Raw genomic sequence first — 55,430 nt, 5'->3', positions numbered from 1 at the left:
GAACGTCTGCGCCACCCCAACCGCGTCGAACGCGACGTCCACCCCGCGGCCGCCGGTGACATCGATGATCTTGTCGCGCAACGACTCATCGCGGGCATCGAACGCGTAATCGGCGCCCAACTCCAACGCGCGCTGCAGTACCGCGGGTTTGATGTCCACCGCGATGATGGGCGCCGCACCGACCAACCGGGCCAGCTGCACGATATGGGTGCCGATCCCGCCCACACCCCACACTCCGACGGACTCGCCGACACCCACCTGGCCTGTCCGCACGACGGCACCGAACGGTGTGGACACCGCGTCGGCCAGGATGGCGGCCTGCTCGAGCGGGACGTTTTCGGGTACCCGGGTGAGCCCGAACGCCTGCGCGACGGTGTACTGCGCCCACGCCCCGTCGTAGGCGAAGGCCATCAGCTGGATGCGCAGACAGTTGCTCAGGTCGCCGCGCAGGCAGTTCACGCAGCCCAGGCAGGGCCGGCCCGCGGCCACCACCACGCGGTCACCCTCGGCCCAGCCGGTGACTCCCGGCCCCAGCTTGGCGATGGTGCCCGACGCCTCGTGTCCCTGGGTCACGACGGGTGTCTGCGCGGGGAAGGTGCCGTTGATCAGGCTCAGGTCGGAATGACAGATACCGCAGAATTCGACCTTGACCAGGACCTCGCCGGGGCCCGGCTCGGGTATCGGAACATCCTCGACCGCAACGGTTTTCGAGTCGGCGTAGAATCGCTGCGCACGCATCGTCGCTGGCATGGAGCTCCCTCGGTCGGTCCCGGCTACCATGACCATCATGGCGCAGCCACTGACGGTGGAGCAATCAGGGGCGATACCGGTCCTGCCCGAGGATCTGTTCCGCGACATGGTGCCCATGCCGCTGCCGACCTTGTTCCGGCGCTGGTACGGGCCCATCCCGCCGATCAAGGAGACCCGCGGCCAGACCGGCGCGTGGGACGCGGTCGGCCAGTCCCGCACGGTGGTCCTCACCGGCGGCGGCAGCATGCGTGAGGAACTGACCTCCTACGATCCGCCGAGGTCCTTCGGCTACCGGCTCACCGACGTCAGGGGGCCGTTGGCGCCGCTGGTCTCCAGCGTCGACGGCCAGTGGCTGTTCGAACCGGCGGGCACCGGCACGGTGGTGACGTGGCGCTGGACCATCCACCCGCGATCGGTGTTGGCGGCGCCCCTGCTGCCGGTGTTCGGCAGGCTGTGGAAAGGCTATGCCGCCCAGTCGCTGGCCGAACTGTCCGACCAGATGGTCCGCTAGGTTCGGGCGACCGTGAAACGTGGCTTGATCTTGGCCGGTGGCGGGTTGGCCGGCATCGCGTGGGAAACCGGGGTGCTGGCCGGTATCGCCGATGCCTCCCCGGACACCGCGGCCGCCGTGCTGGCGGCCGACGTGCTGCTGGGCACCTCGGCCGGTTCCGCAGTCGCCGCCCAGGTGAGCAGCGGCGCCGCGCTCGACGACCTCTACGCCCGGCAGATCGCCGACGAGACGCACGAAATCGCCTCCGGCGTCGACATCGACGAGGTGGCCGAGCTGTTCGTCGCCGCGCTCGCCGAGTCCGGCAGCACCGAGGCGCGGCTACGCCGGATCGGCGCGATCGCGGTGGCCGCCGAGACCGTCCCCGAGGCAGTGCGCCGCCAGGTCATCGCACACCGGCTGCCGGTGCAGCAGTGGCCCGACCGGGACCTGCGGATCACCGCCGTCGACGTGGCCACCGGCGAATTGGCCGTTTTCACACCGGAATCCGGTGTCCCGCTGGTCGATGCGGTCGCCGCCAGTTGCGCGGTGCCCGGCGCCTGGCCGCCGGTCACCGTCGGGGCGCACCGCTACATGGACGGCGGGGTGCGCAGCGCGGTGAACACCAGCGCGGCCGCCGACTGCGATGCGGTGCTAGTGCTGGTGCCGGCCGCCCGCAACGCCCCGTCCCCGTTCAGCGGCGGGGTGGCCGACGAGATCGCGACCTTCCCTGGCGCCTCGATGGATGTCTTCGCCGACGACGCCGCGCTGGCGGCCTTCGGGCGTGACCCGCTCGACCCCCGGTGTCGTCGGCCGTCGGCAGAGGCGGGCCGGGCGCAGGGGCGCCAGGTGGCGGCGGCGGTCGCCGAATTCCTGTCCCGCTGAATCAGTCCAGCGCGCCGAGTGCGGCCGCGGCCAGCTCCTGACCGATCTCGATGACCTCGTCGGCACGGTGGAACTCCAGGCTGCGGCACGCGGTACGGGGCACCTCGATGAGCAGGTCGGGCGGGTAAGCCGCCAGGGTGTGCCGGGCCAGCGCCGCCTGGGCGATGTCGATGGTGCGGTTCATGATCTCGAAGCTGCCCAGCCGCGGGGCCGTCGGCACGCCGCTGGCCTCCTCGAGCGCGACCTCCGGCTCGACGGCGCTGCTGAACCGGCTGAGCACCGACCGCGCGGCCGGCGTGTCCAGCACCCGCTGGGCCGCCGTGGTGTCCAGCAAAGCCGTTGTGCTGCGCCACATTCGGCCCAGGAACTCAGCGGTCGGCCGCGGTTCGGGTTCGCCGGGCCGGGTGGCCGGATCGGGTCCGCCCAGGCTGATGGCGATGGTCAGGTCGGCGTTGACGGCCGCGATCGGTGCCATCGGCAGCGGGTCCAGGATGCCGCCGTCGGCCAGCAGCCGACCGTCGACCACATGCGGGGTGAAGATCCCCGGAATCGCGATGGACGCCCGGATCGCGTCGTCGAGTGGGCCGCGCTGCATCCACACCGATTTACCCGCGATCAGATCGGTGGACACCGCCGTATACGGGATGGGCAGCCGCTCGATGGTGGCATCGCCGAGAATCTCGCGCACCGCGTCCAGGATCTTGCCGGCCCGCAGCACCCCGGGTGAACTGATCGAGGGGTCCAGCAGCCGCAGCACCGCCCGCTGGGTCAACGAGCTTGCCCAGACGGCGAATTCGTCGAGCTTGCCGGCGGCGTACAGGCCGCCGACAAGGGCGCCCATCGACGATCCGGCGATGCCGACGATCTCGTACCCACGGTCGGTCAGTTCGTTGATCACCCCGATGTGCGCGTAGCCGCGCGCACCTCCACTGCCGAGGGCGAGGGCAACCTTCATCGCCGGTCAGTGTTCCTTCATGATGCGTTGGGCCATCGGGGCCAGCAGCCGGCCGGGTAGCAGCCGGGTGCCGGCGGCCAGCACCGTGTTGGCGAGCCCGGAGATGACCGTCGGGCCGGATCGGTCCACCGCGGCCAGCGCGGCGTCCACCACCTGGCGGGAGGTCTGCCTGCCGCGGGTCATGAACTGCTTGCCGGTGCGCGCGAAGAACTCCGTCTCGGTGGCTCCCGGGCACAGCGCCAGCACCCGCACGCCGGTGCCCTTGGTCTCCTGCCACAGCGCCTCGGTGAACGACAACACGAAGGTCTTCGTGGCGCCGTAGACCGCCATGGTCGGGGTGGGCTGGAAGGCCGCGGTGGAGGCGACGTTGAGCACCAAGCCGTTGCCCGCCTTGATCATCGGCGGCAGGAATCGAGCGGTCAGGTCGACCAGCGTTGCGCAGTTCAACTGGATCTGGGCGGCCAGCGCGTCGGGGTCCAGGTCGGCGAAGTGGCCGTGCGATCCGACGCCTGCGTTGTTGATCAGGATGTCGACATGGCGGCCCAGCTGCTGAACCTGGCCGAACAGCTGCGCACCCGATCCCGGCACGGACAGGTCGGCGGCGATCACGTCGATGGTGACGCCGGGCGTGCGGCGCAACAGCGTGGCCCGCAGTTCCTCCAGCTTGTCCGCGCGGCGGGCGACCAGCACCAGGTCGGCCCCGAGGCCGGACAGCTGGTGGGCGAACTCCTCACCTATTCCGCCGCTGGCGCCGGTGATCAGTGCGGTCCGATGACGAAAGTCCACGTTTCCATCCTGCCGTATGTCGAGGGCCCCCGGGATGGGGCCGGGCCGGGGCTTGCGCTCACCCTGATTCGAAAGGTCAGCCGCATTCGCCGTTGGCCGCGGCGTTGGCCGCCATGATGACGCCCGCCTGCTGGGCCGGAGTCAGTTGCGCCCACGGGGTGTTGAAACTGCCCGGCCCGCGGGCATCGGGGGCCTGCAGCGTCTTGAGGTAGGACTCCACCAGGGTGCGCGGTTCGGCGTGCTGCTCGTCGAGCCACAGCTTGGCGGCATGGCAGGCCTGGCCGTACTGGGATTCGGTGGCGTCGGACGGGACGTCGACGGCGGTCGTGACTCCGTCGGGGGAGACCGCGACGGCGCCGGCCGGCAGCGGCGACTCCTGCGGCAGCGGGGGCGGCTCCGAGGTCGGTGTTGCGGAGGTGGAGTTCGGCGCGGCCGGCGTGTCGGAGTGCGAAGAACAACCGGCCAGGACGGCTGCTGCGGCCGCCATCACCAGGATCGGGTAGCTGCGCATGCTCCCCAATCTATGCAACACTCGCGACCGTGACGGAGGGGACCGGTTTCCGAGGCTGTTGTTGCGCTCGTTGAGAGCACCAGCGCCCGCTATCCGTTCGTCCTTTTTCTGGAGTCACCCATGGTTTCCGCCTCTGCTTCTGCGCTCGTCACCCCGCCCGCGGTGTCCGCACCCACCCGGCTGCGGCTGCCCGATCTGCTCAACGCCACCGACCGCTGCGCCGACGACGTGTTGTCCGGCCGGTATGACCGGTTGCTGCCCGCCGGCGGCCCGCCCACCGACGAGCGCTGGTACAGCCGCCTGTATGGCGACGACGAACTCGATATCTGGCTGATCAGCTGGGTGCCGGACCGGTCCACGGAGTTGCACGACCACGGTGGTTCGCTGGGCGCGCTGACGGTGGTGTCGGGTGCGCTGACCGAGACCCGCTGGAACGGCGAGGCGCTCAAACGCCGTCGGCTGCGCGCCGGTGATCAGGCGGCGTTCCCGCTGGGGTGGGTGCACGACGTGGTGTGGGCGCCCTCTGCGGCGGGTTGGGGGTACCACCCGCTTGCGGGGGAGAGCGTAGCGACCGGGGGATCGGTTGGAGTACCGGCAGCCCCGGTCACACTGAGCGTGCACGCCTACTCGCCACCGCTGACCGCGATGTCCTACTACGAGGTCACCGACCGGCAGACGTTGCGGCGTAACCGGACCGAGCTGACCGACGCACCGGAGGGCTGACATGAGCCGTATCGACGACATCCTGGCCGCCGCCCGGTCGCGGCTGCGCCGCCTAGAGGCCCACGAGGTGCCCGCCGCGCTGGAACGCGGTGCACTGCTGGTCGACATCCGGCCGGCCGCCCAGCGCGCCGCCGAGGGTGAGGTGCCCGGCGCCCTGCTGATCGAGCGCAATGTGCTGGAGTGGCGGGCCGACCCGACCAGCGCGGCGCGGCTGCCACAGGCCACCGGCGACGATGTCGAGTGGGTGATCCTGTGCTCGGAGGGCTACACCTCCAGCCTGGCCGCTGCCGCCCTGCAGGACCTCGGCCTGTACCGGGCCACCGATGTCATCGGCGGCTACCACGCGCTGGCGGCCGCCTCACTCGTCGGAGCGCAAGAGCGGGCGTAGCGCCTCGGTCTTGGCGGGGGTCCAGCCCGGCGGCTGCAGCACGGCCGCCCAGGCGTTGGCGACATCACGTACGTAGACGTGGCCGTGGCCGTCGGGCACGTCGACAGCCACCGCCATGTCGGCCGACACCTGCAGGAACGTCACCACCGGAATCCATTCCATCCGCGGCGAAACGTCATAGCCCCGAGGCTCTCTGAGCCAATCGGGTTTGGCGAACAGCAGATCCGGGTTCCACCACGCGATCGGGTCGGAGGCGTGCTGCATATAGACCACCCGCGGAGTCGACCACGGGTCCGCAGGCCGGTTCAGGTTGTCGGGCCGCGCGACGAACCTCGCGTTCTCACCCTTGTCGTAGATGGGCAACCACTGCGGGGAGCCCGCATCGCGATTGATGGTCAGATCGGTCCAGATGGTGTTGTTGAACGTCGGACCGGAGAACAACGCGCCGTCGGTGCGGGCGACCAAGTTGTTCAGGGCCAGGAAGGGCGCCTCACCGCCGAAAGAGCCGAGGCTCTCCCCGAACACGACCAGCTTGGGCCGCTTGTTCTCGGGCAGTTCGCGCACCATCGCGTCGACCTGTTCGAACAGCGCCTGGCCGGCCTGGCGGGCGTTCTCCTTGTCCACCAGGAACGAAATCCAACTGGGTAGGAAGGAGTACTGCATGGACACGATCGCGGTGTCACCGTTGTACATGTACTCCAGTGCCGACGCCTCGGCCTCGTTGATCCAGCCGGTGCCGGTGGTGGTGGCCACGGCGATCACCTTGCGGTTCAGTCCACCGGTGCGCCGAAGTTCCTCGGCCGCCAGCTTGGCGATCGCCTTGATCCCCTGCGCCGAGTTGAGCCCGGCGTAGGCCCGGATCGGTTCGACGGCGTTGGCGCCGTTGAACTTCGACAACTCTTGGACGGACGGGCCGCCGGAGACGAAGACCCGGCCCTGATGCCCCAGTGACGCCCAGCTGACCAGCGACTGCGGTCCGCCCGAACGCAAAGGTGTTGTGGGAGCCGGGTTGTCGGGATCGTCCTCGTTGTTGACCGATTCGAAGGTGTTGTTGATGGTCGACATCGCGAACCGCACCACCACGCCGTTGAGCAGTGCGATGCCCAGTGCCAGCAGCAACGCCACCGCAACCGTCGCCGACATCCTCGGCGGCGCGACGCGCTCCAGCTGGCGGACCAGGAAGTGCACCAATCTATCGATCAGCTGGCCGATTTCGACGAAAGCGAACAGGAAGACGATGGACAGCACCGCGGTCAGCGGGTGGTCCCAGAACGTCAGGCGCGGCACGCCGAACAGATCACGGACGTCGTCCTGCCACACGTGGAACCACACGATCGCGGCGGTCTGGCCCGCGATACCGACCACGATGAGTGCTCTCCACGCCCACTTCGGGGCCGGCGGGCTGGTGTCCTTGGAGCGCATGAAGCGCACCAACCACACGCCGAAGACGCCGAACAGGTAACCGAGCGCACCCGCCGCGCCGCTGACCAGCCCCTGGAACAGCGGGCCGCGGGGCAGCAGCGACGGCGTCATCGACAGCCAGATGAACAGCAAACCCACCGCGGTGCCGAAGAAGGTGTAGTGGCGAATCCACCAGGCCCGCTTGGGCGACGGGAGCGCGTCCGGTTGTTCCGGTGCTTCGGTCTCGGCGGCGGTGCTCACCGCTCGACTTTAACGATGCGTGAAGTTCGGCGCGCGCTTCTCGGTGAACGCGTTCATGCCCTCGGTCTGGTCGTCGGTGGCGAAGGCGGAGTGGAACAGTCGGCGCTCGTAGAGCAGGCCTTCGGCCAGGGTGGCCTCGAAGGAGCGGTTGACCGCTTCCTTGGCCATCCGCGCGGCCGACAACGACATCCCCGCGATGGTGGCGGCGACGGTGTTGACCTCCTCCAGCAGCGTGTCGGCGGGCACCACCCGCGACACCAGGCCACTGCGCTCGGCCTCGGCGGCGTCGATGGTGCGCCCGGTCAGGATCAGGTCCATGGCCTTGGCCTTACCGATCGCCCGGGTCAGCCGCTGGCTGCCGCCCATGCCGGGCAGCACGCCGAGCTTGATCTCGGGTTGGCCGAACTTCGCGGTGTCGGCGGCGATCAGCAGGTCGCACATCATGGCCAGTTCGCAGCCGCCGCCAAGGGCGTAACCGGCGACGGCGGCGATGGTGGGGGTGCGGGTGGCGGCGAACTTGCCCCACAGCGCGAAGAAGTCCTGGCCGAACACCTCGGCGAAGGACAGGTCGGCCATCTCCTTGATATCGGCGCCGGCGGCGAAGGCCTTCTCGTTACCGGTCAGGACGATGGCACCGATGCCCGGGTCGGCGTCGAATTCGGCTGCGGCCGAGGTGACCTCGCGCATCACCTGACTGTTGAGCGCGTTCAGCGCCTTGGGGCGGTTGAGCGTGATGGTGCCGACGCGACCTTCGCGGGTCACCAGGATGGTCTCGTAGTCGGTCATCGGGTCTCCTTTGAGAAGGTGAGATCGGGGTCGGCGGAGGCGAAATAGGCGTCGACGGCCGCATCGTCGCACAGCTCGAGCGTCGCAGGCGACCACTGCGGGTTGCGGTCCTTGTCCACCAGCTGGGCGCGGATCCCCTCGACGAAATCGTGCGACTTCATCGATGCCACCGACACCCGGAACTCCTGCTGCAGTACCTCTTCGAGGCTGTGCAGGTGGGCGGCGCGGCGCACCGCGGTCAGGGTGACGGCCAGGGCGATGGGGGACCGGGTGGCGATCAGGTCGGCCGCCGCTCTGGCGGCCGGGTCGTCATGGCCGCGCAGGTCGGTGAGGATGTCGGCGACGGTGTCCCCGGCGTAGCAGGCGTCGATCCAATCCCGCTGGGCGGCAAGCTCACTGGCAGGCGGTTCCTCGGCGTAGGACCGCAGTGCATCGGCGGGCCCATCGGACACGACGGCCTCGGCGAAGTCGGCGAGTCGGTCGTGCGGGACGAAGTGGTCGGCAAAGCCCATCTCGATGGCGTCCGCGCCGGTGAAGGATGCACCGGTCAGGGCGGCGTGCAGACCCAGCCGGCCGGGGGCCCTGGACAGCAGATAGGTGCCACCCACATCGGGGATGAAGCCGATGCCGACCTCGGGCATGCCCATCTTCGTCTTCTCGGTGACGACGCGGATGTTGCCGTGCGCCCCGACCCCGACACCACCGCCCATCACGATGCCGTCCATCAGTGCCACATACGGTTTCGGGTAGCGGCCGATGTGGGCGTTGAGCAGGTACTCATCCCACCAGAATTTCCTGGCGTAGGCGCCGTCCGCCTTGGCGCTGTGGTACAGCGCGACGACGTCGCCGCCGGCGCACAGGCCGCGTTCGCCGGCCCCGGTGAGCAGCACGGCCGTGACGGAATCGTCGTGTTCCCAGGCGTCGAGGGCTCGTGTCATACCGGCCACCATGACGTCGTTGAGCGAGTTGATCGCCTTGGGCCGGTTCAGCGTGAGGATGCCGACGCCGTTGCGGACACTTACTAGGATGTCCTCGTTTTCGGTCACGGATTGCAATCTAGTTCGTTGCCCCGGCGGGTGTGTCGACGGGTAGGGTTTGACCAAGATCAACCTGGACGTTTCCTGAGAGCCCTTCTCAGCGATGGCGGAATTCTCGGGAACCTGCCCAGGGCGGTTGTTCGTTGAGAAGGTGTTCGCAGAGGCCGGACACCAAGCACAGGAGAGGACCTACGGTGCGCGAGAGCAGCAACCCGGTATTCCGCTCCCTGCCTAAGGAGCAGGGCGGATACGCGCAATTCGGTACCGGAGCCGCAAGCTTCGGTGCGCAGCAGGTACACGCGGATCCCTATGTCACGCCGTACCCGGATCAGCAGCGCGGAGTTTCGCGGCCGCTGACCATCGACGACGTGGTCACCAAGACCGGGATGACCCTGGCGGTGCTGTCGGCCGTCGCCGTCGTCTCGTACTTCCTGGTGGCCGGCAACCTGGCCCTGGCCATGCCGTTCACCCTCGTCGGCAGCCTCGGCGGCCTGGTGCTGGTGCTGATCGCCACCTTCGGCCGCAAGCAGGACAGCCCCGCGATCGTGCTGACCTACGCCGCCCTGGAAGGCCTGTTCCTCGGCGCCTTCTCGTTCGTGGTCGCCAACCTGTACGTCTCCGGTGTCAGCGCGGGCGCGCTGATCAGCCAGGCCATCCTGGGCACCCTCGGTGTGTTCGTCGGCATGCTCGTCGTCTACAAGACCGGCGCCATCCGCGTCACCCCGAAGTTCACCCGGATGATCGTCGCGGGTCTGTTCGGCGTCGTGGCCCTGATGCTCGGCAACTTCATCATCGGCATGTTCAACGGCGGCGCCGGTATGGGCCTGCGCAGCGGCGGCACCATCGCGATCATCTTCTCGCTGGTCTGCATCGCGCTGGCGGCGTTCAGCTTCCTGATCGACTTCGACGCCGCCGACCAGATGATCCGCGCGGGTGCGCCGGAGAAGGCGGCCTGGGGTATCGCGCTCGGCCTGACCGTCACCCTGGTCTGGCTGTACGTCGAGATCCTGCGCCTGTTGAGTTACTTCAACAACGACTAGCTCGATTGCGAGAAAGGGCGCCCACCGGTGGTGGGCGCCCTTTTCCCGTGTATGGCCGGGTTCAGACGGCCCGCGGGGTGACCCGGCTCGCCGCTTCGGCGGCGTTGCGCCGCGCAACGTCCACGTCGTCGTCGAACGCCAGCGCCACGCCCATCCGGCGCTTGGTGAAGCTCTCCGGTTTGCCGAACAGCCGAATATCGGTGTGCGGCACCTGCAATGCGGCCTCCACCCCGTCGAACACGATGCCCTCGGCGTCGACGCCGCCGTAGATGACCGCGCTGGCCCCCGGGGATTTCAGCGTGGTGTCCACGGGCAGGCCGAGGATGGCCCTGGCATGCAATTCGAACTCGTTCTGCCACTGCGACACCATCGTCACCATGCCGGTGTCGTGCGGTCGCGGGCTGACCTCGCTGAACCACACCTGGTCACCCTTGACGAACAGTTCGACACCGAAGATGCCCTGTCCGCCCAGGTTTTCGGTGACCGCCTGCGCGATCTGCTGGGCCCGCTCCAGTGCGGCGGCCGGCATCGGATGCGGTTGCCAGCTCTCGACGTAATCGCCGCTGACCTGGCGGTGCCCGATGGGCGCACAGAACTGCGTACCGATCTGACCGTAGGCATCGCGTGCCCGCACCGTCAGCAGCGTGATCTCGTAGTCGAAATCGACGAAACCTTCGACGATGATCCGGGTGTTGCTCACCCGGCTGCCCGACATGGCGTACTCCCACGCGGGCGCCACATCGTCGGGTCCGTCGATCTTGCTCTGGCCCTTGCCCGACGAGCTCATCACCGGCTTGACCACGCAGGGATAGCCGATCTGGTCGATGGCGGCCCGCAGTTCGTCGAGCGAATCGCAGAACCGGTACGGACTGGTCGGCAGCCCAAGGGTTTCGGCGGCGAGCCGGCGGATGCCCTCCCGGTCCATGGTCAGCCTGGCGGCGCGCGCGGTGGGAATCACCGTCACCACCCCGGCATCCTCCAGCTCCTCCAGCACCGGGGTGGCGATCGCCTCGATCTCGGGCACCACCAGATCGGGCTTCTCGGCCTCGATGAGCGCGCGCAACTGCTCGGGGTCGGTCATCGAGATGGTGCGCGCGTGGTGCGCGACCTGCTGCCCGGGCGCGTTGTCGTAACGGTCGACGGCGATGGTCTCGACACCCAGGCGCTGCAGCGCGATGAGTACCTCGCGGCCGAGCTCACCAGAACCCAGCAGCATCACGCGCGTGGCGTTCGGACTCAGCGGCGTTCCCAGCGTGGTCATGCGTTCAGAGCTTCGAGTGTGTACACAGATCGCGATTCATCCACAGACCGCGATCTGAGCGCAACCTGGACCGCGTGCGGTGTCGGGATCGGTGCCGAAGCTCTCGAGCATGAACATCTACACCGAGCCGTTCGTCGGCAGTGCGGCGATCGCCGCCGGCACGGTGAAGAAGCATCAGCTGCGCTCGGGTTTTCGCGCTGTACTGCCCAATGTGTACGTCGCCCCTGACCTTGTGCTGACCACTGCGCACCGCGCGCGGGCGGCGTGGCTGTGGTCCCATCGCCAGGGCGTCATCGCCGGACGTACGGCGGCGGCGCTGCACGGCGCGAGGTGGATCGACGAATCGGCACCGGTGGAGCTGGTGTGGCGCAACGCCCGCGCGCCCCGCGGTGTGCGGACATCGGCGATGTCTTTGACTCCAGCGCAGGTGTGTGAGGTTGCCGGGCTGCCGGTCACCACTGCGGAGCGGACCGCGTTCGACCTGGGCCGGCGCAACCCGCTGAGGCAGGCCGTCGCCGACCTCGACGCCCTGTGCCGGGCCACGGCCGTGACTCCGGACGATATCCGTGCGGTGGCGGTGCTTCATCCCGGCGTGCGTGGGCTGCGTCTGCTCGAGCGGGCGGTATCCCTCGTCGATCCCGGCGCGCAATCGCCGCGCGAGACGTGGCTGCGGCTGCTGCTCATCGAGGAGGGACTGCCCGCACCGCGGACCCAGATCCCGGTCTGCGCCGACGACGGGTTCGTGTTCGCCTATCTCGACATGGGTTGGCCGGAGCTGATGGTCGCCGTCGAGTACGACGGTGACCAACACCGAACGGACCGTTGGCAATACGTGAAGGACATCCGGCGCATCGCCGAGCTGGAGCGGCGGGGCTGGATCGTCATCCGGGTGGTCGCCGAGGACCGACCTTGGGAAGTCATCCGCCGCGTGCGTACCGCGTTCGCCCAGCGGGACGCCGGGACTGCGCGGAGCGCATCGGGACTGCGCTCAGATCGCGGGAAACCCTGAATTCGCGATCTGAGCGCAGCCTCGAACGGTCGAACTAGGAGAGGCGCTCTACGACCATCGCCATGCCCTGGCCGCCGCCGACGCACATCGACTCGATACCGAAGGTCTTGTCGTGGGTGGCCAGGTTGTTCAGCAGCGTCGCGGTGATGCGGGCGCCGGTCATCCCGAACGGGTGGCCCAGCGCGATGGCGCCGCCGGACACGTTCAGGCGGTCCTCGTCGATACCCAGCGCGCGGGCCGAGCCCAGCACCTGCACGGCGAAGGCCTCGTTGATCTCGACCAGGTCGATATCGCCGATCTGCTTGCCCGCCTTGGCCAGCGCCTTCTTGATGGCCTCGATCGGGCCCAGGCCCATGATCTCCGGCGACAGGCCCGAGACACCGGTGGACACGATGCGGGCCAGCGGGGTCAGACCCAGCTCCTTGGCCTTGGTGTCGCTCATGATGACCACGGCGGCGGCACCGTCGTTGAGCGGGCAGGCGTTACCCGCGGTGATCGTGCCGTTGGGCCGGAACACCGGCTTGAGCTGGCTGATCTTCTCGTAGGTGGTGCCGGCGCGCGGCCCGTCGTCGGTCGACACCACGGTGCCGTCGGGCAGCGTGACCGGGGTGATCTCGCGCTCGAAGAAACCGCTCTTGATGGCGTCCTCAGCGCGGTTCTGGCTGCGCACACCCCAGTGGTCCTGGTCCTCGCGGCTGATGCCGGTGTAGAGCGCCACGTTCTCGGCGGTCTGGCCCATCGCGATGTAGACGTCGGGGATCAGGCCGTCCTGGCGCGGGTCGTGCCATTCGGTGCCGCCCTCGGCCGACGCGGCGGTGCGCGCCTGGGCTTCGTCGAAGATCGGGTTCTTGCTGTTGGGGGCGCCGTCGGCGGCGCCGACGCCGAAGCGTGACACCGTCTCCACGCCCGCGGAGATGAAGACGTCGCCTTCGCCGGCCTTGATGGCGTGGAAGGCCATCCGGGTGGTCTGCAGCGAGGACGAGCAGTACCGGTTGACGGTGGTGCCGGGCAGGAAGTCGTAACCCAGCTCGACGGCGACGGCGCGCGCGATGTTGTAGCCGGCCTCACCGGCCGGCTGTGCACAGCCCATCATCAGGTCGTCGATGTCGGCAGGATCCAGCGACGGCACCTTGTCGAGTGCGGCGCGGACGATCTGCGCGGCCAGGTCGTCGGGACGCATGGTGGCCAGCGATCCCTTGACGGCGCGCCCGATGGGCGAGCGGGCGGTGGCGACGATGACGGCTTCGGGCATGGGAGCTCCTCGGGTCACTTACAAGGGTTCGACTATGACAGCTCCCCAGAACCTAACCCGTGGCGGCAGCGACGATCGGCGCGGGTACGCCCGTGGTGCGCCGCCACAGCCGGCCGGCGCCGGTCAGCCGGTGCCACAGCGAGCCGTGCCCGGAGCGGGAGACCAGTGCCTCGTCGACGTCGGAGTCGACGGTGAGCAGGCCCAGTGCCCTGGCCAGGGCGGGCAGCAGCTGGTTGGCGGCCAGCGCGTATCCGGCGGCCGACGGGTGGAACATGTCGGAGGAGAACAGCACCTCTGGGGCCTTGTAGAACTCGGGCGCGAGCAAATCCGAGAAGGGAACTGCCACGCCGCCGGCACCGTGCACCGCCGAGGCCTGCATGCGGGCAAGGCGCAGTCCGAGTGTCCGGGTGACCAGACGTAGCGGCTGCGGGATCGCCGTGATGACCCCGAAATCCGGGCAGGTGCCCACGACCACGACCGCTCCGCTGGCCCGCAGCCGGCGGACCCCGGCACCCAGTCGGCGCGCGGACGCGCTGAGGCCGTTGAGTGCGGTGATGTCGTTCGCGCCGATCATGATCACCGCCGCGTCCGGTGGCGGGCCGGCCACGTACATGGCGTCGATCTGACCGGACAGGCCCTTGGACGTGGCCCCGACGATCGCCTTGGTGCTCAACCGGATCCGCTGGCCCGACTCCTCGGCCAGGCCCCGGGCGAGCAACACGCCGGGCACCTCTTCGGCGACGGCGCAGCCGTATCCGGTGGCGGTCGAATCACCGAACACCATCAGGTGCAGGTCGAACGGGACGTCGCGGTGGTACCGCTCGACCGGGCCACCGCCGGGGGAGTAGACGCCGTCGGCGCGCGGCGGGATATCCCAGGATTTCGGGATGACCCGGCGCGTCTGGGCGGCTTGCCCAGTCAGCAGCGTGCGTGCCCCGACATAGGCCGAACCCGTCGATGCGAGGGTGGCCGCGGCTGCCAGGGCGATGGTCGACCGACGCGGTGTGCCCACACCTCGATGTTAAAGGCCCCGAGACCGTTGTCGGTGAGCCCGAGCTGTCCGTCCGGTCACGTTGCGGTATCGAGTGCGGTACCAAATGGGCTCTTTGATTTGTTGAACATATCGACGGTGGGAAGCTAAGTTACACCGGTTGGCTAAGTAACCAGACTTATCCGGGCACTACGACGGCGTAGGAAGTGGTGGCGATGACGGCACCAAGCAAGGTCTCAGGCTCTCCTCGTGCTGCTGTCGGTGCAGCTAGAGCCCACCAAACGCGTAGGTTCCCGGTCAGTGACTGGGCCCCGGTCGAGGTCGTCGAGGACGGCCCGAGCATCGCGGGCCGGCTGGCCTCGCTGGCCGCTCGGATGACCATCAAGCCGATTCTGGCAATCGGCTGCCACGCACCCACGCTGCCCTGGCCCTTCGGGATCGTCGACTTCGCCGCGCGGGTGCTGCGGCCCTCGCCCGGCACCGTGCGGGCCACCATCGCATTGCCCAAGTGCACCGCCCAGTTGGTGCGGGCCGACGGGGTGCTGCCCGCCGACGGCAAGCGCAGCGTGGTGCTCTATCTGCACGGCGGCGCCTTCCTGGCCTGCGGGGTGAATTCGCACGGCCGGTTGGTGGAGAGCCTGTCGAAGTTCGCCGACAGCCCGGTGTTCGTCGTGAACTACCGCATGCTGCCCAAACATTCGATCGGCGAGGCGATCGATGACTGCTACGACGCGTACAAGTGGCTGCGGCTGACCGGATACGCCCCCGAACACATCGTGTTGGCCGGTGATTCGGCGGGCGGGTACCTGTCCTTGGCGTTGGCGCAGCGGCTGCTGGCCGAAGGGGAAGAGCCGGCGGCCATGGTGACGCTGTCGCCGCTGTTCGAGATCGACAACGCCGGCCGCGCCCAGCATCCCAACGTGGACACCGATGCCATGTTCCCGCCGCACGCGTTCGGCGCGCTGACCGAGATCATCGAGCGGGCCGGCGACAAGCGCCACGAAGAGATCTACGAACCGCTCGACCACATCGAGCCCGGGCTGCCCCGCACCCTCATCCACGTGTCGGGTTCGGAGGTTCTGCTCAACGATGCGCGAAAGGCCGCGCGGATGCTCGCGGCCGAGGGTGTCCCGGTCGAGGTGCGGGTGTGGCCAGGCCAGATGCACGTCTTCCAGATCTGCGGGCCGCTCGTCAACGAAGCGACCCGGTCATTACGTCAGATCGGTGCCTACATCCGCGAAGCCACCTGGTGACTCCCCGCTTGGTGGGCGGTTGCGCGGCCTGACACGATGGATGCATGCGCATCGCCAGGCACATCAGTGACCTCATCGGTAATACCCCGCTGGTTCAGCTGAACTCGGTGGTGCCCGCCGGCTCGGGCCTGGTCGCCGCCAAGGTCGAATACCTGAATCCCGGTGGCAGTTCCAAGGACCGCATCGCCGTCAAGATGATCGACGCGGCCGAGGCCAGCGGCGCCCTCAAGCCCGGTGGCACCATCGTCGAGCCCACCTCGGGCAACACCGGTGTGGGACTGGCTCTGGTGGCTCAACAGCGTGGTTACAAGTGCATCTTCGTCTGCCCCGACAAGGTCAGCGAGGACAAGCAGAACGTGCTGCGTGCCTACGGCGCCGAGGTCGTGGTGTGCCCGACGGCTGTGCCGCCGGACCACCCGGACAGCTACTACAGCGTCTCCAACCGGCTGGTCGAGGAGATCCCCGGGGCATGGAAGCCCGACCAGTACTCCAACCCGAACGGGCCGGCCAGCCACTACGAGACCACCGGGCCGGAGATCTGGGCCGATACCGAAGGCAAGATCACGCATTTCGTCGCCGGCGTCGGGACCGGCGGCACCATCACCGGGACCGGGCGCTACCTCAAGGAGGTGTCCGGCGGCCGGGTCAAGATCGTCGGCGCCGACCCGGAGGGTTCGGTGTACTCCGGCGGGACGGGCCGTCCCTACCTGGTGGAGGGTGTCGGCGAGGATTTCTGGCCCAGTGCCTACGATCCCGCGATACCCGACGAGATCATCGCCGTCTCGGATGCCGATTCCTTCGACATGACACGCCGGCTGGCCCGCGAGGAGGCGTTGCTGGTCGGTGGTTCCTGCGGGATGGCTGTCGTCGCGGCGCTGCGGGTCGCCGAGCGTGAAGGCCCCGACGCCGTCGTCGTCGTGCTGCTGCCCGACGGTGGACGCGGTTATCTGTCAAAGATTTTCAACGACGCGTGGATGTCCTCGTACGGCTTCCTGCGCAGCCGGCTGGACGGCTCGATCGAGGAACTCACCGTCGGGAACATCCTGCGCCGCAAGTCCGGTGCGCTACCGGATCTGGTGCACACCCACCCGTCGGAGACCGTGCGCGACGCGATCAACATCCTGCGCGAGTACGGCGTCTCGCAGATGCCGGTCGTCGGGGCCGAGCCCCCGGTGATGGCCGGTGAAGTCGCCGGCAGCGTATCCGAGCGGGAGTTGCTTTCCGCGGTATTCGAAGGGCGGGCAAAACTGGTCGACGCCGTGGGCGATCACATGAGCGCGCCACTGCCGTTAATTGGTTCCGGTGAACTGCTCAGTACCGCGGCCAAAACATTGCGCGATTACGACGCGTTGATGGTCGTCGAAGACGGCAAACCGATCGGCGTGCTTACTCGACACGATCTTCTGGGCTCTTTGTCCGATGGTGGTTTGCGCCGGTAAACGGCACGTCGTCCGGTCGGCGTGCCGGGATTGCTGATTGCGGAATCAATTACCGACACTAAAGATTGGCGCGCCGGGAGCATTGTGTCGACCCGGTGAAGAAATGGCGGTGGCGGCCATTTTCGGCCAATTCTCAGGTAGGGTGACACCGCTCATCGTCAGCTAATTTCCGTCACTTGGAAGGCGTTCATGACCACTCCTCCGCCACCACCTGGGAATTATCCGCCGCCGCCACCACCACCGGGCGGTTATCCGCCCCCGCCACAAGGCGGTTTCCCGCCTCCGCCGCCTTCGGGCGCCGGATTCGGTGTAGCCGGTCCGGGCGGTGCGCTGGGCGCGTTGCCGAAGGAGTCCTACACGCCGTGGCTGACCCGCGTGCTGGCCTGGCTGATCGATCTCATCCCCGTGGCGATCCTGGAGGGCATCGGCTACGGGGTGCTGTTCGGTACCGCGGAAACCGTCTGTGTCACGGAAACCTCCGAGTACGACCTCGGTGGTTTGTGCACCAGCGGTCCAACCACGTTGGGCCAGTTGTCGTTCTTCATCACGTGGGCGCTGTCCATCGCGTATCTGGTGTGGAACTACGGATACCGGCAGGGCACCACCGGGTCCAGCATCGGCAAGGGCATCATGAAGTTCAAGGTGGTCAGCGAGAAGACCGGTCAGCCAATCGGTTTCGGCCTGTCCATCGTGCGGCAGCTGGCCCACATCGTCGACGGCATCATCTGCTATATCGGATACCTGTTCCCGTTGTGGGATGCCAAACGCCAAACACTGGCCGACAAGATCATGACGACGGTCTGTCTGCCGCTCTGATTTAGGCTCACACGAAGCGCCGGTCCGTGAGCGCAGCGCGCGGGCCGGTGTTCGACCGTAACGACCGATTGACGAGAGGGAGTTCATGACTCAGCCACCACCGCCACCGGGCAGCTATCCACCGCCCGGTGGCTACCCGCCGCCGGAGAACATCCCGCCCGCCGGCGGCTACCCACCGCCGCCCGCACCCGGCGGCTATCCGCCGCCGCCGGCACCCGGTGGTTACCCGCCGCCGCCGGCGCCGGGTGGTTACCCGCCGCCCCCCGGCAACTACCCTCCGCCGCAAGGGAATTACCCCCCGCCCCCGCCGCCGCAGGGTGGTTACGCCCCGCCGCCGCCGGGATACCCGGGCGGACCCGGCTTCGGTGGTCCCGGCCAGGGGTACAGCGTCGGGGAGGCGGTGTCCTGGGCGTGGAACAAGTTCAGCAAGAACGCGGCCGCGATCATCGTCCCGACCCTCGTGTTCGGGCTGGTTTATGCGGTGCTGCAGGGCGTCATCCAGTTCGTTTCGAGTCTGTTCACCACCGTGGACAGCTCCTCGTATGACGGAAACAGCTATTCGGCCAGCGTCTCGATGGGCGTCGGTGGCATCGTCGTGTCCATCATCGGCAGCATCGTCATGCTGGTGGTCGCCGCCGTGGTGCAGTCCGCGTACATCGGAGGCATGCTCGACATCGCCAACGGACAGCCGGTCGAGATCGGTTCGTTCTTCAAGCCGCGCAACGTCGTCAACGTGATCATCGCGTCCGTCGTCTCCGGCATCATCGTCGGTATCGGCATCCTGCTGTGCATCGTCCCCGGCATCATCGCGACCATCATGCTGATGTTCACCACCGTGATCGTGCTGGACCGCAATGTGCCCGGTATCGAAGGCGTCACCGCCAGTTTCAACCTCTCCAAGGCGAATTTCGGCCCGGTGGCCCTGACGTGGCTGACGACGATCGGCATCACGATTCTCGGTGTGTTGGCCTGCCTGGTCGGCCTGCTCGTCGCCTACCCGCTGGTTTCCCTGATCACCGTCTACGCCTACCGCAAGCTGACCGGTGGACCGGTCGCTCCGCTGACGCCGTAACCAGCTGTCGAACCGAAACGGGGTGGACCATGATGGTCCACCCCGTTTCGCGTTTCCGGCGCGCACTAGCCTGGTCGACATGAGTGAGCAGCGTTCGGCGAAAGATGCACACCGTTGGCAGGGACTGGCGACCAGGGCGATCCACGCCGGTTTCCGCCCGGATGCCGCCACCGGCGCGGTCAACGCACCCATCTACGCCAGCTCCACATTCGCCCAGGACGGCGTCGGCGGCCTGCGCGGCGGTTTCGAGTACGCCCGCACCGGTAACCCCACCCGGGCCGCACTGGAGGCCGCACTGGCCGCCGTCGAGCAGGCCGACTACGGGCGGGCGTTCAGCTCCGGGATGGCCGCCACCGACTGCGCGCTGCGGGCCGTCCTGCGCCCGGGGGACCACATCGTCATTCCCGACGACGCCTACGGCGGCACCTTCCGGCTGATCGACAAGGTGTTCACGCAGTGGGGCATCAGCCACACCCCGGTCCCGCTGTCCGACGTCGACGCGGTCGCCGCGGCGATCACCCCACAGACGAAGCTGGTCTGGGTCGAGACGCCAACCAACCCGCTGCTCACCATCGCCGATATCGCCGCGCTGTCCGGCGTGGCCCGCAAACGCAACGTGAAACTGTTGGTGGACAACACCTTTGCCTCACCAGCGCTGCAACAGCCGCTCACCCTCGGAGCGGACATCGTGCTGCATTCGACCACCAAATACATCGGCGGGCACTCCGACGTGGTCGGGGGCGCCCTGTTGACCAACGACGAGGAACTCGACACCGCCTTCGCGTTCCTGCAGAACGGCGCCGGGGCCGTACCGGGACCGTTCGACGCCTACCTGACCATGCGGGGCCTCAAGACCCTGGTGTTGCGCATGCAGCGGCACAGTGAGAACGCCGCGAAGGTCGCCGAATTCCTGGCCGACCATCCCGCCGTCGGTACGGTGCTCTATCCGGGACTGGCCAGCCACCCCGGGCACGCCGTCGCCGCCGAGCAGATGACCGGATTCGGCGGCATGGTGTCGGTTCGGCTCAAGGGCGGCCGGGCCGCGGCCCACGAATTGTGCGCGCGCACCGAAATTTTCATTCTCGCCGAGTCCCTGGGTGGGGTGGAGTCGCTGATCGAGCATCCCGGCGCCATGACGCACGCGTCGACGGCCGGGTCGCAGCTGGAGGTACCCGACGACCTGGTCCGGCTGTCGGTCGGGATCGAGGAATCCGCCGACCTGATCGGCGACCTGGAGCAGGCCCTGGGCTGACCCCGGCCGGGGTCAGCCGGCCAGCGCCGCCCGCAGCGCCGATGCCGTCACCGCCAGGTTGACCTCGGCCAGCCCGGTCGGCTGTTCGTCGAGCCAACTGCCCAGCGCGATCTCGCCGGCCCGGGCGTGTACCCAGCGCCAGCCGCGGTCGTTCAGGCTGAGCAGCGCGCCCAGCCCGTCCGCCGCGTGCAGTAGCGAGATGATCGCCGCAGTCGGGGCCGGCGGTGGCTGCCGGTCGAACAACGCCGCCAGCAACGCACCGCGCGCCGGATCCACCCGGTCCCGGCGCAGCAACGGCAACAGCGTGGCCTTGCCGTGAGACACCCGGCGTAGCTGGCCGGCCCGCTCCAGCTGGGCCACCAGCAGCCCCTCGGTGTGCTTGGCCATCTTGGTCAGCGCTGCCGCCGGCCGCAGCGGCCGGCGGGCCAGCACGTCGAAGCCGGGACCGGTGACCGGGTCGAGCGGGGTGGTACCGGCCAGCGCGACCAGGTGCCCGGGCGCCACCGGCTCGCCGTCGACGACGGGACGGATGCGGCAGGCATGTGCCAGATCGAGTAACACCGCCGCACCAAGGAGGCGACGGCTGCGCTGGCGCTCCAGGCTGGGCAGACCGGACGAATTGTCGAGCAGTAACAGAAACAGGTCCTCGGCGATCTGGGCCATCAGGCGATAACCCTAACCGTCGCCGAGGACCTGTCCTCTGCATGTGTGCTCAGGGGTGATACGGCTCCGCGCTGACGAGGGTGACCTCGACGGTGCTCCCGTTGGGCACGGTGTAGCTGCGGGTCTCGCCCACCTTGGCGTCGATCAGGGCGCCGCCCAGCGGGGAGTTGGGGGAGTACACCTCGAGCTTGCCGTCGCTGACGCCCTCCTGGCGGGTGGCGATCAGGAAGGTCTCGGTATCGCTCTTGTCTCCGTCGTAGTAGACCTTGACCACCGAACCGGGCAGCGCGACGCCGGACTGCTTGGGCGCCTCGCCGACCTTGGCGCTGTTGAGGAGTTCCTGCAGCTGGCGGATGCGCGCCTCTTGCTGGCCCTGCTCCTCGCGTGCGGCGTGGTAGCCGCCGTTCTCCCGCAGGTCGCCCTCTTCGCGGCGGTCGTTGATCTCGGCGGCGATCACCGGCCGGTTGGCGATCAGCTGGTCCAGCTCCGCCTTCAACCGGTCGTGTGCTTCCTGGGTCAGCCAGGTGACCTGGGTATCGGTCATATCCTCGCGCTCCTGTCGTTGTTTTTCTGCGCTCATGCTGCGTGGGTGCTGCGGCGTGGTGCCGCGTTCGCAGCCGCATATTGCGCGCTAAAGCAGCAATACACGGCTCCACCCGGAACCGTGTATCGGACCAGTCTACCACCGGCGGGTCGCCGGATTTTCACGATTTCGCTGTTCGGCGTTGGTTGCGCCGTCGCCTGGACGTGCCGATCAAGGGGTCCTGAGGTACCCCGGCACGTCGGTCCCGCACCCGTAGATATCGCCGACGACGGGCGGCTTTGTCGTCTGCACCTCGGTGGTGACCTGAACCGACGTCTCGGTCGACGGTGGCACCAGGATTTCCCGGCGGCCCACCTCGCCGCCGTCCTTCGAGCGCGCCCGCACGATGCACACCACCGGGCGTGCCGGGTCGGCGCGTGTCACGGTGATGGTGACCGCCACCGTATGGTCGTCGACCAGCCGATATGCACCCAGTTCACCCTTGACGTCGCCGCTGCCCAGCCGGTTGAAGGCCACGAATGCCAGAGCCACGCCGGCCAGCACGATCAATGCGGTGAGCCCGATCGCGACCCGCCGCCGGGTCCTGCGAGACAATCGCTGACGCCCGTAGCGGGCGGCGGGACGGTCGATGGTCACGGTTTTGGCTGCCCGTCGTTCGGTTGCTTGTCCTAGGACTGGAACTATAGAGCGGTGGGCATGAAGGGAAGACGGCCGCGGTTGTTGGATGAAACCGTTGAATGAGACGAGATGACTGAACTGCGATTGATGGCGGTACACGCCCACCCCGATGACGAGTCCAGCAAGGGCGCGGCAACCACCGCGAAGTACGCGGCCCAAGGGGCCCGCGTCATGGTGGTGACGCTGACCGGCGGCGAGCGTGGCGACATCCTGAATCCGGCGATGGACCTGCCCGAGGTGCACGGCCGGATCGCCGAGGTGCGCCGCGACGAGATGGCCAAGGCGGCCGAGATCCTCGGGGTCGAGCATCACTGGCTGGGTTTCGTGGACTCCGGGCTGCCGGAGGGCGACCCGCTGCCACCGCTGCCCGAGGGCTGCTTCGCGCTGGTGCCGCTGGCCGAACCGGTCGAGCGGCTGGTGCGGGTGATCCGCGAGTTCCGGCCGCACGTGCTGACCACCTACGACGAGAACGGCGGCTACCCGCACCCGGACCACATCCGGTGCCACGAGGTCAGCGTTGCCGCCTATGAGGCCGCCGCCGACCACCTGCGGTTCCCGGATGCGGGCGAGCCCTGGGCGGTGTCCAAGCTGTACTACAACCACGGCTTCCTGCGGCGGCGCATGCAGATGCTGCAGGACGAGTTCGTCAAACACGGCCGCACCGGCCCCTTCGCCAAGTGGCTGGAGAACTGGGACCCGGAGTTCGACGTGTTCGAGGGTCGGGTCACCACCCGGGTGGAGTGCGCCGAATACTTCTCCCAGCGTGACGACGCCCTGCGTGCCCACGCCACCCAGATCGACCCGACCGGCGATTTCTTCCACGCTCCCATCGAGTGGCAGCAGCGGCTGTGGCCGACCGAGGAGTTCGAACTGGCCCGCTCTCGCGTGCCGGTGCAACTGCCCGAGACCGACCTGTTCGCGGGGATCGAACCATGACCGACACCCTGCTACTGGTCGCGGGCCTGCTGGCCGACGACGGACCGCGTGACACCGGGCCCGACTTCGGTAAGGCCAGCCCGCTGGGCCTGGTCGTCGTGGTGCTGCTGATGGTCGGTACCTTCGCGCTGGTGTGGTCAATGAACCGGCACCTCAAACGGCTGCCGGATTCGTTCGACCCGGACCACCCCGAGCCGGACCAGGCCATCGACGAGGGCACCGCCGGCGAGGTCAAGGATGACAGCACGGGGTAACACCCTGGGCGAGGCCACCAGCCCCTACCTGCGCCAGCACGCCGACAACCCGGTGCACTGGCAGCAGTGGGGGCCGCAGGCTCTGGCCGAAGCGGTCGAGCGCGACGTCCCGATCCTGCTGTCCGTCGGGTACGCCGCCTGCCACTGGTGTCATGTGATGGCCCACGAATCCTTCGAGTCCGCCGACGTCGCCGCGGTGGCCAACGCGCACTTCGTCTGTATCAAGGTCGACCGTGAGGAACGGCCCGACCTGGACGCCGTGTACATGAACGCGACCGTCGCCCTGACCGGGCAGGGCGGCTGGCCGATGACGTGCTTCCTCACCCCGGACGGCAGGCCGTTCTTCGCGGGCACCTATTACCCGAAAGATGCCTTCCTCCAATTGCTCTCAGCCGTCGAGGAGACGTGGCGGCAGCGCCGCGACGAAGTGGAACGGGCATCGGACGGCATCGCCGGTGAACTGCGCGCCATGGCGGGCGGACTACCCGGCGGGCCGGCGCTGCACCCCACGTTGTGCGACCACGCGGTGGCCGCGGTGCTGCGCGACGAGGACCGCGGGTACGGCGGCTTCGGTCGGGCGCCGAAGTTCCCGCCGTCGGCGCTGCTGGAGGCGCTGCTGCGGCATCACGAGCGCACCGGCACCGGTCTGGATACCGTGGAACGCACCTGTGAAGCGATGGCGCGCGGCGGCATCTACGACCAGTTGGCGGGTGGATTCGCCCGGTACAGCGTCGACAATGCTTGGGTGGTGCCGCATTTCGAGAAAATGCTGTACGACAACGCGCTGCTCCTGCGGGCGTACGCACATTGGGCCAGGCGGACCGGAAATCCGTTGGCCCGCAGGGTCACCGAGCAGACCGCCCGATTCATCATCGACGACCTGGGCGAGGGTGCGATGTTCATCTCGTCCCTGGATGCCGACGCCGGCGGGGTGGAGGGGTCGACCTATGTGTGGACACCCGGCGAGCTGCGCGAAGCCCTCGGCGACGACGACGGTGCCTGGGCCGCTTCACTTTTCGGCGTGACCGAGGCGGGCACCTTCGAAAACGGCGCCTCGGTGCTGCAGCTGCGCGCCGACCCCGACGACCCCGAACGGTTCGCCAGGGTGCGCGACACCCTGGCCGCCGCGCGGGCGCGGCGGTTGCAGCCGGGGCGCGACGCGAAGATCGTCACGGCGTGGAACGGTCTGGCCATCACCGCACTCGCCGAGGCCGCCGTCGCCCTGGATCGCCCCGCTTATCTGGATGCCGCGACGGAATGCGCCCGTCGGCTGCTGAGCCTGCATCTGGTGCACGGGCGGCTGCGCCGGGCCGGCCTCGGCGGGGTGGTCGGTGCCAGTGCGGGGATCCTGGAGGACTACGCCGCGTTGGCCACCGGGTTGCTGACGCTGTATCAATTGACGGGCCGCTGGCTGCCCGAGGCCACCGGCCTGCTGGACACCGCGCTGGACCACTTCGCCGATGTCGGCGGTCGCTGGTTCGACACCGCCGACGATGCCGAGGCGTTGGTGCTGCGGCCCGCCGACCCACTGGACGGGGCGACCCCGTCCGGGGCGGCACTGATCACCGAAGCGTTGCAACTGGCCGCGCACCTGACCTCGGTGCCGCGGTACGCGACGGCTGCTGCGGACTCGCTGGCGGCCGCGACGTCCATCCTGGCCAAGGCCGCCCGCTCCGGCGGGCACTGGCTGGCCGTCGCCGAGGCGGCGGTGCGCGGACCCCTGCAGATCGCCGTGGCCTGCGACCCGGACCACTCCGAACTCCTCACCGCAGCACGGGCATTGGCGCCCGGTGGGGCCATCGTGGTGGGCGGTCGCGCCGACAGCACCGAACTGCTGGCCGGCCGGGACCGCGTCGGTGGCCGCGACGCGGCCTACGTGTGCCGGGGCCGGGTCTGCGACCTGCCGGTGACGACGCCCCAGGATCTGGCCGCGGCGCTGAGCCGGGCCGTGTAGCGTGCGGCCCATGCCCAGTCCCGAGCAGATCACCGCCACCGTCCACCGCTACCTCGAGCTGGTCGCCAGCGGCGCGGCCGACGACGTCGCCGAGCTGTACGCCTCTGACGCCACCGTCGAGGATCCGGTCGGCGGTGAGGTGCACATCGGGCGGCAGGCCATCCGCGGCTTCTACGCCAACATCGAGAACGTCAAGGGCACCACCGAAATCCACACGCTGCGCGCGCTCGGCCACGAGGCCGCCTTCTACTGGCGACTGTCGTTGGACTTCGGCAACGGCACCGGGATGAGCATCGACATCATCAGCGTCATGTCCTTCGACGCGGACGCCAAGATCACGTCGATGAAGGCGTACTGGGGCCCGGACAACGTCACCAGCGATTAGCCGCTGAAGACCGCGAACCACATCGCGATGTAGTGGCAGATCGCCGCGACCGCGGTGCACGCGTGGAAGAACTCGTGGTGCCCGAACGTCGTCGGCCACGGGTTGGGCCATTTGAGCCCGTAGAGCACCCCGCCGATGCTGTACAGCGCACCGCCGACGATCAACAGCACGACAGCGGCCACCCCGGCGCCGTCCATGATCGGGCCGATGAACCAGGCCGCCACCCAGCCCAACAGGATGTACAGCGGCACGCCCACCCAGCGCGGCGCCGACGGCCAGAAGGACTTCAACAGCACACCGGCGATCGCCCCGCCCCAGACGATCCAGAACAGCACCAGGCCCTTGTTCGACGGCAGGGCCAGCAAGGCGAACGGCGTGTAGCTGCCCGCGATGAAGATGAAGATCATCGAGTGGTCGGCCCGCTTCATCCACTTGCGGGCGTTCGCAGACTTCCAGGTCACCCGGTGATAGGTGCCGCTGACCGCGAACATCGCCACGATGGTGAAGGTGTAGAGCAGGGTGGCCAGCCCGGCCTCCAGGCCACGCATCGCCCAGGACACCGAGACCAATGCCGCGCCCGCGATGAACGCGACCACGGCGGAGTAGACGTGGATCCAGCCGCGGGCGCGCGGCCTGCCGAGGAACTGCGCCACCCCGTCGACGACGACGGCGGGCAGGTCGCCGGGTTCGTCGTAGCCGGGCGTGATGCCCGCCGCGGACCGGTAGGGCTTGGTGGCGTCGATCGGTGTCGTCATTTGTCTGTCACCTCCACTGACTGGCATGGGGGATCTTGGTCGCCACAGTAGTCTGATTTTCGTGGAGATCATTCCCCCGCGTCTCAAGGAGCCGGCGTACCGGCTGTACGAGATGCGGTTGCGCAACGAACTGCAGCGGTCGAAATCCGAACTCCCTCGCCACATCGCGGTGCTGTGCGACGGGAATCGGCGCTGGGCGCGCGATGCCGGGTATGACGACGTCAGCTACGGCTACCGCAAGGGTGCGGCGAAGATCGCCGAGATGCTGCGCTGGTGCCAGGCCGCCGGAATCGAGCTCACCACGGTGTACCTGTTGTCGACGGAGAACCTGGGCCGCGATCCCGAGGAGCTGTCCGCGCTCATCGAGATCATCACCGACGTCGTCGAGGAGATCTGCGCCCCGGCCAACCGCTGGAGTGTGCGCACCGTCGGTGACCTGGAACTTCTCGGTGAGGAGCCGGCGCGCCGGCTGCGGGAGGCCGTCGAGGGAACCGTGAGCACCGGCATCACCGGCCCCGGCTCGCTGCACGTCAACGTGGCGGTCGGGTACGGCGGCCGGCAGGAGATCGTCGACGCGGTGCGGGCCCTGCTGGCCAAGGAAGTGGCAAACGGGGCGACTGCCGAACAGCTCATCGAATCGGTCACCGTCGATGCCATCTCGGAGAACCTGTACACCTCCGGACAGCCCGACCCGGATCTGGTGATCCGCACCTCGGGTGAGCAACGCCTCTCCGGATTCCTGTTGTGGCAGAGCGCATATTCGGAGATGTGGTTCACCGAGGCGCATTGGCCGGCGTTCCGGCGGGTCGACTTCCTGCGCGCGCTGCGCGACTACACCCGGCGCCATCGGCGCCACGGCCTGTAACCACCATGGCCGGGCTGTCGGCGGTGCTCTTCGCACTCAGCTGGTGGCTCGGGTTGTACCTGCTCGCGCGGAATCCGCGTAAGCCCGTACTGGCGTTGGCTGCGGCGGGGCTGACCAGTTTCGCGACCGTCGTCGCCCTCGATGCGGTGCGGGTGACCACCGATTCGGCGGCCCCCGGTCGGGTCGAGGTCTTTTTGGTGGTGCTGCCCGGGGTGTTCTGGTTCGCGGTGCTGCTGGAACTGTCCCGGCCGCAGGACAACCCGCCCCGCCGGGTGCGGGAGTTCACTGCGGTCGCCGTGGTGGCCGCGGTGGGCTTCACCGGTGCGGCGCTGGCGGGCAGCGTCGCGGGTCCGCTGCGCGCCGGGCATTGGCTGATGTTCGCCGCGGTGTCGGTATCGGCGCTCGGGGCCATGGCCGCCACCACGCTGCGCCCTGCGCAGCCCAGGCCGGTGCGGCGTTTCGTCCTGGTGGCGACCCTGTTCTTCGCCCTGGGCAACGCCATCCTGGTGATCCCGCTGGAACTGGTGCCGAGCTGGCTTGCGTTGGCGTCCACCGGGTTCGACGTGGCGCTGCTGGGCATTGCCGTCGCGCTGTCGGACGCTTTCGACGAGGGGCAGGCGCTGCGCGCCGACATGCTGCGGTCGTTCGCGGCGACGGCGGTGGTGGCGCTGCTGTTCGGTGTGCAGGTGCTGATCGGGCTGGCCGTGACGGGCCCGTCGGCGCGGCTGCCCTTGACGGTGTTGCTGTTCACCAGCATCGCGGTGGCCGTCACCATCAACGTGCTCGCCGATCCGCTGGCCGGGCTGCTGGACCGGGTGACGTTCTCCCGGTCTCCGGTGCTGCGCGCCGATCGCGCCGCGCTGCGCCGCACCGAGGCCGCGCTGCCGCTGCGCAAGGACAGCCCGCTGGACCAGATCGACGACGAGACGTTCGCCCGGCTGACCCGCCGTGCCCTCGGCCACTACGGCGACCTGTCCAAGTTGGTGGCCAGCCCGCTGACCGCGTTACCGATCATCGACGCCCGGCTGGCCGCCCGCGGCGCACCGGATCAGCCGCTGGAACGGGCCAACGAACTCAAGGCACTGCTGGCCGACCGCATCGCCGCGCTCAAGCCCCGCGACGGTGGTGACTTCGGCACCAGCGAACAGTGGCGGCACTACAACGCGCTGTACTTCCCCTACGTCGCGGGGGTGCGGGCCTACGCGCAGAACGCCACCGCGGCCGGGCTCGATCCGGTCGCCCGGCGGGCCTGGCAGTGGCTGGCCACCGAGGTGCCGCAGCGGTCGCTGCACAACTGGCAGAACGCGGCGGCCCGGGTGATCGCGGCGGACCTGCGCGCCTGGCAGGTGGTCGACGCCCGCTGAGCTGGGCTTGGCAGTGTCTGGCAGCGACGCGTGCAGACCTGGCAGCGGTTTTCGCGCACTGTCGAGCATGTCAAAGACACCTCGATGACACCTCAACGACGAGGAGCTGACATGACCGCCACACTGACCCGACCACCGCTGTCCGACAGTACGGATTCCCTGCTCCGGTTCGTCATGCGCGCCGACGCCACGATATGTGCGGGCGTCGGCCTGCTCGTGGCGATGACGGCCGATCCGCTGTCGCGGCTGTCCGGTCTCTCGGCAGCCGGCGAGTGGATCATCGGGGCAGCCCTGGTGTGTTACGGCGCCGTGCTCTACCTGCTCGCCGCCGCCCCGGCGTTGCGGCGAATCGGGATCGGCGTCGTCAGCACCAACGTGCTCATCGCGGTCGCAACGAGCGCTGTGCTGATCGCCGGCGTCCTGCCGCTCACCGCCGCGGGTGTGGCGCTGGCCCTGGTGGTCGTCGCCGCCACGCTCGGCTGCGCCTGGTTGCAGTACCTCGGAGTGCGCCGTCTGGCGTGACTCCCGCCCGCCCGGTGCGGGGCCGTCCCCATAGAGGTTGTGGTGATGTCCCCGCACCGGTCCCTCGTCGCCTCCCCCGAAAGGACTGCTCGATGACCACGATCACCGCCACCACCACTCGCCCCCGTGACGGACTGCTGCGCTACGCCATGCGCCTGGACGCCGTGCTGGTCGGGATCACCGGCATCCCATTCGTCGTCGCCCCCGGCCGGCTGGCGTCGCTGACCGGTTTGCCCACCGCCGTCGAACTGGGGCTGGGGATCTTCTTCCTCGCCTATGGCCCGACGGTCTACTGGCTGGCCGGGCGCGAACGGGTGTGCCCCGGCGCTATCGCCACCATCACCGCCAACGCGCTGTTCACCGTCGGCTTCATCGCCGTCGAGGTCGCCGGGATCTGGCCGCTGACCGGGTGGGGCGTGGCGCTGCTGCTGGGCGGTGCGCTGTACACCTTGGTGATCGGCAGCGTGCAGTACGCCGGGCTCAGAGCTTGCGCAGCCGCAGCCGGTTGATCGAGTGGTCGGAATCCTTGCGCAACACCAGGGTTGCACGGGGCCGGGTCGGCAGGATGTTGTCGATCAAGTTGGGCCGGTTGATCGAATGCCAGATGTCGCGGGCGGCGAAGATCGCCTGATCGTCGGTCAGGGTGGAGTAGTGGTGGAAGTGGGACGCCGGGTCGGCGAACGCGCCGGCCCGCATCGACAGGAACCGCGAGATGTACCACTTCTCGATGTCCTCGATGCGGGCGTCGACGTAGAGCGAGAAGTCGAACAGGTCCGAGACCATCAGCGCCGGACCGGTCTGCAAGACGTTGAGCCCCTCCAGGATGAGGATGTCGGGCTGGCGGATGATCTGGTGCTCGCCGGGCACGATGTCGTACAGCAGATGCGAATACACCGGCGCGGAAACGGCTTCGGCGCCGGACTTGACCGCCGTGACGAAGCGCATCAGCGCCCTGCGGTCGTAGCTTTCCGGAAAACCCTTGCGGTGCATGATGTTCCGCCGGCCCAGCTCCCCGTTGGGGTAGAGGAAACCGTCGGTGGTCACCAGGTCCACCCGGGGATGGTGCTCCCACCGGGCCAGCAGCGCCTTGAGCACCCGGGCGGTGGTCGACTTGCCCACCGCCACACTGCCCGCCACCCCGATGATGAAGGGCACCGGGGTATCGGGCGTCTGCTCGCCGAGGAATTCGGAGGTGGCGGCGAACAGCCGCTGATGGGCGGCCACCTGCAGGTGGATCAACCGGGCCAGCGGCAGGTAGACCTCTTCGACCTCCAGTAGGTCGATCTGCTCACCGAGGCCGCGCAGCCCGCGCAGCTCGGCCTCGGACAGCTTCAACGGCGTGGCCATGCGCAGCGCGCGCCACTGCGCTCTGTCGAACTCCACATATGGGCTCGGCTCACTCGGCCGCGGCATGCGGTCAGTCTTGCATCTACGGTTGTGGGCATGGACGCCGGTACGGATTCAGAGGCCCTGATTCGCGACTATCTGCTTCTCGGTCTGCGCTTCGACCGGCTGGAGGAGGGCTACGTCGACTCCTTCACCGGTGATCCGCAGCTGCGCCGCCAGGTGGCCGCCGAGCCGGCGCCCGATCCCGCCGACCTGACCCGCCAGGCGCGCCGACTGCTGGCGCAGGTGCCGGGCAGTGGACTGGAACCGGAACGCGCGGACTATCTCTCGGCGCACCTGAAGGCGCTGGCCTGTGCGGGCCGCAAGTTCGCCGGCGAACAGGTCGGGTTCGTCGAGGAGGTGCGCGAGTACTTCGACGTCGACATCGTCAAGGGGGACCCGCAGCGCTACCGCGACGCGCATCGCAAGCTCGACGAGGTTGTCGGCGGCACCGGCTCGCTGGCCGAGCGGATGCAGGCCTACCGCAGTGCCGAGGAGATCCCGCCGCAGCGCCTGGAGGAAGCCATCCACGCCTTCTCGTCGGCGCTGCGGGACCGGGTCCGGGCCACCTTCCCGCTGCCCGATCGCGAGACCATCACCTACGAGGTGGTCACCGACAAGCCGTGGTCGGGATTCAACTACTACCTGGGTGACTACACCTCCACCGTCGCGGTGAACGCCGATCTCAAGCAGCAGATGTCGAATCTGCCGCGGCTGGTGGCCCACGAGTCCTACCCGGGCCATCACACCGAGCACTGCCGCAAAGAGGCCGGGCTGGTCGAGAGCTATGGCCAGGCCGAGCAGACCATCTTCCTGGTCAACACCCCCCAGTGCCTGATGGCCGAGGGACTGGCCGATCTGGCGCTCTACGCCGTGCAAGGCTCGAACTGGGGTGGGTGGGCCCAAGAGATCTACGCCGACCTCGGCCTGCGCTTCGACGGGGAGCGCGCGGTGGCGGTGGCCGAGGCGTCGGCCGCGCTGGCCGATGTCCGCCAGGACGCCGCGCTCATGCTGCACGACGAGCATCGCGATGTCGACGAGGTGGTGTCCTACCTGTCCACCTGGCTGCTGACCTCGGAGAGCCGGGCCCGGCAGATGCTGAAGTTCCTGTCCTCGCCGCTGTGGCGCGCCTACACCAGCACCTACGTCGAGGGCTACCGGCTGCTGCGGGGCTGGCTGGACGCCCGCCCGGCCGAGGTGTCGCTCACCGAACGGTTCGGGCGCCTGCTCGACGAGCCGCTGATCCCGTCCGCGCTGCGGGTCGCCTAGGGCGGGCTCGGCCTGGTAAACAGCGTCGTCGGAGGGCGATAGGCTGTAGGTCATGACTGCAGACTCGACCGTCAGTGCCCTGGGTGCGGACTACGCCGCCACCGCCAGCGAGGCCTACCAGGCCGCCCTGCAGGTCATCGAGCAGGTCGAACCCCGGGTCGCGGCGGCCACCCGCAAAGAGCTTGCCGACCAACGGGATTCGCTGAAGCTGATCGCCAGTGAGAACTACGCGTCCCCGGCGGTGCTGCTGACCATGGGCACCTGGTTCTCCGACAAGTACGCCGAGGGCACCATCGGCCACCGCTTCTACGCGGCCTGCCAGAACGTCGACACCGTCGAGGCGCTGGCCGCCGAGCATGCCCGCGAGCTGTTCGGTGCGCCCTACGCCTACGCCCAACCGCACTCGGGCATCGACGCCAACCTGGTCGCGTTCTGGGCCATCCTGGCCACCCGGGTGGAAGCGCCGGAGCTCGCGGCCCTGGGTGCCAAGCACGTCAACGACCTGTCCGAGCAGGACTGGGAGACGCTGCGTAACAAGCTGGGCAACCAGCGCCTGCTGGGCATGTCGCTGGACACCGGCGGGCACCTGACCCACGGGTTCCGGCCCAACATCTCCGGCAAGATGTTCCACCAGCGCAGCTACGGCACCGACGCGCAGACCGGGCTGATCGACTATGACGCGGTGGCCGCCGCCGCCCGCGAATTCAAGCCGCTGATCCTGGTGGCCGGCTACTCGGCTTACCCGCGCCGGATCAACTTCGCCAAGATGCGCGAGATCGCCGACGAGGTGGGCGCCACCCTGCTGGTCGACATGGCGCACTTCGCCGGCCTGGTCGCCGGCAAGGTGTTCACCGGCGACGAGGATCCGGTGCCGCACGCGCACGTCACCACGACCACGACGCACAAGTCGCTGCGCGGCCCGCGCGGCGGCCTGGTACTGGCCACCGAGGAGTACGCCCCGGCCGTCGATAAGGGCTGCCCGATGGTGCTGGGCGGTCCGCTCTCGCATGTGATGGCCGCCAAGGCGGTGGCGCTGGCCGAGGCGCGTCAGCCGGCCTTCCGCGACTACGCGCAGGCCATCGCCGACAACGCGAAGGCGCTGGCCGACGGTTTCCTCAAGCGCGGCGCCCGCCTGGTCACCGGCGGCACCGACAACCACCTGGTGCTGCTGGACGTCACCTCGTTCGGGCTGACCGGCCGGCAGGCCGAGTCGGCGCTGCTGGACGCCGGGGTCGTCACCAACCGCAACGCCATCCCCAACGATCCCAACGGGGCCTGGTATACCAGCGGCATCCGGTTCGGCACGCCCGCGCTGACCACCCGCGGTTTCGGCGCCGACGACTTCGACCGGGTGGCCGAATTGGTGGTCGAGGTGCTCGAGAACACACAGCCCGAAGGCAGCTCCAAGGCCAAGTACGCGCTGGCCGACGGCACCGCCGACCGCGTGCACGCCGCGTCGGCGGAGCTGCTGGCGGCCAACCCGCTGTACCCCGGGCTGACGCTCTGACCCGCGGGCGCGTCGATTTTTAAGAACGTGTGTATGAGGGTTACAGTTACTGTATGGCACAGAAACCTGTTCCCAATGCGCTGACCCTCGAACTCGAGCCGGTCGTCGAGGAGAACCTGTCTCGCCATCTCGCGACGGAAGTGATGTGGTACGGCCACGACTACGTTCCGTTCGACCAGGGCGAGAACTTCGCGTTCCTCGGCGGCAAGGACTGGGACCCGTCCCAGGTCACCCTGCCCAAGCCGGTGACCGACGCCTGCGAAATCCTGCTCATCACCAAGGACAACCTCGCCGGATATCACCGTGAGCTGGTCGAACACTTCATCCTGGAGGACAAGTGGGGTCGCTGGCTGGGCCGCTGGACCGCCGAGGAGCACCTGCACGCCATCGCGCTGCGCAACTACCTGGTGGTCACCCGGGAGATCGACCCGGCGGCCAATGAGGACGTCCGCGTCGAGCACGTGATGAAGGGCTACCGCGCCGACCGCCTCAGCCAGATCGAGACGCTGGTCTTCATGGCGTTCTTCGAGCGCCAGCACGCGGTGTTCTGCCGCAATCTGGAAGCCCGGATCGAAGAGCCCATCCTCAAGGGCCTGATCGGCAAGATCGCCACCGACGAGGAGCGCCACGAGGTGTTCTTCGCCAACCTGGTCGCGCACTGCCTGGAAACCAAGCGTGACGAGACCGTCGCGGCCATCGCGGCCCGCGCCCGCGAGCTCGGTGTCGTGGGCGGAGATATCGACGCCTACACCGACAAGATCGCCACCGTCGCCGCGGCCGGCATCTTCGACGAGGCCGCGCGACGCGCCGTCATCGCGGACCGGCTGACCGCCTGGGGGCTGGCCGAGGAACCAGTGTTACGAGAGTTCACGCGCGCGTAACCCGTTGTGCCGGTTGGCGCGGCGCGCCTGACGCGCACAGCGTGCGCACCGGGAGTAGCGTCGCAAGTGATGGCTAGCGACATGCTTTGCTGTCCGGGCGGTACCCGAACGTTTCGACAAGAACGGGACCGGCCCCGGTCCTGGTGCCGCAGCGCCCGCCGAATTGCCTTCGCGGGGCCGCGCGGGCTGAGGAGCGCCTCGTGAGTGATTCGCCGATCAGGACTTATGTGCTCGACACTTCCGTGTTGCTGTCCGATCCGTGGGCGTGCACCCGCTTCGCAGAACACGAAGTCGTGGTGCCGCTCGTGGTCATCAGCGAACTGGAAGCCAAACGGCATCATCACGAACTGGGCTGGTTCGCCCGACAAGCCCTGCGCCTGTTCGATGACCTGCGCCTGGAGCACGGTCGGCTGGACCAGCCGATCCCCGTCGGCACCCTGGGCGGGCGGCTGCACATCGAGCTCAACCACAGCGATCCGACGGTGCTTCCGGTGGGCTTCCGCACCGACACCAACGATGCCCGCATCCTGACCTGCGCGGCCAACCTGGCCGCCGAGGGCAAGCACGTCACCCTGGTCAGCAAGGACATCCCGCTGCGCGTCAAGGCTGGGGCGGTGGGCCTGACGGCCGACGAATACCACGCCCAGGACGTCGTCACCTCGGGCTGGACCGGGATGACCGAACTCGACGTCAGCGCCGAGGAGATCGACACCCTGTTCGCCGACGGCGAGCTGGACCTGGCCACCGCACGGGATCTGCCTTGCCACACCGGTGTTCGGCTGCTGGGCGGCACCTCCTCGGCGCTCGGACGGGTGAATGCCGACAAGCGGGTCCAGTTGGTCCGCGGCGATCGCGAAGTGTTCGGCCTCCGGGGAAGGTCAGCCGAACAGCGCGTCGCCCTTGATCTGTTGCTCGACGAGTCGGTCGGCATCGTCTCGCTCGGCGGCAAGGCCGGCACCGGAAAGTCGGCGCTGGCGCTGTGCGCCGGGCTGGAGGCGGTGCTGGAGCGTCGTACGCAGCGCAAGGTGGTGGTATTCCGGCCGCTGTACGCCGTCGGCGGGCAGGACCTGGGCTACCTGCCCGGCAGCGAGAGCGAGAAGATGGGGCCGTGGGCCCAGGCCGTCTTCGACACCCTGGAAGGCCTCGCCAGCCCGGCGGTGCTGGAAGAGGTGCTCTCCCGCGGGATGCTGGAAGTGTTGCCGCTCACCCACATTCGCGGCCGCTCCCTGCACGACTCGTTCGTCATCGTGGACGAGGCGCAGTCCCTGGAACGCAACGTGCTGCTGACGGTGCTGTCCCGTCTCGGCGCCGGATCGCGGGTGGTGCTCACCCACGACGTCGCCCAGCGTGACAACCTGCGGGTAGGCCGGCATGACGGCGTGGCCGCCGTCATCGAGAAGCTCAAGGGGCACCCGCTGTTCGCGCACATCACGCTGATGCGCAGCGAGCGCTCGCCGATCGCGGCGCTGGTCACCGAGATGCTGGAGGAGATCAGCCCCGAAGCCCTGCCCTGAGCGTGATTTGTGGAGCCGCAGCCGTAACCATTACGGCTGCGGCTCCACAAATAGCCAGCCGGTAGGCTGCTGAGGTGTCACGACATGCCTGGCTGTGGACCGTCGTCGGTGTCGTCGCCGCCGTCGCGGTACTGATCATCGGCGGGCTGTCCGGTCATATTCGTCGTGACGATCCCGATGTGGTGGACTGCGCCAAGGTCAAATGCGTGGCGCTGACCTTCGACGACGGCCCCGGCCCGTACACCGACCGGCTGCTCAAGATCCTGGCCGACACCGACTCCAAGGCCACCTTCTTCCTGATCGGCAACAAGGTGGCGGCCAATCCCGCAGGCGCCAAACGCGTGGCCGACGCGGGGATGGAAATCGGCAGTCACACCTGGGAACACCCCAACATGACCACCATCCCGCCGCAGGCGATCCCCGCCCAGTTCAGCAAGGCCAGTGACGCCATCGAGTCGGCCACCGGTCAGCGGCCCAAACTGGTGCGCACCGCGGGCGGCCTGGTCAACGACGCCGTGCTGGCCGAGGCGGCCAAACAGGGCCTGGCCGATATCAACTGGGATGTCATCCCGTTCGACTGGTTCAACGACGCCAACACCGCCGCCACCCGCTACATGCTGATGACCCAGATCAAGCCGAATTCGGTGGTGCTTTTCCACGACACCTATTCCTCCACCGTGGATCTGGTGTACCAGTTCATCCCGGTGCTCAAGGCCAACGGATACCACCTGGTGACCGTCACCCACATGCTCGGCGAACGCAAACCCGGCACCAGCTACGGCAGCCGCGAAAACGGTCCGCCGGTCAACGACCTCACCGATCTGCCCGCCGCGGAGATCCCGTCGCTGCCGGCCACACCGTCACCGCCGCCGATGCCGAACTTCCCGATCACCGATATCCCTGGCGCCAACTCGGGCGGTCCGAACAACGGAGCCTGACGCCGTCGATGTTTAGCCGCCGGTGCCGACCGGCTACCCGTTACGTGGATGCCCCCGAAACGGAGGAAAGCACATGACGAGCTCGGTGCAGCAGTTCGTCGGCGCGACCGCGTACGACGTCACCGGCCACAAGATCGGCAAGATCCACCAAATTTTCGTGGACGCGGACACCCGCGAACCGAAATGGGTGGCGGTCACCACCGGGCTCTTCGGCCTGTCGTCGACATTCGTGCCGCTGGCCGGCGCCCACTGTGATCGCAACACCGTGACCGTCGCCGTCGACAAGGGCGCCATCAAAGAGGCGCCCAACCTGCGGATACGGGCTGGTATCACCCCTGAGGAGGAGCACCGGCTGGCCCGGCACTATCGTCTGCCGGCCTCGCCGCCGCCCGCGCCGGCGCCGCCGGAGCGCGGGCCCAGCAGCACCGGGATCGATATCGCGACCGCCGCGGCGGGCATCGGCGGTATCGCGTTCAACACCGCCGCGCACCGTCCCACGGATCGGGGTCGCGAAAACTAGGATTTCGCGGTGTGCACACCGCTACCGCGCTCGCCCTCACCCTGCTGGTGTTGCTCTATGCCGTGATCTCGGGCCTGGTCAGCCGGTGGTACCTGGCGCCGGCGTTGGTGTTCGTGGTCATGGGCATGATGCTCGGGCCCTTCGGATTCGACGTCATCGCCGCCGACGACACCCATACCTTCACCACGTTGGCCCAGTTGGCGCTGACGGTCATCCTGTTCAACCAGGCGGCGTCACTCGACCTGGCCGCTGCGGCGCGGCGCGGGCACGCCACCTTCCGGCTGCTCATCGTCGGTATCCCGTTGGCGTTGCTGCTGGGCACGCTGACGGCAGTGGTGTTGCTGCCGGTTCTCCCGCTGTGGGAGGCGGTCTGCTTGGCCGCCGTCATCGCGCCGACGGAGGTGGCCCTGATCGATGCCCTGCTGGAAGATCAACGCATCCCGGAGCGGGTCCGGCACGCGCTGTCGGTGGAAAGCGGCTGTTACGACGGGTTCGCCCTGGCGGCAGCGCTTGCGGCGCTGGCGCTGGCCGCCAAACCCGGTGAGGGCGGTGTCGGCCATTGGAGTTGGTACCTGGTGCACACCGAGTTGGTGGCGGTGGCCCTCGGGGCGATCATCGGACTGGTCGGCGGAGTGGTGGTGCTGGCCTCGTGGCGGCGCGGCTGGATGAACGCCACCTGGGCTCAACTGGCCACCGTGGCAATGGCTTTGGTGTGCTTCGGGCTGGCCGAGCGGGTGCATTCCAGTGGTTTCGTCGCCGCTTTCGTCGGCGGTCTTGGTTTCGCCGCGGTGGCCCGCCATGCGCGGACGGCGGTGCCCACCCAGGTGTCCGACGCCGCAGGCCAGGTGCTCGAGCTGGTGGTGTTCGCGATCTTCGGTGGCTACGCCGTGTTCCTGGGCTGGCGCGAGATCGATTGGCGCACAGTGCTGTTCTGTGTGGCGGCGCTGGTGCTGGTGCGTCCGGTTGCCGTGCAGTTGGCATTGGTCGGCACCGATGTGCCGATGCGCAGTCGGTTGTTCATCGGATGGTTCGGACCGCGCGGGATCGGCACGCTGGTGTTGGGATTGTTGGTGCTCGGCCACGGCGGAATCGACAATGCTGCCGTCATCACCGAGGCGGTGGTGATCACCGTGACGTTGAGCCTGCTCCTGCACAGCCTGACGGCCTGGCCAGGAATCAGATTCGTCGCACCAGACCGGTTGGCGTGAGCGTCGCGACGGAAACCGCCCCGTTCCGTCGCGACGCCCACACTCGGCGGAAACGCGTTACTCGCCCGGCTTGACCTTCGCCATGGCCAGCACGTCGAGGCGCTTGTCCAGCTCGGCTTCGGAGAGCTTGTCGCCGAGCAGACCGCGGTCGATGACGGTCTGCCGGATCGTCTTCTTCTCCTTGAGAGCCTGCTTAGCCACCTTGGCGGCCTCCTCGTAGCCGATGGCCGAGTTCAGCGGCGTCACGATGGACGGCGACGACTCGGCCAGCTCACGCAGATGCTCCTCGTTGGCCACCAGGCCGTCGATGCACTTGGTGGCGAACAACTTCGACACGTTCGACAGCAGGGTGAACGACTCCAGCACGTTGCGCGCCATCATCGGGATGTAGACGTTCAGCTCGAAGGCGCCAGACAGGCCGCCGACGGTGACGGCGGCGTCGTTGCCGATGACCTGCGCGGCCACCTGGGTAACCGCTTCGGGCAGAACAGGGTTCACCTTGCCCGGCATGATCGAGCTACCCGGCTGCAGGTCGGGCAACTGGATTTCGCCAAGGCCGGTCAGCGGGCCCGAACCCATCCAGCGCACGTCGTTGGCGATCTTGGTCAGTGATGCCGCGATCGTCTTCAGGGCGCCGGATGCCTCGACCAACCCGTCGCGGGCCGCCTGCGCTTCGAAAGAGTCCTTGGCGGTGCGCAATTCGGCGATACCGGTCTGCGCCACCAGTACCTCGACCACCTTGGCGCCGAACCCGTCGGGGGCATTGAGTCCGGTGCCGACGGCGGTGCCCCCGATGGCCAGCTCGCCGAGCCGGGGCAGGGTGGCCTTGACCCTTTCGATCCCGGCCTCGATCTGACGGGCGTAGCCGCCGAACTCCTGGCCCAAGGTCACCGGAACGGCGTCCATCAGGTGGGTGCGGCCGGACTTCACCACGGTGCGCCATTGCCTGGCCTTGGCGGCCAGGGACTCGTGCAAGATCTCCAGCGCCGGAATCAGGTGGCGCACAGCGGCTTCGGTGGCCGCGATGTGGGTCGCGGTGGGAAAGGTGTCGTTGGAGCTCTGCGACATGTTGACATCGTCGTTGGGGTGCACCGTCACGCCGTTGGCCGCCGCGATGGAGGCGATCACCTCGTTGGCGTTCATGTTCGAGCTGGTGCCCGAACCGGTCTGGAACACGTCGATGGGGAACTGGTCGTCGTGCAGCCCGTCGGCGATCTCACCGGCCGCGGCGATGATGGCGTCAGCCTTCTCCGGCGCCAGCAGCCCGAGATCCTTGTTCACCTGTGCGCAAGCGCCTTTGAGCAGGCCCAGGGCACGGATCTGGGTGCGCTCCAGGCCCCGGAACGAAATCGGGAAGTTCTCCACCGCCCGCTGCGTCTGGGCCCGCCACAGGGCTTTGGCCGGAACCCGGACCTCGCCCATGGTGTCGTGCTCGATGCGGTACTCGGCGTCGACTGCGCTGTCGGTCATCAAATGCCTTTCTTAGGGAAGCGGATAGGCCGCGGACTTGTCCCCGGTGAAGTCCACCGCGGAGTACTCGTTGAGCTTGGACAGCCGGTGATAGGCCTCGATCATCCGGACGGTGCCGGACTTGGACCGCATCACGATGGACTGGGTGGTGCAGCCTCCACCGAAGTAGCGCACCCCCTTGAGCAGGTCGCCGTCGGTGACGCCGGTGGCGCAGAAGAAGACGTTCTCGCCGGAGACGAGGTCCTTGGTGGTCAGCACCCGGTCCAGGTCATAGCCGCGGTCGATGGCCCGCTGGCGTTCGTCGTCGTCGGTGGGAGCCAGGGTGGCCTGGATCTCCCCGCCCATGCAGCGGATGGCCGCCGCGGCGATGATGCCCTCCGGGGTGCCGCCGATGCCGACGAGCAGGTCGGTTCCCGAATCCGGGCGGCAGGCCGAGATGGCGCCGGCGACATCGCCGTCCGAGATCAGCCGGATGCGGGCACCGGCCGAGCGCACCTCCTCCATCAGCTTGGTGTGCCGGGGGCGATCGAGGATGCAGACCGTCACGTCGGAGACCGACGCCTTGCGGACCTTGGCGATGCGCTGGATGTTGGCCGCGATCGGGGAGGTGATGTCGATGAAGTCGGCGACATCCGGCCCGCCGGCGATCTTGTTCATGTAGAACACCGCCGACGGGTCGAACATGGCGCCGCGCTCGGCCACCGCCAGCACCGAGATGGCATTGGGCATGCCCTTGCTCATCAGGGTGGTGCCGTCGACCGGGTCGACGGCGAAATCGCAGTCCGGCCCGTCGCCGTTGCCGACCTCTTCACCGTTGTAGAGCATCGGGGCGTTGTCCTTCTCGCCCTCGCCGATGACCACCACACCGCGCATCGATACGGAGTTCACCAGCTCGCGCATGGCGTCGACAGCGGCCCCGTCCCCACCTTCCTTGTCCCCGCGGCCCACCCAGCGGCCGGCGGCCATCGCTCCGGCTTCGGTGACACGGACGAGTTCGAGGGCAAGGTTGCGGTCCGGCGCTTCCCGGCGCGTAGGCGTCATAGCTGCAGATTGTCCCATTAGCGGCTCTCCGTTTGGGAACTGGGATACTGGCTGGCATGAGCGACGCTTGCGGAGCGAATCATCAGCCGCCATCCTGCGGCCGAGCCTGCGGGGCGGCAGCGTGAGTAGCCCGCGGGACCCGGAGACCCACACGCCGATCGTGGTGCCGGTGCCCGCGCCCGCCAAGGATCGACTGTTGCAGGACGGCCGCGACATGTTCTGGTCGATGGCGCCGTTGATCCTGGCCTGCGTGGTGCTGGCGGGGGTGCTGGGGATGTGTTCGTTCCAGCCCAGCGGTCCGGGTGCCGGACCCGCCCCGAACTACGACGCGGCGGCCGCGCTGAAGGCCGACGCCGCGGCGCTCAAGATCCCGGTCCGGTTGCCGGCGTTGCCGCAGGGATGGACGGCGAACTCCGGCGCGCGGGGCGGGATCGACGGCGGCCGGGTGGACCCGGCGACCGGGCAGAAGACACGCGCGGTGACCTCGCGGGTGGGCTACCTGGCCCCGAGCGGGATGTATCTGTCCTTGACGCAGAGCAACGCCGACGAGGACGCGCTGGTCGCGTCGATCAACACCGACCTGGTGCCCACCGGCACCCAGGATGTGGACGGGGTGAAGTGGGTGGTCTACGAGGCCGGTGAGGGTGAGCCGGTGTGGACGACCCGGCTGGGCGACGGCGCCCAGCTGGCGATCACCGGTGCCGCCGGCGCCGACGAATTCCGGGTGCTGGCCAAGGCGGTGCAGACCGCACGTCCGCTGCCTGCCTAGTCTCCGGCCACCGGCGGTGAACTTGCCGGTGCGGGGACACCCGGCCGGGTCCGTCGGGCGGCCAGTCGGGCGTAGGCGATCAGCCGTTTGAACCGGCCCGGCCGTTTCGGCTCGTCGTCGTCCTCGGCGCCCACGTCCATCGGGACGCCTTTGTACACCCACAGGTACACGCTGATGGTGGTGACGATGACGATCATCACCACCGGGCCGATGACGATGCCGAGGAACCCGAACATCGTGATCCCGGCGAACACCGACAGCAGCATCAGCGCCGAATCCAGTTTGGCTTCCTTGGGCACCAGGATCGGCCGCAGCACATTGTCGATATTGGTGACCACCAACAGGTGGAACGCGACGACGAAGATGCCGCCGCCGATATTGCCGAACACCGCCATGCCGATGCCGAACGGGATGGTGACGATGCCACTACCGAGCGGGATGACCGACAACGCCGACAGCAGCAGGGCGAAGATGAAGAAGCCGTCGTGGAATCCGGCGATGTAGATGGAGATGGCGCCGGCCACGCCCTGCGCCAGGGCGATGACGAACTGGCCCTGGACGGTGCCGCGGACCATGGCCGCCATCTTGGCCAGGTACAGGTCGGTCACCTCCTCGCCGAGGGGATTGAGCCGGCGGATCAGCAGCCGCAACGCGTCGCCTTTGACCAATATCGAGATGAAGACGTAGAGGAAGATGACGGCCGCGGTCACACCGCCGAGCAAGCCGCCCGCCGCGCTCTGTAAGAACTCCAGGCCCCACTGTCCGGCGCGCTGCACGAACGTCGCCACCCATTTCTGCAGCTCTTCGGGGGTGACGTTGGTGCTCTGCAGGAAGGGCACCCGGTCCAGCAGCTGGTTGACCATCCGCAGGGCTCGGTCGCCGAGCGAGCTCAGGTCGGTCTTGCCCACCCAGTCGCTGACGCTGCGGATCATCACGCTGATCTGCGCGACACCGATGGCCACCGTGCCTGCGATCGGGACGATCACCATGACCAGCGCGGCCAGCAGTGTCAGCGTCGCGGACAGGCCGCTGCCGAGGCGTTTGTTCAACCGGGTGTAGAGCGGGTCGAACAGGTACGCCACCACCGCTGCCACCACGATCAGGATGAAGAAGCCCCGCAGAAAGTACGCCCCGAAGGCGATGGCGACCGCCGTCGCGATGGCCAGCGCCCGCTTCTGGGTGAGGGTGAACTCGGTATCCACAGGGCTATCTCACCGGATCGGTCACTGCGCCGCGAGTTTCTGGATGTGCCCCAGCAGATCGGGGTAGCGGCGGAGGTGGGCGCCGCCGTTGAGGTCGAGCACCTCACCGGTGAGCCAGGACGCCGTGGTGAGAAACAGGATGGCCTCCGCGACGTCCTCGGGTGTGCCGGCGCGGCCCAGCGGGGTGTTCTCCACGTATTCCTCGACCACACCCGGAACCAGGGCGGCGCCTTCGGTGAGCGGGGTGTGCACGAAGCCGGGGGCGACGGCATTGACCCGGATCCCGCGTGCCGCGAACTCCAGTGCGGCCACCTGGGTCAGCATGGACAACCCGGCCTTGGCCGCGCAGTAGGCGCTCATGCCCGCCGCCGGCTGCCGTCCGTTCAGCGAGGAGACCGACACCAGCGAGCCACCCTCAGCGAGATGCCGCCCGGCGTGCTTGGCCACGATGAACGCCCCGTTGAGGCACACGTCGACAATGGCGCGAAAGTCCTCGGCCGGCATGTCCACGATGAGGCCGATGGTAGAGAAGCCGGCACAGTTCACCACCGCCGACAGGTCCGCGCAGTTCTCGAAAAGCGTTGCGATGGACTGTTCGTCGGTGACATCGGCGACGACGCCGGTGTGGGGTGCGCCGAGTTCGGCGGCGCGGGCTTGGGCACCCTCGGCGTTGCGGTCGGCGATGACGACGCGGTAGCCGGCGGCGGCCAGCGCTCGGGCCGCTGCCCAGCCGATGCCGGACGCGCCGCCGACGACGACGGCCGATCGTGTCGCGGTGGTCGTCGCGGTGGTCACAGCCGGCTCCCGTCCGGGCGTGGGTCGCCCCATTTGGTTTTGATCGCTTCCCACGGGTCGGCGTACCGGCGCCCGGTGCCGTAGTAGGCCGTGCGGCGTTGCAGGATCTGGCGGGCCAGCGGCGCGATCAGCCGTAGCAGCGGACGCTTGACGCCAGCGTTCTCGGCGGCCTCGATGAGAAGCTGGGGCCAGGAATGATGTTGGAAGCCAAGTACTTCCTGGGCCCGGGTGGTGTCCATCCAATCGGTGGCGAACCAACCGTCGTCATTGTGCGGGTCGCCCTTGAGTCCGGTGGGCAGTCCGCCGACCAGGCCGAGTGCGGCGGCCATGGCGGGTGCGACCTCGCCCTGCAGCAGTCGGTGGGTGGCGTCGTCGCCACCGATCAACAGGGTTTCCCCGCGGGCGTCCGCGGTGGTGGCGGCGGCAAACGCAGAGGCGACATCGCGCACGTCGACGGTCTGCAGCCGGCCGTCGGTGGGCAGCATGCCCTCGAAGTAGAAGTTGTCCATGTTCATGTACGAACCCGGGTTGGCCGTCAGGACCCCGCCGAGTCGCAGGATCACCCAGTCCAGCGCCGATGACCGCACCAGCGCCTCGGCCTTGACCTTGTGGTCGCCGTAGATATCGGCCGGGTTGACGGGGGTGTCCGAGCGCAGCAGCCCGGTCTGCGTGTGCGGATTGCGCGACCCGTACACCGCGATGCTCGACGCCAGCACGAATCGCGGTGGTGCAGGCAGCTTTTCGGCCGCCGCCAGCAGGGTGCCGGTGGCGCCCACGTTGACCTTCTCTGCCAGGCCGCGGCGCTGGTAGATGAACGGCGGGATGACTGCGGCCAGGTGAATGATGGCCGAGGGTGCCGTCTCGGCCACCAGCGCGCCGACGGCGGCCGGGTCGGTGAGATCGGCCCAGCGCACCGTCACCCCGGCCGGCAGCGCGGCCGCGGCCTTGCGGTTGGCGGGCGTATCGAGATCGGTGGCCACCACCCGGCGGCCGTCGGCGGCCAGCCGGCGCACGGTGGCCGACCCGACCAGCCCGAAGGCGCCGGTTACCAGCAGGGTCTCGGTCATGGGCCCTCCGTTGGTGGATTAGAACGTGTTCCAACCCTAGCGAACGGGGGCGCAGCGCATTTGCCGATCGGACTCGGCGGGTCGGAGGCGGTTTGGTCGACCGTCGCCGGGTGCCGTATTCTGGACCTCAAGTTTCCCCGGCACTGTAGACGCTGAGCGAGAAACCAGAGGCCGGGGTGCTACAGCACCGCCGGCCTCGTCCATCTTCCGGCCCCGGCGCAGCTCCGGATCACCCAGCTCACACGGACGCGGGCTGGCCGGTCTTGCTTGCCATCTGGTGGAACAGGTCGGTGTAGTAGGGCAGGCATTCGGCCATGGCCTGTTCGGTGGTGAACAGCGGCCGGTAGCCCAGATCGCGCTCGGCCTTGGCCACCGAGAAGTAGTTGTTCAGGTAAAGCCGTTCCACCGCAAGGGGTTCGATCAACGGCTCGGGAATGCCGAACTTGAAGTGCAGCCACTGCCAGACCATCATCGCCCTGTGCACCAGCCGGCCGGACACCCGGAAGGTGGGCAGCGGGCGGTCGCATGCGGCGAGCACCGGTCGGGCGAACTCGAACATGTTGACGGGCTCGGCGTCGTTGATGAAGTACGCCTGGCCGGGTGCGCTGCCGCCGGGCACCAGGTGCTGGGCGGCCAGGATGAAACCGTGAATCAGGTTGTGCACGTAGGAGTTGTCGAGCTTGATGTCCTTACTGCCGACCAGCACCTTGACGTGTCCGGCGAGCACATTCTCGAACACCTTGCGAAACATCGTCTGATCGCCGCGGCCCCAGATGCCGCTGGGGCGGATGGAGCAGGTCAGCATGCCTCGCTCGCCGTTCTCGCCCAGCACGAACTTCTCGGCCACCACCTTGGTTTCGGTGTAGAGGTCGTTGAACCGGTTGGTGTACGGCAGGGTTTCATCGCCGTTGGGGATATCCTGGCCGCCCATCACCACGCTGTTGGACGCGGTGTAGACGAAGCGTTGCACCCCCGCCGCCTGGCCGGCGTGCACCAGATTCTTGGTGCCCTCGACGTTCACCGAGAAGCTGCGCTTGCGGTACTCGTCGGTGACCGAGGCCCCGCCCATCAGATCGATGATCGCCGCGGTGTGGAAAACGGTGTCGATCCCGGCGACGGCCTTGGCCACGTCGCCGGTGTCGGTGATGTCGCCGACGACGGCCTGCAACTTCGGATGATCGGGCAGGGGAGAGGCGACCCGATCGAAGGAGCGCACCTGGTGGCCGCGTTCCAGCAGTGTGGTGACCAGGTTGGCGCCGACGAATCCGGAGCCTCCGGTCACCAGGACGTGGCCAAGTGCGGTCGTCAGCGTTGCGTCACCCATGCCGAGAGCATAAATGAAACGTGTTCTAATTTTAAAGGCGGTCGGCGAAAACGGCTTGCGCCGGTGGCGTGATCACTCGTCGTCGGGGTCGGCGGCGCCCAGCACGTCCTCGACTCGTTTACGCGCCCCGGCCAGGTGTTCCTCGCACCGTTTGGCCAGCTCCTCACCCCGTTCCCAGAGCTTGAGCGAGGCATCGAGGTCCAGGCCGCCCTGCTCAAGCGTGCGCACCACCTCGACCAGCTCGTCGCGTGCCTCTTCGTACCCCAACTGACTAATGGGCTTCATCTGACCCCTCGCTCGTGGTGATGACGGCGCCGTCGGCGACGCGGACCCGCAGCCGGGTGCCCGCCGGGGCGTCGGTCACGGACCGCAGGACGGCTGCCTCGGCGCCGTCCAAAACCTGCACGACGGCGTAGCCGCGTGCCAGCGTCGCGGCCGGCCCCAGCGTGGACAGCCGGGCCGTCAGGTGTTCCAACCGGTCGTTCTCGGCGGCGATGAGCCGGCTGATGTCGCGGCGTGCCGCGGCGCGGGCCCGCTGCACGTCGTCGGCGCGGGCCTCCAGCGCCAGCAACGGCTTGGCCAGCACCGGCCGGGTCCGCAACTGGTCGATCAGGCGTTCCTCGCGATGCACCCAATGCCGCAGTGCGTGCGCGGCCCGCCGGCGCAGATCGTCCACCATGGCCTGTTCGGCGGCGGCATCGGGGACCAGGCGTTTGGCGGCGTCGGTCGGGGTGGCGGCGCGCAGGTCAGCCACCAGGTCGCACAGCGGATTGTCCGGCTCGTGCCCGACCGCGCTGATCACCGGCGTGGTGCAGGCGGCGATGGCGCGGCACAGCGTCTCGTCGGAGAACGGCAGCAGGTCCTCGACGCTGCCGCCGCCGCGGGCCAGCACGATCACGTCGACCTCGGGGTCGGCGTCGAGTGCGCGGATCTCGTCGACGATCTGTGGCACCGCGTTGGGGCCCTGCACGACGGTGTTGCGGACCGCGAACCGGACTGCCGGCCAGCGGGCCGACGCCACCGCGATGACATCGTGCTCGGCAGCCGACGCCCGCCCGGTGATCAGCCCGATGGTGCTGGGTAGGAAAGGGATCGGGCGCTTGAGCCGCGGGTCGAACAATCCTTCGGCATCCAGCAACCGGCGTAGCCGTTCGATACGGGCCAGCAGCTCACCGACACCGACCGCGCGGATGTCGGTGACCCGCAGCGAGAAGGTGCCACGGCCGGTGTAGAAGACCGGCTTGCCGAACACGATCACCTGCGTGCCCTCGGCCAGCTTCACCGGGGCGTTCACCACCAGGTCGCGGGCGCAGGTGATGGTCAGCGACATGTCGGCGGCCGGGTCGCGCAGCACCATGAACACGGTGCCCGAGCCGGGCCGCATGGTCAGCTGGGCGATCTGGCCCTCCACCCACACGGTGCCCAGCCGGTCGATCCACTTGGCCACCCGGGTGGCCACCGCCCTGACCGGCCAGGGATTCTCCGGTGACTGGCCGGGATCGCTCACTTCGCCGTCGCGCGGGTGATCCTGTTGGCGAGCAGGGTCTGGAACGGCGCGCGAGCCTTGGTGGCCTCCTCGTAGGCCAGCAGGGCCTCCAGCTCGTCCACCTTCAGGGACGTCATCCGGGCGCGCAGCTGAGCCAGCGTCAGCGCGTCGTAGCCGAGATCTGCGACCACCGCCGGGGCCGAGCCGTTGCTGTTCGGCGCCGGACTGTCGGCGACCGGGCGTTCGGGTTCACCTTCGCTGTAGAGCGCGAAGCGGCCTTCGTTGGTCCGGGTGACCGGGATGTCGACCGCGTCACCGTCGTCGGCGGGCAGGTCCTCGTCGAATGTCGCCCACTCGGGCTGTTCGTCCTTCGGCGGGAACAGGTTCTCCAATGTCTCGTCGCCACGGATCACCAGGTCGGCCACGTCCTGCTGGACTTTCATCACCAGATGCGCGACCTGGCTGACGACCGTCATCGGGTAGGCGAGGATGGTCTGCGGGAGCTTGCGGGTCTCGTCCAGAGCGGTCACCGCGACACCCACCAGCAGTCGGACTCCGTACGGTGCTGTCGACATGGCTGCCAGCCTACGGCTGGCCCGTTGCGGGGGCAGGTAAGTACCCTGGAAGGCATGCCACCAACCGTCAACATGGGTATTCCGGGCGCCTCCAGCTCGGTGAGTTCGGGGGTGGCCGGCAAACGTGTGCTGCTCGCCGAACCGCGCGGGTACTGCGCCGGTGTGGACCGCGCCGTCGAGACCGTCGAACGCGCACTGGAGAAGCACGGCGCCCCGATCTACGTCCGGCACGAGATCGTGCACAACCGCTATGTCGTCGACACGCTGGCCAAGGCCGGTGCGGTGTTCGTCGAGCAGACCGACGAGGTGCCCGAGGGCGCCATCGTGGTGTTCTCCGCGCACGGCGTCGCCCCGACCGTGCACGAGGAGGCCGCCGCCCGCAACCTGCGGACCATCGACGCCACCTGCCCACTGGTCACCAAGGTGCACAACGAGGCCAAGCGGTTCGCCCGTGACGACTACGACATCCTCCTCGTCGGGCACGAGGGACACGAAGAGGTGGTCGGCACCGCCGGCGAGGCGCCCGACCATGTGCAGGTCGTCGACAATCCCGACGCCGTGGACAATGTGACCGTCCGGGACCCCAACAAGGTCATCTGGCTGTCCCAGACCACGCTGAGCGTTGACGAGACCATGGAGACCGTGCGCCGGCTGCGGGAGAAGTTCCCGACGCTGCAGGACCCGCCCAGCGACGACATCTGCTATGCCACCCAGAACCGGCAGGTCGCCGTGAAGGCCATGGCGCCGGAATGCGAGCTGGTGATCGTGGTCGGCTCGAAGAACTCGTCGAACTCGGTGCGCCTGGTCGAGGTGGCGCTGGGCGCCGGGTCGCAGCACGCCTACCTGGTGGACTACGCCGAAGATATCGATCCGGCCTGGTTCTCCGGGGTGACGACGATCGGTGTGACCTCGGGCGCCTCGGTGCCCGAGATCCTGGTGCGCGGCGTGCTGGAGCGCTTGGCCGACTACGGCTACGACACCGTGCAGCCGGTCACCACCGCCAACGAGACGCTGGTGTTCGCCCTGCCGCGCGAGATCCGTCCGCCGCGCGGGTAGCGGCTAGCTCTCCTCGTCGAACCGGCGCGTGGTGCGCGGCCGGTGGTCCTCATCGCTGCTGCGATAACGCACCCGGGATACCGGGTGGTGGTCGGTGGCGGCCGGTGGCCGCTGCCGTTCGTCGTAGCGCGGTTCACGCCCGTAGCGCTCGTACCCCTCCGGGCTCTTCGGGCGGCGGGGCCGCTCGTAGTAATCCGTCGGTTCGTACGGGTTCGGGGCGGGCCGGCGCGGCTCACGGGTGGACGGCCGGGGGCGGCGCGGCTGCCGGGCCGGGTCGATCGGCGGCTCGCCGTCGCGGCGGCTGCGACCCTGACGGTCCCGTGCCGCCATGCGCTCACGGCGGTCGGCGGCCGCCGCGGAGGCGGCGATGTCGTTCTCCGGTGGGCGGGTGTGGCGGGCGCGGGACGGCTCGCCCGTCCGGGCGCCACGACGCGTCGTCGAGGGGGCGGCATCCGGGTTCGGCCGACGGGCCGACCTGCGGCGCGGGGGTGCGGCCGGGGCCTGGTCATCGGCGGCGTCCTCGGTGCCCGCGGCGTCGGCTGTGCCCGCGGACTTCTGGGCGAAACGCCGTGCCACTCGCCGAGCCGGAGCGTCCGACGCTGCCGCAGCGGAGACGTGCGCCGCCGGCTTGTCGGGCCACAGCCGCTTGTTCGACGCCCCGATGTACCAGCGCACCATGCCGATGACCAACACCGCGGCGGCGGTGAAGAACATCAGCGGGAAGCGTTCGATCAGCGGATATCCACAGTTGATCAGGATTTCCTTGATCCCGCCGATCTCGGCGCTGTGGAACATGAAGTAGGCGCCGGGAACGGCGATGAACAGGATGAGCGGCGGTTGGATGACGGCGGTGAACACCGCGGATTGGCGAACGGCCAGGACCGCCAGCACGCACCCCAGCACGTAGCACGTCGCGAAGACCGCGCCGAGCTCCTTGTGGCCTGAACCGGCGTCGAAGGCGAATCCGATCGCGGTGAAGACCACCGCGATCACCACGGCGCTCCACCACGGCAACCCCGGGATACGGGGGAGTGCGGAGCGGTCGGTCACCGCGTCCGCCTGCTCTACGGGCTGAGCTGACACATGTTGACCGTACCGGCTTCTGCTGCGAGCGTCCGCCCAGCACGCTGCGGCGAGCCGCTCGGTGGTTCTGTGGCGAGCCGCTCGGTGGTTCTGTGGCAAGTCCCGCGCATTCTTTCTTCTAGACTCTGGAGTCCGTGAGCTTGAACCTGGGAATCGTCGGATTACCGAACGTGGGCAAGTCGACGCTCTTCAACGCGTTGACCCGGAACGACGTACTGGCGGCCAACTACCCGTTCGCGACGATCGAACCCAACGAGGGCGTGGTCGCGCTGCCCGACCCACGGCTGGATGCGCTTGCCAAGGTGTTCGGCTCGGAGAAGACCGTGCCGGCGCCGGTGACCTTCGTCGACATCGCCGGCATCGTCAAAGGTGCGTCCGAGGGGGCGGGGCTGGGTAACAAGTTCCTGGCCAACATCCGCGAGTGTGACGCCATCTGCCAGGTGGTGCGGGTGTTCGCCGACGACGACGTGGTGCACGTGGACGGCAGGGTGGACCCGCGCTCCGATATCGAGGTGATCGAGACCGAGCTGATCCTGGCCGATATGCAGACGTTGGAGAAGGCGGTGCCGCGGCTGGAGAAAGAAGCCCGCAACAACAAGGACCGCAAGCCGGTGCTGGAGGCGGCGCTCGCGGCCCAGGCCGTGTTCGACGGCGGTAAGACCCTCTTCTCGACCGGGCAGGACTGGTCGGTGCTGCGCGAGCTGAACCTGCTGACCACCAAACCGTTCCTCTACGTGTTCAATGCCGACGAGTCGGTGCTGACCGACGCGGCGCGCGTCGCGGAGCTGCGGGAACTGGTGGCCCCGGCCGACGCGGTGTTCCTGGACGCCAAGATCGAGGCCGAGCTGCAGGAGCTCGACGACGAGTCGGCCGCCGAGTTGCTGGAGTCGATCGGCCAGACCGAGCGCGGGCTGGACGCCTTGGCGCGGGCCGGTTTCCACACGCTGAACCTGCAGACGTATCTGACCGCGGGCCCGAAAGAGGCGCGCGCCTGGACGATTCACCGCGGCGACACCGCGCCCAAGGCCGCCGGGGTGATCCACAGCGACTTCGAGAAGGGCTTCATCAAAGCCGAGATCGTGTCCTTCGACGACCTGATGGAGGCCGGCTCGATGGCCGCCGCCAAGGCCGCAGGCAAGGTGCGGATGGAGGGCAAGGATTACGTGATGGTCGACGGGGATGTGGTGGAGTTCCGGTTCAACGTGTAGGTCTGGCCGGTGCCGATGTCGTCGACCGGCACGTCGAGGCAAATGCGTACCTTGTGGGTTTTCGGTTCGGGGACATGCAGTCAACCGTCACCCCAGCGACTGGCCATGTGCCGAGTGTGGGGAATATGCACGCAATCGGCGCAATTTTCGTGCATAGGGCTCACACTCGCCGGCTGTGCGGCGGCAGGTGCCGCGCCGGATAGCAACAGTCCGTCTACAGCCGGAGCGTGACTCCGAGTAGAGCGATGACGCCGAGACCGGCGACCATCGCGGCGACGATAGCGGCGATCGAGTAGCGCATCGGCCCAAAGTCGGCCCGCAGCGCCTTCAACTCGTGGAGATGCTGAACCCAGGCCAGTATCAAGGCGACCAACCCGACGACGATCATGGCGATACCGAAGAACTGGGGGCTGACAACGGCCGCACGGAGCCGTTCGCTCGTCGACAGATATCGGAAGATCTGATAGACGGTGAACCCGAAGGCGATGAGCGACGTCGCGGTACGGGTCCACGCCATCAACGTTCTTTCCAGCGCCAAGCGGTTACGTTCCGCGGCCAGTCGAGTGTTTGCATCGAGGGGACGATTTCCCATGGCCACCTCTCAGGCATCACCATCCGGACGTGGGTAACGAGTAGCCACCCGCATGGACGACAAGGCTACTGTCCGTGCTGGCGATCCCGGGAGTGGTGCGAGAAGGGCCCGGGGCGACGGTAATAAGGTGGAGTTCCGCCACCGAGGAACATCAGGAAGCGGCAAGAAGTGAAGTGATGGCTGAGGGTGACCTGCTCACGACATACCGTGACTACTTGCGGTGCTTGAATACGCGCCGGTGGGACGATCTTCGACACTTCGTCTCGGACGACGTCATACACAACGGAGTACGGCTGCGACTCAGCGGCTATCGGGCGATGCTGGAGAGTGACACCCGAGCGGCGCCTGACCTTCAATTCGTCCCGGAGATCCTGATCGCCGACAACCGGGTCGTCTCCTGCCGGCTGTTCTTTCAGTGCACTCCACGCCACGTTTTCTTGGGTTTCGAACCGACAGGTGGGCAAGTGTCGTTCGCGGAGCACGCCTTCTACAGGTTCGAAAACGGGCGGATAGCCGAAGTGTGGTCTGTGATCGATAAGGAAGCCGTTCGCAGGCAGATCGCTCAGGAGAAGTAGCGCCGACGGCGACGTGGTGGAGTTCCGCTTCGACGTCTGATGGGCGGACGCGTCGAGTGTGGGGCTTGCGCACGCAGTGGACCTGCTTTTCGTGCATAGGGCCCACGCTCGATTCCACGAGTAATCCTGCAACGCCGTGAGCGGATCGCCGCTTGGGCGCCGGAAGGCGATGAGGTACCGGTTCATCACCGTCCCATCCGCGTGTTAGCTTCGTAGAGGCGGCCTTGCCCGCCGCATTCTGCACTTCCAGGTGAACGGTCACCTGAATCATTGCGGAGAGTCCCCGAACTCACGAGGACATGTCCGGATGGGGTGCTGCGCCCTCTGGCGCGCCGACTCCATTTCGCCGGTGCACGCGGCCGGCTGACGAAAGGACATGACGATGGCTTCGAAGGACGAGAAGAACCTCCAGCAGGTGCTCGACAAGATCGCCGGGATGGATGAGCCGGCGCGGGGTGTCATGCAGCGCATGCACGACGTGATCGTCGCTGCTGCACCCGAACTCAAGCCGCGCATTTGGTACGGCATGCCCGGCTACGCCAAGTCCGCCAGCAGTCCGGTCTTGGTATTCGTCCGGAACGACGAGTTGATGAGCCTTGGGGTGAGCGAAAAGGCGACCCTCAAACCCGCGGGAGGCAAGGACGGGCTGCTGGTACCCGCGGCCTGGTACTTCGACGGCCTGGACGACGTCACCGAGCAGCGTGTTACCGAGATCGTCCGCGCTGCGATCGAATAGCGGACCCGGACGGCACCGTCCGGTGTGAGCGCCCGAATCGGCGCCACACGGGCGGCGCTTTCCACCCCGCACAGCGTTACGGTGATGTGGTGGTCGATGACGAAGCAGCCGTCACCCCGGCCGAACTGAAGTGACGTGCGGCCGACCTGGAGCGACGCGAGAAGTCGGTGACCCGCCAGGAAGCCGAAGTGGACAGGCGCAACTGGGTCGCCGACGAGCGAGAGCAGACGGCCGACGAACGCGAAGGCGCCACCGAACAGCGTGAGCGTGCGCGACAGCAGCGGCTGGAGGAAAGAGCCGACCGGGAAACCGCCGCCGAACGACGCGACAACGCCGAAATTCGGCGGGCCGTCGCCGAGACCCGGCGGCGGATGGACGGTGACCCGCCGTCCTAGGCCGCCTGACCGGCCGCGCAGAATTGCCGCGGCTGCCCTGACGTGCGGGTATTCTGTCCGCAAGGCCCGATGGCCAGCGAGTAGTTGACACTGGCGTCAGGAGCGTGAGCGTCGTGGCAGATGAGACGAGGTCGGCGAAGCCGCCGCCCGAAGCGCCATGCCCCGTTCCCGAACTGATTGTCGCGGGTCAGACGCCGTTGCGTCGCTTCGTCGCGGAGAGCTGGCAGCGCAGCCTGGCGGTCGGAGTCGATCCCGACAGCGGTGCCCGGGAAGCCGCCGCGGCGGCCCGACTGTCCGAACTGCGCAACAGCCATCCGCTGGCTGCGGCACTCCCGGTGATCCGCAAGCTGCTGGTGGACTACGCCGCCGACTCCGGCGTCGTCGTGGCTGTCACCGCGGCCGACGGCACCATGCTGTGGGTCGAAGGCGATCCCGAAGCCTGCCGCAAGGTGGCCGCGATGAACTTCGTGCCGGGTGCGGACTGGAGCGAACAGGGCGCGGGCACCAACGCCCCCGGCACCGCGCTGGCGCTGGACCGCGAGGTACAGATCAACGGGCACGAGCACTTCTCCCGGCTGGTCCGGCCATGGACCTGCACGGCGGTACCGGTGCACGATCCGATGACCGGCCTGGTCGTGGGCAGCATCGACCTCACCGGCGGATCCTCGATCGCGTCGGCGCAGACGCTGGCTTTGGTACGCGCCACCGCGGTGGCCGTCGAGCATCGACTTGCCTTGTCCTACAACCAAACTCCGTCGGCTCAGGTGGTGTCACCCGGCCGCCTGACGGTGCTCGGCCCGGACCGGCCGAGCTGGCACACCGTCGACGAGCAGGGCCGCGCCCGCGCCCAGCAACTCTCCGGCCGGCACGCCGAGATTCTCGTGTTGCTGCTGCAGCATTCCGAGGGGCTCAGCAGTGACCACCTCGCCATGCTTCTCGACGAACGCGAATTGGATGCCGTCACCATCCGGGCGGAACTGTCGCGGCTGCGCCGCATCGTCGGCGCCGACGTTATCGGTTCACGGCCGTATCGGCTGCTCGGCCCCCTGGACAGCGATATGGGGGAGGTCTTCGCGGCGCTGCGCCGCGGCGACGTCAACGCCGCGCTGGATAGCTACCGCGGACAGCTGCTGCCACGGTCCGGGTCGCCGGCCGTGGCACGGTTGCGCACCGAGTTGAGCGCCAGCGTGCGTGGCGCGGTGCTGGCCGCCAGTTCGGCCGGCGACGTGCACGTCTTGCGCCGTTGGCTGGATCTGCCCGAGGCCCGCGATGACCGCCAGGGCTGGCAGACGCTGCATGATCACCGAGGCACCGACGACCTGACCCGGGCCCAGACGCATGGGCATCTCACCGCGCTGGATTCCGCGCTGTCCTGACGTTGCACCAACGTTGCGATTTTTCCCAACTGTGCTGCAACGGGTTGCAAACTACCGTGAGTGACGACCGACACAGTCATTCATAGAGCAGGAGATCAACCGTGACTGTTTATGCACGCCCGGGTGTTGAGGGCGCTTTGATGTCTTTTAAGTCTCGTTATGAGAATTTCATCGGTGGGCAG

At 68.3% G+C, this 55,430-nt stretch carries 60 protein-coding genes (1 of these 60 running past the window's edge); 34 read left to right on the top strand and 26 right to left on the bottom strand.

Annotated features, from left to right (window positions below; genetic code table 11):
• Positions 1–750, bottom strand: the 5' portion of a protein-coding gene (locus tag SBI67_RS00300) for a zinc-binding dehydrogenase (protein WP_318978660.1). It extends 294 nt beyond the left edge of the window; the window shows 750 of its 1,044 coding nt (coding positions 1–750); its start codon is at positions 748–750; its stop codon lies beyond the left edge, outside the window.
• Between the two features lie 37 nt (positions 751–787).
• On the opposite strand from SBI67_RS00300, the gene SBI67_RS00295 reads away from it, so the two are divergent.
• Both SBI67_RS00295 and SBI67_RS00290 read left to right on the top strand, forming a co-directional pair.
• Positions 788–1,261, top strand: coding sequence for an SRPBCC family protein (locus SBI67_RS00295; RefSeq protein WP_318978659.1), 474 nt, complete (start codon positions 788–790; stop codon positions 1,259–1,261).
• A 12-nt stretch (positions 1,262–1,273) separates the two neighbouring features.
• A complete protein-coding gene (locus tag SBI67_RS00290) occupies positions 1,274–2,122 on the top strand; it encodes a patatin-like phospholipase family protein (RefSeq protein WP_318978658.1) in 849 nt (282 codons plus the stop codon).
• Position 2,123: 1 nt separating this feature from the next.
• On the opposite strand, the gene SBI67_RS00285 is transcribed toward SBI67_RS00290, so the two are convergent.
• The 3 genes from SBI67_RS00285 to SBI67_RS00275 all read right to left on the bottom strand — a co-directional run bounded on the left by SBI67_RS00285 (position 2,124) and on the right by SBI67_RS00275 (position 4,374).
• On the bottom strand, positions 2,124–3,077 hold the full coding sequence (locus tag SBI67_RS00285; RefSeq protein ID WP_318978657.1) for a patatin-like phospholipase family protein: 954 nt from the start codon (positions 3,075–3,077) through the stop codon (positions 2,124–2,126).
• Between the two features lie 6 nt (positions 3,078–3,083).
• Positions 3,084–3,863 (bottom strand): SDR family NAD(P)-dependent oxidoreductase, encoded by a 780-nt coding sequence (locus SBI67_RS00280; RefSeq protein WP_318978656.1) that lies wholly within the window; start codon positions 3,861–3,863, stop codon positions 3,084–3,086.
• 76 nt (positions 3,864–3,939) lie between these two features.
• Complete coding sequence (locus tag SBI67_RS00275; RefSeq protein WP_318978655.1) at positions 3,940–4,374, bottom strand: lipoprotein LpqV; 435 nt, start codon at positions 4,372–4,374, stop codon at positions 3,940–3,942.
• A 120-nt stretch (positions 4,375–4,494) separates the two neighbouring features.
• Between SBI67_RS00275 and SBI67_RS00270 the strand changes: the two genes are divergently transcribed.
• A complete protein-coding gene (locus SBI67_RS00270; protein WP_318978654.1) occupies positions 4,495–5,097 on the top strand; it encodes a cysteine dioxygenase in 603 nt (200 codons plus the stop codon).
• 1 nt (position 5,098) lies between these two features.
• Positions 5,099–5,485, top strand: coding sequence for a rhodanese-like domain-containing protein (locus SBI67_RS00265; RefSeq protein ID WP_318978653.1), 387 nt, complete (start codon positions 5,099–5,101; stop codon positions 5,483–5,485).
• On the opposite strand, the gene SBI67_RS00260 is transcribed toward SBI67_RS00265, so the two are convergent.
• The 3 genes from SBI67_RS00260 to SBI67_RS00250 are packed head-to-tail and all read right to left on the bottom strand — an operon-like array spanning position 5,456 to position 8,979.
• Positions 5,456–7,147 (bottom strand): alpha/beta hydrolase, encoded by a 1,692-nt coding sequence (locus SBI67_RS00260; RefSeq protein ID WP_318978652.1) that lies wholly within the window; start codon positions 7,145–7,147, stop codon positions 5,456–5,458. The genes SBI67_RS00265 and SBI67_RS00260 overlap by 30 nt on opposite strands.
• Positions 7,148–7,156: 9 nt before the next feature.
• A complete protein-coding gene (locus tag SBI67_RS00255) occupies positions 7,157–7,933 on the bottom strand; it encodes an enoyl-CoA hydratase (RefSeq protein ID WP_318978651.1) in 777 nt (258 codons plus the stop codon).
• On the bottom strand, positions 7,930–8,979 hold the full coding sequence (locus SBI67_RS00250) for an enoyl-CoA hydratase/isomerase family protein (RefSeq protein WP_318978650.1): 1,050 nt from the start codon (positions 8,977–8,979) through the stop codon (positions 7,930–7,932). Before SBI67_RS00250 ends, SBI67_RS00255 begins: the two co-directional genes overlap by 4 nt.
• 185 nt (positions 8,980–9,164) lie before the next feature.
• Here SBI67_RS00250 and SBI67_RS00245 point away from each other — a divergent pair, with 185 nt between their 5' ends.
• A complete protein-coding gene (locus SBI67_RS00245; protein ID WP_266048845.1) occupies positions 9,165–10,010 on the top strand; it encodes a Bax inhibitor-1/YccA family protein in 846 nt (281 codons plus the stop codon).
• Positions 10,011–10,071: 61 nt separating this feature from the next.
• Here the strand turns inward: SBI67_RS00245 and purT are convergent, their stop codons facing one another.
• Entirely contained in the window at positions 10,072–11,271 is a 1,200-nt protein-coding gene (gene purT, locus SBI67_RS00240) for a formate-dependent phosphoribosylglycinamide formyltransferase (RefSeq protein ID WP_318978649.1), read from the bottom strand.
• 109 nt (positions 11,272–11,380) lie between these two features.
• On the opposite strand from purT, the gene SBI67_RS00235 reads away from it, so the two are divergent.
• Positions 11,381–12,280: a hypothetical protein gene (locus SBI67_RS00235; RefSeq protein WP_318978648.1), complete on the top strand. Its 900-nt coding sequence runs from the start codon at positions 11,381–11,383 to the stop codon at positions 12,278–12,280.
• A 34-nt stretch (positions 12,281–12,314) separates the two neighbouring features.
• Here SBI67_RS00235 and SBI67_RS00230 read toward each other — a convergent pair whose 3' ends face one another.
• Together SBI67_RS00230 and SBI67_RS00225 are read right to left on the bottom strand one after the other, a co-directional pair.
• Entirely contained in the window at positions 12,315–13,532 is a 1,218-nt protein-coding gene (locus tag SBI67_RS00230) for an acetyl-CoA C-acetyltransferase (RefSeq protein WP_318978647.1), read from the bottom strand.
• Between the two features lie 52 nt (positions 13,533–13,584).
• Positions 13,585–14,544: an SGNH/GDSL hydrolase family protein gene (locus tag SBI67_RS00225; RefSeq protein ID WP_318978646.1), complete on the bottom strand. Its 960-nt coding sequence runs from the start codon at positions 14,542–14,544 to the stop codon at positions 13,585–13,587.
• Between the two features lie 194 nt (positions 14,545–14,738).
• On the opposite strand from SBI67_RS00225, the gene SBI67_RS00220 reads away from it, so the two are divergent.
• The 5 genes from SBI67_RS00220 (at position 14,739) to SBI67_RS00200 (ending at position 20,355) form a co-directional block, all read left to right on the top strand.
• On the top strand, positions 14,739–15,776 hold the full coding sequence (locus SBI67_RS00220; RefSeq protein WP_318978645.1) for an alpha/beta hydrolase: 1,038 nt from the start codon (positions 14,739–14,741) through the stop codon (positions 15,774–15,776).
• Between the two features lie 44 nt (positions 15,777–15,820).
• Positions 15,821–17,215: a cystathionine beta-synthase gene (locus tag SBI67_RS00215; protein ID WP_318978644.1), complete on the top strand. Its 1,395-nt coding sequence runs from the start codon at positions 15,821–15,823 to the stop codon at positions 17,213–17,215.
• Positions 17,216–17,404: 189 nt separating this feature from the next.
• Entirely contained in the window at positions 17,405–18,031 is a 627-nt protein-coding gene (locus tag SBI67_RS00210) for an Rv1078 family RDD domain-containing protein (protein WP_318978643.1), read from the top strand.
• An 85-nt stretch (positions 18,032–18,116) separates the two neighbouring features.
• Entirely contained in the window at positions 18,117–19,103 is a 987-nt protein-coding gene (locus SBI67_RS00205; RefSeq protein WP_318978642.1) for a DUF2189 domain-containing protein, read from the top strand.
• Between the two features lie 79 nt (positions 19,104–19,182).
• Entirely contained in the window at positions 19,183–20,355 is a 1,173-nt protein-coding gene (locus SBI67_RS00200; RefSeq protein WP_318978641.1) for a cystathionine gamma-synthase, read from the top strand.
• 12 nt (positions 20,356–20,367) lie between these two features.
• Here the strand turns inward: SBI67_RS00200 and SBI67_RS00195 are convergent, their stop codons facing one another.
• The 3 genes from SBI67_RS00195 to SBI67_RS00185 form a co-directional block, all read right to left on the bottom strand.
• Entirely contained in the window at positions 20,368–21,018 is a 651-nt protein-coding gene (locus tag SBI67_RS00195) for a GOLPH3/VPS74 family protein (RefSeq protein WP_318978640.1), read from the bottom strand.
• A gap of 49 nt (positions 21,019–21,067) precedes the next feature.
• Positions 21,068–21,562 carry a transcription elongation factor GreA gene (greA, locus tag SBI67_RS00190; RefSeq protein WP_024450182.1) on the bottom strand — a complete coding sequence of 165 codons (495 nt, stop codon included), beginning with the start codon at positions 21,560–21,562 and terminating at the stop codon, positions 21,068–21,070.
• A gap of 210 nt (positions 21,563–21,772) precedes the next feature.
• Positions 21,773–22,198, bottom strand: coding sequence for a DUF4307 domain-containing protein (locus SBI67_RS00185; protein WP_318978639.1), 426 nt, complete (start codon positions 22,196–22,198; stop codon positions 21,773–21,775).
• Positions 22,199–22,309: 111 nt separating this feature from the next.
• Between SBI67_RS00185 and mca the strand changes: the two genes are divergently transcribed.
• The 4 genes from mca to SBI67_RS00165 are packed head-to-tail and all read left to right on the top strand — an operon-like array spanning position 22,310 to position 25,769.
• Positions 22,310–23,176 (top strand): mycothiol conjugate amidase Mca, encoded by an 867-nt coding sequence (gene mca / locus SBI67_RS00180; RefSeq protein WP_318978638.1) that lies wholly within the window; start codon positions 22,310–22,312, stop codon positions 23,174–23,176.
• Positions 23,173–23,430 carry a hypothetical protein gene (locus SBI67_RS00175; RefSeq protein WP_318978637.1) on the top strand — a complete coding sequence of 86 codons (258 nt, stop codon included), beginning with the start codon at positions 23,173–23,175 and terminating at the stop codon, positions 23,428–23,430. The genes mca and SBI67_RS00175 overlap by 4 nt, the downstream gene beginning before the upstream one ends.
• The gene (locus SBI67_RS00170) at positions 23,414–25,384 is read left to right on the top strand and encodes a thioredoxin domain-containing protein (protein WP_318978636.1); all 1,971 of its coding nucleotides are present in this window, start codon (positions 23,414–23,416) and stop codon (positions 25,382–25,384) included. The genes SBI67_RS00175 and SBI67_RS00170 overlap by 17 nt, the downstream gene beginning before the upstream one ends.
• Before the next feature lie 10 nt (positions 25,385–25,394).
• Entirely contained in the window at positions 25,395–25,769 is a 375-nt protein-coding gene (locus SBI67_RS00165; RefSeq protein WP_318978635.1) for a nuclear transport factor 2 family protein, read from the top strand.
• Here the strand turns inward: SBI67_RS00165 and trhA are convergent.
• Positions 25,766–26,524 (bottom strand): PAQR family membrane homeostasis protein TrhA, encoded by a 759-nt coding sequence (trhA, locus tag SBI67_RS00160; protein WP_318978634.1) that lies wholly within the window; start codon positions 26,522–26,524, stop codon positions 25,766–25,768. The two genes, SBI67_RS00165 and trhA, sit on opposite strands and share 4 nt — an antisense overlap.
• 61 nt (positions 26,525–26,585) lie before the next feature.
• On the opposite strand from trhA, the gene SBI67_RS00155 reads away from it, so the two are divergent.
• From SBI67_RS00155 to SBI67_RS00140, 4 genes are all read left to right on the top strand, one after another.
• Positions 26,586–27,389 (top strand): (2Z,6E)-farnesyl diphosphate synthase, encoded by an 804-nt coding sequence (locus tag SBI67_RS00155; RefSeq protein WP_318978633.1) that lies wholly within the window; start codon positions 26,586–26,588, stop codon positions 27,387–27,389.
• Positions 27,390–27,394: 5 nt separating this feature from the next.
• A complete protein-coding gene (locus tag SBI67_RS00150) occupies positions 27,395–28,753 on the top strand; it encodes a hypothetical protein (RefSeq protein WP_318978632.1) in 1,359 nt (452 codons plus the stop codon).
• Positions 28,754–28,864: 111 nt separating this feature from the next.
• Positions 28,865–29,275, top strand: a complete 411-nt coding sequence (locus SBI67_RS00145) for a hypothetical protein (RefSeq protein WP_318978631.1) — start codon at positions 28,865–28,867, stop codon at positions 29,273–29,275.
• 92 nt (positions 29,276–29,367) lie between these two features.
• Positions 29,368–29,784: a hypothetical protein gene (locus SBI67_RS00140; RefSeq protein ID WP_318978630.1), complete on the top strand. Its 417-nt coding sequence runs from the start codon at positions 29,368–29,370 to the stop codon at positions 29,782–29,784.
• On the opposite strand, the gene coaA is transcribed toward SBI67_RS00140, so the two are convergent.
• Positions 29,756–30,688, bottom strand: coding sequence for a type I pantothenate kinase (gene coaA, locus SBI67_RS00135; RefSeq protein WP_266048825.1), 933 nt, complete (start codon positions 30,686–30,688; stop codon positions 29,756–29,758). The genes SBI67_RS00140 and coaA overlap by 29 nt on opposite strands.
• 30 nt (positions 30,689–30,718) lie before the next feature.
• On the opposite strand from coaA, the gene SBI67_RS00130 reads away from it, so the two are divergent.
• The 7 genes from SBI67_RS00130 (at position 30,719) to SBI67_RS00100 (ending at position 38,498) form a co-directional block, all read left to right on the top strand.
• Entirely contained in the window at positions 30,719–31,930 is a 1,212-nt protein-coding gene (locus tag SBI67_RS00130; protein ID WP_318978629.1) for a DUF885 domain-containing protein, read from the top strand.
• 52 nt (positions 31,931–31,982) lie between these two features.
• Complete coding sequence (locus SBI67_RS00125; protein ID WP_318978628.1) at positions 31,983–33,437, top strand: glycine hydroxymethyltransferase; 1,455 nt, start codon at positions 31,983–31,985, stop codon at positions 33,435–33,437.
• Between the two features lie 53 nt (positions 33,438–33,490).
• Entirely contained in the window at positions 33,491–34,318 is an 828-nt protein-coding gene (locus SBI67_RS00120) for an acyl-ACP desaturase (RefSeq protein ID WP_318978627.1), read from the top strand.
• Positions 34,319–34,518: 200 nt separating this feature from the next.
• Positions 34,519–35,832 (top strand): RNA 5'-3' helicase PhoH2, encoded by a 1,314-nt coding sequence (phoH2, locus tag SBI67_RS00115; RefSeq protein ID WP_024450167.1) that lies wholly within the window; start codon positions 34,519–34,521, stop codon positions 35,830–35,832.
• A gap of 74 nt (positions 35,833–35,906) precedes the next feature.
• On the top strand, positions 35,907–36,770 hold the full coding sequence (locus SBI67_RS00110) for a polysaccharide deacetylase family protein (RefSeq protein ID WP_266048821.1): 864 nt from the start codon (positions 35,907–35,909) through the stop codon (positions 36,768–36,770).
• A 73-nt stretch (positions 36,771–36,843) separates the two neighbouring features.
• On the top strand, positions 36,844–37,290 hold the full coding sequence (locus SBI67_RS00105) for a PRC-barrel domain-containing protein (RefSeq protein WP_266048820.1): 447 nt from the start codon (positions 36,844–36,846) through the stop codon (positions 37,288–37,290).
• 11 nt (positions 37,291–37,301) lie between these two features.
• Positions 37,302–38,498 (top strand): cation:proton antiporter domain-containing protein, encoded by a 1,197-nt coding sequence (locus SBI67_RS00100; RefSeq protein WP_318978626.1) that lies wholly within the window; start codon positions 37,302–37,304, stop codon positions 38,496–38,498.
• Positions 38,499–38,555: 57 nt separating this feature from the next.
• Here SBI67_RS00100 and SBI67_RS00095 read toward each other — a convergent pair whose 3' ends face one another.
• Together SBI67_RS00095 and glpX are read right to left on the bottom strand one after the other, a co-directional pair.
• Positions 38,556–39,968 carry a class II fumarate hydratase gene (locus tag SBI67_RS00095; RefSeq protein WP_266048818.1) on the bottom strand — a complete coding sequence of 471 codons (1,413 nt, stop codon included), beginning with the start codon at positions 39,966–39,968 and terminating at the stop codon, positions 38,556–38,558.
• A 12-nt stretch (positions 39,969–39,980) separates the two neighbouring features.
• The gene (glpX, locus tag SBI67_RS00090) at positions 39,981–41,009 is read right to left on the bottom strand and encodes a class II fructose-bisphosphatase (protein ID WP_266048817.1); all 1,029 of its coding nucleotides are present in this window, start codon (positions 41,007–41,009) and stop codon (positions 39,981–39,983) included.
• Positions 41,010–41,130: 121 nt separating this feature from the next.
• Here glpX and SBI67_RS00085 point away from each other — a divergent pair, with 121 nt between their 5' ends.
• On the top strand, positions 41,131–41,778 hold the full coding sequence (locus SBI67_RS00085; RefSeq protein ID WP_318978625.1) for a DUF4245 domain-containing protein: 648 nt from the start codon (positions 41,131–41,133) through the stop codon (positions 41,776–41,778).
• Here SBI67_RS00085 and SBI67_RS00080 read toward each other — a convergent pair.
• The 7 genes from SBI67_RS00080 to SBI67_RS00050 all read right to left on the bottom strand — a co-directional run bounded on the left by SBI67_RS00080 (position 41,775) and on the right by SBI67_RS00050 (position 48,227).
• A complete protein-coding gene (locus SBI67_RS00080) occupies positions 41,775–42,980 on the bottom strand; it encodes an AI-2E family transporter (protein ID WP_318978624.1) in 1,206 nt (401 codons plus the stop codon). The genes SBI67_RS00085 and SBI67_RS00080 overlap by 4 nt on opposite strands.
• A 21-nt stretch (positions 42,981–43,001) precedes the next feature.
• Positions 43,002–43,775 (bottom strand): SDR family NAD(P)-dependent oxidoreductase, encoded by a 774-nt coding sequence (locus tag SBI67_RS00075; protein WP_318978623.1) that lies wholly within the window; start codon positions 43,773–43,775, stop codon positions 43,002–43,004.
• Positions 43,772–44,842: an NAD-dependent epimerase/dehydratase family protein gene (locus SBI67_RS00070; protein WP_318978622.1), complete on the bottom strand. Its 1,071-nt coding sequence runs from the start codon at positions 44,840–44,842 to the stop codon at positions 43,772–43,774. The genes SBI67_RS00075 and SBI67_RS00070 overlap by 4 nt, the downstream gene beginning before the upstream one ends.
• 238 nt (positions 44,843–45,080) lie before the next feature.
• Entirely contained in the window at positions 45,081–46,166 is a 1,086-nt protein-coding gene (locus SBI67_RS00065; protein WP_318978621.1) for a 3-beta-hydroxysteroid dehydrogenase, read from the bottom strand.
• A gap of 72 nt (positions 46,167–46,238) precedes the next feature.
• The gene (locus SBI67_RS00060; RefSeq protein WP_318978620.1) at positions 46,239–46,451 is read right to left on the bottom strand and encodes an exodeoxyribonuclease VII small subunit; all 213 of its coding nucleotides are present in this window, start codon (positions 46,449–46,451) and stop codon (positions 46,239–46,241) included.
• Positions 46,438–47,673 (bottom strand): exodeoxyribonuclease VII large subunit, encoded by a 1,236-nt coding sequence (xseA, locus tag SBI67_RS00055; RefSeq protein ID WP_318978619.1) that lies wholly within the window; start codon positions 47,671–47,673, stop codon positions 46,438–46,440. Before xseA ends, SBI67_RS00060 begins: the two co-directional genes overlap by 14 nt.
• Complete coding sequence (locus SBI67_RS00050) at positions 47,670–48,227, bottom strand: lipid droplet-associated protein (protein WP_266050074.1); 558 nt, start codon at positions 48,225–48,227, stop codon at positions 47,670–47,672. Before SBI67_RS00050 ends, xseA begins: the two co-directional genes overlap by 4 nt.
• A 54-nt stretch (positions 48,228–48,281) precedes the next feature.
• Here SBI67_RS00050 and SBI67_RS00045 point away from each other — a divergent pair, with 54 nt between their 5' ends.
• Positions 48,282–49,283, top strand: a complete 1,002-nt coding sequence (locus SBI67_RS00045; protein WP_318978618.1) for a 4-hydroxy-3-methylbut-2-enyl diphosphate reductase — start codon at positions 48,282–48,284, stop codon at positions 49,281–49,283.
• A gap of 3 nt (positions 49,284–49,286) precedes the next feature.
• Here SBI67_RS00045 and SBI67_RS00040 read toward each other — a convergent pair whose 3' ends face one another.
• On the bottom strand, positions 49,287–50,366 hold the full coding sequence (locus tag SBI67_RS00040; protein ID WP_318978617.1) for a DUF6542 domain-containing protein: 1,080 nt from the start codon (positions 50,364–50,366) through the stop codon (positions 49,287–49,289).
• A gap of 134 nt (positions 50,367–50,500) precedes the next feature.
• Between SBI67_RS00040 and ychF the strand changes: the two genes are divergently transcribed.
• Positions 50,501–51,574: a redox-regulated ATPase YchF gene (gene ychF / locus SBI67_RS00035; protein WP_318978616.1), complete on the top strand. Its 1,074-nt coding sequence runs from the start codon at positions 50,501–50,503 to the stop codon at positions 51,572–51,574.
• 214 nt (positions 51,575–51,788) lie between these two features.
• On the opposite strand, the gene SBI67_RS00030 is transcribed toward ychF, so the two are convergent.
• Positions 51,789–52,166, bottom strand: a complete 378-nt coding sequence (locus SBI67_RS00030) for a YidH family protein (protein ID WP_318978615.1) — start codon at positions 52,164–52,166, stop codon at positions 51,789–51,791.
• Between the two features lie 176 nt (positions 52,167–52,342).
• Between SBI67_RS00030 and SBI67_RS00025 the strand changes: the two genes are divergently transcribed.
• The 5 genes from SBI67_RS00025 to SBI67_RS00005 all read left to right on the top strand — a co-directional run.
• A complete protein-coding gene (locus SBI67_RS00025; RefSeq protein ID WP_318978614.1) occupies positions 52,343–52,741 on the top strand; it encodes an ester cyclase in 399 nt (132 codons plus the stop codon).
• Between the two features lie 382 nt (positions 52,742–53,123).
• A complete protein-coding gene (locus tag SBI67_RS00020; RefSeq protein WP_318978613.1) occupies positions 53,124–53,477 on the top strand; it encodes a DUF1801 domain-containing protein in 354 nt (117 codons plus the stop codon).
• Between the two features lie 167 nt (positions 53,478–53,644).
• On the top strand, positions 53,645–53,872 hold the full coding sequence (locus SBI67_RS00015; RefSeq protein WP_318978612.1) for a hypothetical protein: 228 nt from the start codon (positions 53,645–53,647) through the stop codon (positions 53,870–53,872).
• 173 nt (positions 53,873–54,045) lie between these two features.
• A complete protein-coding gene (locus SBI67_RS00010; protein WP_318979525.1) occupies positions 54,046–55,248 on the top strand; it encodes a sigma-54-dependent transcriptional regulator family protein in 1,203 nt (400 codons plus the stop codon).
• Between the two features lie 101 nt (positions 55,249–55,349).
• Positions 55,350–55,430, top strand: an 81-nt coding sequence (locus SBI67_RS00005) for a hypothetical protein (RefSeq protein ID WP_318979524.1), incomplete at its 3' end; no start/stop codon positions are given.

It is taken from the genome of Mycolicibacterium chengduense, assembly GCF_033741155.1.
Taxonomy (GTDB): domain Bacteria; phylum Actinomycetota; class Actinomycetes; order Mycobacteriales; family Mycobacteriaceae; genus Mycobacterium.
This window is presented reverse-complemented; position numbering and strand designations above follow the sequence as displayed.

Coding starts and splice junctions, on each gene's coding strand:
- SBI67_RS00295 (WP_318978659.1), top strand. CDS start 788: ATGGCGCAGCCACTGACGGTGGAGCAATCAGGGGCGATACCGGTCCTG.
- SBI67_RS00285 (WP_318978657.1), bottom strand. CDS start 3,077: ATGAAGGTTGCCCTCGCCCTCGGCAGTGGAGGTGCGCGCGGCTACGCG.
- SBI67_RS00275 (WP_318978655.1), bottom strand. CDS start 4,374: ATGCGCAGCTACCCGATCCTGGTGATGGCGGCCGCAGCAGCCGTCCTG.
- SBI67_RS00270 (WP_318978654.1), top strand. CDS start 4,495: ATGGTTTCCGCCTCTGCTTCTGCGCTCGTCACCCCGCCCGCGGTGTCC.
- SBI67_RS00265 (WP_318978653.1), top strand. CDS start 5,099: ATGAGCCGTATCGACGACATCCTGGCCGCCGCCCGGTCGCGGCTGCGC.
- SBI67_RS00255 (WP_318978651.1), bottom strand. CDS start 7,933: ATGACCGACTACGAGACCATCCTGGTGACCCGCGAAGGTCGCGTCGGC.
- purT (WP_318978649.1), bottom strand. CDS start 11,271: ATGACCACGCTGGGAACGCCGCTGAGTCCGAACGCCACGCGCGTGATG.
- SBI67_RS00235 (WP_318978648.1), top strand. CDS start 11,381: ATGAACATCTACACCGAGCCGTTCGTCGGCAGTGCGGCGATCGCCGCC.
- SBI67_RS00230 (WP_318978647.1), bottom strand. CDS start 13,532: ATGCCCGAAGCCGTCATCGTCGCCACCGCCCGCTCGCCCATCGGGCGC.
- SBI67_RS00220 (WP_318978645.1), top strand. CDS start 14,739: ATGACGGCACCAAGCAAGGTCTCAGGCTCTCCTCGTGCTGCTGTCGGT.
- SBI67_RS00215 (WP_318978644.1), top strand. CDS start 15,821: ATGCGCATCGCCAGGCACATCAGTGACCTCATCGGTAATACCCCGCTG.
- SBI67_RS00210 (WP_318978643.1), top strand. CDS start 17,405: ATGACCACTCCTCCGCCACCACCTGGGAATTATCCGCCGCCGCCACCA.
- SBI67_RS00205 (WP_318978642.1), top strand. CDS start 18,117: ATGACTCAGCCACCACCGCCACCGGGCAGCTATCCACCGCCCGGTGGC.
- SBI67_RS00200 (WP_318978641.1), top strand. CDS start 19,183: ATGAGTGAGCAGCGTTCGGCGAAAGATGCACACCGTTGGCAGGGACTG.
- SBI67_RS00195 (WP_318978640.1), bottom strand. CDS start 21,018: ATGGCCCAGATCGCCGAGGACCTGTTTCTGTTACTGCTCGACAATTCG.
- greA (WP_024450182.1), bottom strand. CDS start 21,562: ATGACCGATACCCAGGTCACCTGGCTGACCCAGGAAGCACACGACCGG.
- mca (WP_318978638.1), top strand. CDS start 22,310: ATGACTGAACTGCGATTGATGGCGGTACACGCCCACCCCGATGACGAG.
- SBI67_RS00175 (WP_318978637.1), top strand. CDS start 23,173: ATGACCGACACCCTGCTACTGGTCGCGGGCCTGCTGGCCGACGACGGA.
- SBI67_RS00170 (WP_318978636.1), top strand. CDS start 23,414: ATGACAGCACGGGGTAACACCCTGGGCGAGGCCACCAGCCCCTACCTG.
- SBI67_RS00165 (WP_318978635.1), top strand. CDS start 25,395: ATGCCCAGTCCCGAGCAGATCACCGCCACCGTCCACCGCTACCTCGAG.
- trhA (WP_318978634.1), bottom strand. CDS start 26,524: ATGACGACACCGATCGACGCCACCAAGCCCTACCGGTCCGCGGCGGGC.
- SBI67_RS00150 (WP_318978632.1), top strand. CDS start 27,395: ATGGCCGGGCTGTCGGCGGTGCTCTTCGCACTCAGCTGGTGGCTCGGG.
- SBI67_RS00145 (WP_318978631.1), top strand. CDS start 28,865: ATGACCGCCACACTGACCCGACCACCGCTGTCCGACAGTACGGATTCC.
- SBI67_RS00140 (WP_318978630.1), top strand. CDS start 29,368: ATGACCACGATCACCGCCACCACCACTCGCCCCCGTGACGGACTGCTG.
- coaA (WP_266048825.1), bottom strand. CDS start 30,688: ATGCCGCGGCCGAGTGAGCCGAGCCCATATGTGGAGTTCGACAGAGCG.
- SBI67_RS00130 (WP_318978629.1), top strand. CDS start 30,719: ATGGACGCCGGTACGGATTCAGAGGCCCTGATTCGCGACTATCTGCTT.
- SBI67_RS00125 (WP_318978628.1), top strand. CDS start 31,983: ATGACTGCAGACTCGACCGTCAGTGCCCTGGGTGCGGACTACGCCGCC.
- SBI67_RS00120 (WP_318978627.1), top strand. CDS start 33,491: ATGGCACAGAAACCTGTTCCCAATGCGCTGACCCTCGAACTCGAGCCG.
- SBI67_RS00105 (WP_266048820.1), top strand. CDS start 36,844: ATGACGAGCTCGGTGCAGCAGTTCGTCGGCGCGACCGCGTACGACGTC.
- SBI67_RS00095 (WP_266048818.1), bottom strand. CDS start 39,968: ATGACCGACAGCGCAGTCGACGCCGAGTACCGCATCGAGCACGACACC.
- glpX (WP_266048817.1), bottom strand. CDS start 41,009: ATGACGCCTACGCGCCGGGAAGCGCCGGACCGCAACCTTGCCCTCGAA.
- SBI67_RS00070 (WP_318978622.1), bottom strand. CDS start 44,842: ATGACCGAGACCCTGCTGGTAACCGGCGCCTTCGGGCTGGTCGGGTCG.
- SBI67_RS00065 (WP_318978621.1), bottom strand. CDS start 46,166: ATGGGTGACGCAACGCTGACGACCGCACTTGGCCACGTCCTGGTGACC.
- SBI67_RS00060 (WP_318978620.1), bottom strand. CDS start 46,451: ATGAAGCCCATTAGTCAGTTGGGGTACGAAGAGGCACGCGACGAGCTG.
- SBI67_RS00050 (WP_266050074.1), bottom strand. CDS start 48,227: ATGTCGACAGCACCGTACGGAGTCCGACTGCTGGTGGGTGTCGCGGTG.
- SBI67_RS00045 (WP_318978618.1), top strand. CDS start 48,282: ATGCCACCAACCGTCAACATGGGTATTCCGGGCGCCTCCAGCTCGGTG.
- SBI67_RS00030 (WP_318978615.1), bottom strand. CDS start 52,166: ATGGGAAATCGTCCCCTCGATGCAAACACTCGACTGGCCGCGGAACGT.
- SBI67_RS00025 (WP_318978614.1), top strand. CDS start 52,343: ATGGCTGAGGGTGACCTGCTCACGACATACCGTGACTACTTGCGGTGC.
- SBI67_RS00020 (WP_318978613.1), top strand. CDS start 53,124: ATGGCTTCGAAGGACGAGAAGAACCTCCAGCAGGTGCTCGACAAGATC.